Origin of the sequence: Bacillus sp. FSL R9-9410 (assembly GCF_038050385.1) — a bacterium.
Lineage (GTDB): Bacteria > Bacillota > Bacilli > Bacillales > Bacillaceae_G > Bacillus_A > Bacillus_A cereus_U.
In genome coordinates, this window is sequence record NZ_JBBOTV010000001.1 from 3,629,178 (window position 1) to 3,686,848 (window position 57,671).

Sequence of the window (57,671 nt, forward strand, 5' to 3'; positions counted from 1 at the left end):
TTGCGCCAGTCCGTCAAAAACATTCCACTGCGGGGAAAAAGACCATTTCGGTTTTTCCACTGCTTCTGGACGTTTCCTACCAAGCTTTTCTGATAATTGGAGTAAAAATTCCTCACGATTTTGGATGGCCATCATCGTTCTCCTTTACGTGTTTTTCAAACCACTCTCGAAACGGTTGTTTTTTCGGAACTGGGAAATCTCTCGCGTCCGTCCAAGCTTTTAACGGTCCAATGCCGCGCTCAATCTTATCTCCTTTTGCGAGCGGTTTTAATGCATACGGAGCGCTCTTCGCAGCAAAAGAAAATAGTCTAGGACTCTTCACCACTTTTTCAAAACCTTTCATAGCTACGTTCCAAGCTACAGGTGATTGTTTTTCTTCTATAATGCGGCTGCGGTGTTTAATTAATAAGTCATGTAACGGGATTTTCACTGGACACGCTTCTGTACAAGCACCACAAAGGCTAGATGCATAAGGCAAATCCTTATATTCATCATATCCCCCTAAAAGCGGTGTCAACACAGCTCCAATTGGTCCTGGATAAATAGAGCCATATGCATGTCCACCAATATGCCTGTATACAGGACACACATTAATACATGCCGCGCAACGAATGCACTGAAGGACACTTTGGAATTCTGTTCCTACAATATCGGAACGACCATTATCAACAATGACTAAATGAAATTCCTCAGGTCCATCCGTCCCGCCAGGCTCAGTTAACCCTGTAATATAACTTGTTAACTTTTGTCCTACAGAACTTCGGCATAGCAGTGTTACTAAAACATCAAGCTCTTCCCATGTCGGAACAATACGTTCCATCCCCATAACTGTAATCAACGTTTTCGGAAGTGTCGTAGTAAGCCTTGCATTTCCTTCGTTCGCTACGATAGAAATTGACCCAGATTCTGCAACAGCAAAGTTACATCCAGTCACCCCTATATCCGCTGCAAAAAAATCATCACGTATATACGATCTTACAAACCTCGCCATTTCCGTCGGATCAGATGTTCCCGTATAATCTAACTTTGTTTTAAATATTTCACAGATGTGTTCTTTATCCTTGTGAAGGCACGGAACAACAATATGTGACGGCGGATCGTGGTCGTTCACTTGTAGAATAAATTCAGCAAGATCTGTTTCTAACACTTCCGCTCCAGCTTCTTCAATCGCTTCATTTAAACTAATCTCTTCCGTTACCATAGATTTTGATTTCACAATTTTTTTCGCATTTTTCTTTTTTACAATCCCTTTTACATATTCCCTTGCGTCTTCTGCAGTCTTTGCAAAATAAACAAAACCACCGTTTTTCTCAATATTTTCACTCAGCTCATATAAATAATAATCAAGGTTTTCTAATGTGTGCTTTCGAATTTCTTCTCCTAAAGCTCGCCATTCTTCCCAGTTTCCAAGACTCTCAGTAGCTTTTAATTTCTTGATTCTAAGACCATCTTGCGCTTTCCTGACAGCCTGTCGCATAAATGGATCCCCAATGCCTGTTTTAGTACGCTTATGAAAGGGATCATTCCCAATTTTCATTCCCATCTCTACATCCCCCCTTGCTTTCGATCTTCATTTAATACTTGAGCAATATGTTTTACATCAATCTGATAACCATTACGTGTTAAACGTCCTTTTATATTCATTAAGCAGCTACAATCCATCCCAATTAACACTTCCGCACCGGTTTCCATAATATGCTTTACTTTTTCCTCAACCATTTGCTCAGAAATTTCCGGCATTTTCACTGAGAATGTCCCTCCAAATCCGCAGCAATCATAATTATGCGGTAGTGAAACAACTTCCAGTCCCTTTACACATTTTAATAATTTTTGCGGCGGTTCCTTAATCCCCATTAATCGGCTCATATGACAAGATGTATGAACCGTGGCCTTTTTATGAAGCTCCGCACCTAAGTCTTCTTTCCCTAATACTTCAACAAGAAATTGTGTAAATTCATATGTTTTATTTCCAAGTTCAGTAGCTTTTTTCTTCCACTCCGCTTCACTTTCAGAAAATAAGCTAGAAAACTCATGAACCATCATAGCGCAAGAGCCCGATGGTGCCACAACATATTCTGAACTAGCAAAGGCTTCAATCATATGTTTTGCAGCTGTTTTTGTTTCTTTAACATACCCGCTATTATAAGCTGGTTGTCCGCAGCAAGTTTGAGTTTTAGGAAAATCAACTTCACACCCTAAATCTTCAAGAATTTCCACAACATCTCTTCCTACTTCTGGATAAAAAACATCTACAACACAAGTAATAAATATTGATACTTTCATATTTGCACCCCTAAATACAGTAAAGTAAGCTCAAGTAACTTTATAACCAAATCTACCTCATCTGTATATTATTGGTAAAAATTTTAAAAATATGAATAGAAATAACAAAAAAAGACTCTCAAATTTGAGCATAGCCATCAACTTAAAAAATACATTGTTCCCAAAACGAAAAAAACGAGTTGAATTCACATAAATAACTGTAGAAAAATTCAAAATTTTGTTTAGGGGGTACTTAAAGACCTTAGCTTGATGGGCATGGAGTATCACCACACGACTAGCCAGCACTCACACCCAAAAACAGGAGGGAAGAATAAAATGTAGTTTAAGGAGGGAAAAGAATGAAAAATGTACATAGATGGTTAAATTATTTTGGTTTTATATGTGTGTGCATGTCTAGCTTCGGTTTTGTTTCTCGTTGGATTTTTCTTGATGTGATTGCACTCGATCAATTACTTGTTTTGAGTATAGGAATTATTATTTTAATAACAGCGTTTTTTGTAAAACGTTGTAGTAAAGAGTTATGTGGTGATAAAGATTAATCGCTCTAAATGTAGTTTTAGAATTTCGCAATCGGACCATATTGTTGAATAAGGCTTATTGAATAATGACAGTTTATTTTAAGAAAGTAGATTGATACTATAATAATACTTTCCTTGACCCTGTACTATAGTACAGGGTTTATACTTTATATGAGGTGAGATAGATGCAATATCTTATTGGAGAACTGGCTGAAAAGTGTGGCGTTAACACGGAGACCATTCGATACAAATGGTCGATCGCAATGAAGCAAAGTGCGGTGACATATATGATTTCACTGTTCTTAAATTAGAGGACATCCAACGTAAAATTCAAGACCTAAAAAAAATTAAACAAATTTTGATAGACCTTCAAGAAAGATGTCCCGAAAACAAAGATATTTACGAATGTCCTATTATCGAAACTTTAATAGATTCAGAAAAGAAAGCAGAAGAATATTTATAAAAATAATAAATTGTAAAGGTGGAAGAATAATGGAAGATTGTTGTAGTAACCTTAAAGGAATAAAAATTGAAAATAATGGTCATTGTCCATCATGTAAAAATAAAGCTAAGAATGTAAAGTTGATTACACTAAAATCATTGCTTAAACCATCTGCATTAGAAACATTAAATGCTAAAGAAAATCACTATTTTTGTTCAAACGAAGATTGTGATGTAGTCTATTTTGATACGAATAATAAAAAATACTTTGTATCTGACATAAAGGTAGCTGTAAATCAAAAAGATGACTCAGCAACTACACCAATTTGTTATTGTTTTGATTGGACAAAAGAAAAAATCAAATAATATGTGGAAAATGGACTTACTCCTAATCCAGTAGAGCATATTCGCGAAAACATAAGAGAAAACCGATGTGGTTGTGAAGTAAACAATCCACAAGGTAGTTGTTGTTTAGGCAATGTTACAACTTATATTAGAAAAATGTCATAAGGAGCTTAAATGTTGCTTTTTTTCACCAAAATACTTGGGGGTATTTCAAGATTTCAAGTTGATGGGCATGTGACGGCGCCTCATGCTCACCAAGCTAGTTAGTGTATGTTAAGTAAACATTATGGATTTGTATATCTCATCCATCCACTTTCAGATTGTTTCGCTTTATACTTCCCATAAGACAGAAGCTTCATTGCCGAGCGATTGGCCGCATGAAAAACCAATTTCAGCTTCCATTCTTCCTCCATTTCACTGGGATAGGTGGTGGATTCATAAACATAATAACCCGCCATGATACAAGGGACTACTTGCTCCGGTTCAAATCCATAAGCAGTTGCATCATCCACGACCAAATCAATGATGCATCGGTTTCCATCTTTAACTTTTTTCTGGAGTAATTTTTTTACCGATTCTGGTACTAATTCTAATATTTTATCCTTCATGTCAGTCACCTCATCTTTTATCATGTCCAGATAGCCTGGGGATATGTGTCAAACAGCAGGAAAGTCCAACCGTAATTGCACAGGTTTAACAAGATCTTAAGGACTATATCACCCTAAAAGGGAAAATGGCTTTAAATCCAAGAAATCTGGTGAGACAGGGAAAACATTAATGCCTTACCGTAAAAAAAGAAACCCTAAGGTCCCTTCCTCTGACTTGATAACTATATTATTAATCCTATGTTTAAAGACTATTGTATAAAATGTTTTTAATAGATTATTACCTTTTTTCATAACCTGTACAAGCATTATTTACTCTAGTGAATATTATATGTTTGAGATGGTAAATGTATAGCTTACTAGAGTAAATAATGAAGGGAGAATAGGTAATGGGAAAAAAGTATTGTAGTTCAGATTATGATTATTACAAAGAAAAATATTATAGTCTGAAGGATAAGAAAGAATGTAATTCATATAGAGAGCATAAATGTTGTGAGAAAAAATCATGCGCATCTTTATGTGATTGTAAGGGAGTAGTTAATAATTTTGTTACGCCTACGAATCGTTTTTTAGTTAATATTTGTCCTAATTGTAAGGAGAAGGGGAGTAGTGTTTTTGCTCAACTCAATAATCTTATCTTGCAATCTACTTCTGTTTGTTTACCAAAATGTATAAACATTGTAGGTGTAGGAATAGCTTTAACAGCTAGCGGACTAGGGTCCTTAACTGTTAATGGGAACTATTCTGAAGGATCGTTTACGGTGTTGTTATTTGAACGATTTGGTGCAGATGATTCTGCTATCTTATCATTTTCTGGAATTAATGCAGCAGGCGTTTCGACGGGCACTGTTATTTTCTTTTTTACTATTCCAGATGCTAATTTATCTATTACAAAATGCAATTCCCATGGGTGTATATGTAATCAATCCGGAACAGAGTCTGTTCCATTTATAAATTCATCTGAAACTAGTGATAAAAATAAAGCAGTTGTTTATTATTCTGATGGTACTGTTGAAGAAATTGAGGGGTAATATTTAATAGGTGTTTTACTAAATTAGAAACTGTAACACTGAATTAAAATTGTATTTCAAGTCCGCCTATGAGAATGGGTGGGCTTTTTAACGCATAAAGAAAAGACACCCTAAGTTACCTTCCTCCGACTTGAGCCATCTTAATTTTAATAATATGTATTGGACTCCCATCCATTATCATTGTATCACGCTAGTGTATAGCGGTTATTGAAGGATGTTTGGAGATAGATATCGCTGTAGTTCTTCAGCGAATAAACGAAACTCATCCTGAATCGAAAGATTCATAAAAAAAAGCCATCCTTTCTGTATATTTCTACAAAAAGAATAACGTTTTCTGTGAATTATGGATATACATTTATCTTAGGTTGATAGTGATGTATGGTGACCCCATATACATAAATACATTTTGTCGAGATTATTAAAAAGGGGAATTTTTCTATTTGAAGAACTAATAATTGTTAGCCCCTATGTATTAGAAATCTCAATCTAAACTAAAGGAGAAAAAAATGGGACAAAACAATAAAGGCTTTTCTGAAACAGGGTTGCGCAAAATGCGCAATGTACTGGCGCAGCATGTCGATTCTGGAAAGATTCCTGGGCTCGTCGCCTTAGTCAGCCGAAACGGCGAGACGCACGTCGAAGCGCTTGGAACAATGAGGCATGATGGTGGCGCACCAATGCGTCGGGACACAATCTTTCGATTGGCGTCCACTAGCAAGCCGATCGCAGTCTCACCGGTAATGGTTCTGCTCGACGAGTGCAAACTGCATTTGGACGACCCAGTAGACAAATGGCTGCCCGAACTCGCCGACCGGCAGGTGTTGAAACAGCCCGATGGTCCGCTGGAAGAGACCGTCCCAGCACGGCGTCCTATCACTGTACGAGACCTGTTGACCTCCACATTCGGGCTCGGAGTGGATCTCACGTTGATGGGTTCTCCGATCATGAACGCGTTCTTCGAGAGTGGGATATTCGACACGCCAGGGCAGGATATGCCCGATCCAGATGAGTTTATGTGTCGTCTAGGTGCACTTCCGCTAAGCTACCAGCCCGGAGAGCGGTGGCAGTATCATATCAGTATTGAAGTGCTCGGCGTGCTTGTTGCCAGGGTCACGGGTCAGACCTTCGAGTCGTTCCTACGCGAACGCATCTTCGATCCACTGGGAATGAAGGACACTGGTTTCTACGTGCCTGAGCGCAAGATTGACCGGCTTCCACCTGCCTTCAACCCCGATCCGCAGACAGGTGAGTTCATCGTGTGGGATGAGGGTGCAGGCGGACGTTATAGCAAACCTCCAGCATTCCAAGCAGGCGGTGGTGGGCTGCTCGCAACCGTCGACGATTATCACGCGTATTTGCAGATGCTGTTGAACAAAGGGATGCACGGAACCAAACGGATCCTGTCTAGGCCCGCAGTCCAACTGATGACCACCAATCGTCTTACTCCTAAACAACAAGTATACCGAGACGATTTGGCCAAAAACAACGTCCATTTGTCGTTTGGACAAGGGATACAAGGCGGCTGGGGCTTTGGGATGGCGGTGCGTACCTACCTTGGAGACTACGCTTCCATCGGTCAGTTCGGCTGGGATGGTGGAACCGGCACTGCAGCTTACGCTGATCCAGACAAACAGTTTACTGGAATCCTGTTCACCCAGGTTGGGATGTCCACTCCGGACTCATCGCATCTTATCCAAGACTTCTGGACCATGGTCTACCAAGCAATCGAAGACTGAAACCGAATTTAGGTATTGTTTAAAGGAAAAAGCCAAGACGGATGCATACTCATAGGCTTGGCGTATATTTTTTAATTTTATATTATAATATTATTCCATCCATTTTGATGATGATGCCCTCAACTATCCGAGAAAAAATGCTTTTATTAATAGATATTAGGGGTCCTGCCACATGCCCATCAAGCTAAGAATTTAGAACTACCCCCTAAACGATAAATCTGTACAAATTGCTCAATTTTATCGTTTGGGGGTAGTTTATTTGTGTTAAGTTGATGGCGATGTAGCGAGACCCCACTTATAAGTAATTAATTAGAGGTGGTAAAGCTATTGTTATGGTTTAATAAGATTTCCGTAAATATATTATAGGGATTGCGCTCCATTCCTTCATCCGTCAGGAAATAATAAATATAAATAAAAAGAAGGCATCCTAAATTAAACATTTAGGATGCTTTCTTTTTTATAAAGCAAATCAATTTCTATTAAGCAAGCGCATACGATAACAATTCATCGTCACTTCCCCAAGCCTTTGCAATAATTGATAATTTGCGTACGCTCCGACCGGGGCACCGATGATTGGGACGAGCTGAAGCATTTTTGCTAAATCGATATAGTCTCGGTATTCTGTTTGGAACTTTTCCCAGTCCATATGATTTTCTTCTTCTGTATCCCACGTTTCAATTGCTTTCCATACTTCTTTTCTATGGTCATCACTCGAAAAAGCAAGCTGGAAAACGTGAAGAATAAAAAGGCGCTCTTCTTTTTTACTCGTATCAAATCCATACAATGTTGCTGCATCAAATAAAAATTTTATTTTAATGGTAAGTAGAAGCGGAAAATCAGCAAGACCGAGGAGAATACCACCTGCTCCTGTTCCGGCCCCTTCTGCCGCTGCGACTTTTTTGTACTCATCCATTTTTTTACGTACTTCATCGTCTCTTCTTTGCAATGACCAGTTCGTTTCTTTTAGCTTCGGTTTTATGAAGTTTGATCCAGCACTTATTGTTTGTACCATCATCCGAATCGTTTCTGTTAGTACCTTTTGCACTTTCGCGGGCACTAGTTGCTGCACTTTCACCTGCACTTTTTTAGAGAACCGTGTCATCATAGAAGAATCTTTCATGAATGTAGCTTTCCACTGCTCCAATTCTTTTATAACCTTCTCTTCATATGTAATCATAGGTTCATTCCCTTCAATTTAAACGCTCAATGCGTTTCGCACCGTATTGATAAACGAAACCAATACTAAATAATATGCTTACGACAAATAAAATGCCGGTCATTATGAAATCTTTCGTCGCAAGTGCAAATATAACTGTAAATACAACGCTCCCAATAATAAGAATCGCATTTAATAAAGTAAGAAAATCTTTCTTCTTCTCGTCGCCACCTACTGGATATAAATCAAGCCAAATTTTCATACGGTGATGCTTCCAAAGAGTTAATAGCTGGTAGCCGATTAAGTATAAGAAAACAAGGCTTACGATAAAGCGTCCATATAAAAATGGGATGAAGTAAAGAATGACTCCACCAAGAACGAGTAAACGCATATATAAGCCGAAATAGTTACCTGATCTTAAAAACGTTCTCGTATATAAGTATAAATATGTACGGTTCTCACCAATTATCGAAAGAATGAAATCAAGCCATTTCCTACGTGATACTCTCTCTTTTAACGCCGGTACATCAACGAACATATTCGCAATGCGGTACAGCAGCATCATTTTTTTACCTTCTTCAGAAATTAAATACTCCCAGTTTAGCGGCTTTCCCTTCACCTTTTGATGCATAACAGCAAGGTATAGCGCCATTAAAAAGACAATCACACCGGTAAAAATGACTGAAGTACGTTCTACAAGGACGTACACAAATACGCCGTTTAAGATAAAGCGAATGAACCAATCTGCTTTTTGAACGCTTTGATCTGTTAAAAATGATTTTTCCCACGCTACGAATAAATTCCACGCCTTTACAATGACAAACGCGATTACAATCCATATGTAAGCCGCTCCTGTTTGTTTCATTTGCTGGAAGTATAACGGGGCAAGCGCAGCTGCTACCATTGCGATTATGTATAACTGAATCATAAACGTAAAGAGAAATGCCTTCGTAAAGTAAGGCTTTAACTTTTCTTCAACTGGAAGCAAATAAACGAGGTCCGCTTCTTTTAATAACGTTTGTATGGATCCAGCTGTTAATACAAGGCCAAGTAAGACTGCCATAACAATCGCTGTCGGAAACGAAGGTGTTAACGTTTGTAACCATTGCTGGTAATAATACGCTCCTGCGCCGATGATAAATACGAAAATAAATTTCAAATGATCATTAAATACGTATTTACTATATGTACGAACTTCTTTTAGAAAGTGCCGAAATCGTTCTTTCCATAACGCTGTGCTATTCATAATCTTCTTCCTTTGTTAATGCAATGTAAATATCATCTAACGTTGCACCAGGCATATTAAATTGTGATTGCAGTTCTGATAATGTTCCCATCGCTCTCACTTCACCTTGATGCAAAATAATAAATGAATCACAATAGCGCTCTGCTGTCGCTAAAATATGTGTACTCATTAAAATGCCCGCACCACTCTTTTTCATTTGATCCATCATTTGAAGAAGTGATTGAATCGCTAACGGATCAAGCCCAACGAAAGGTTCGTCCACAATGTACAGTGATGGTTCAACTAAAAATGCACTCATAATCATCACTTTTTGTTTCATCCCTTTTGAGAAATGAGACGGAAACCATTTCAAGCGATTTTTCATGCGAAATTCTTGTAATAATTGTCCTACGCGTTCTTCATATTGTTTTTCATCTACACCGTACGCCATCGCTGTTAATTTCAAATGCTCTTCTAACGTTAACTCATCATATAATACTGGCGTTTCTGGAATGAAGGAGAAACTAGAACGGTACGCTGTCATATCATCACGAATTGTTTTCCCGTTAATTGTGACAGTTCCTTTTTTCGGTTCCATTAAACCGATGATATGTTTAATTGTCGTACTCTTCCCGGCTCCATTTAAACCGATTAAGCCGACAAGTTCGCCTTTATTAACAGAAAACGAAACATTTTGCAGTACAGGTCGTTTCGTATATCCTCCTGTAACATTTTCTACACGCAATAACTCGCTCATACGACACCACTTTCTTCATTGATATTCATTCTATATTCATCTTACCAAAAATTGCGCTGTACTACATAGTATCGATGTCTCCAAAAAAAATTTAAATTTCTTCGCATATATTTTTACGAAAGCGGACATCATAATTAGGGAAGAAGGAACACACTTGAAAAAGCAACCACCAATTGATGAGTACAACAACATAGTGAAGTCATCATGAAATGGGGTGTCCAAATTGGACAATGAAATTTACACATAACCAGATAATTTGTTTCATTTTCGAAACGGGGTGTCTCCGAAAGAGCATATACTGTTTTATAAAATAAACAATTTCATTTTATAAAAAGATTGCAATTCATTTCACTTGAAAATGGGGTGTCTACGGCAGAGACTTTAGCCGATTTACCGTGTATTTCTTATATAAATGAGGTGTCTGTGAAAGAGCATATACTGTTTTAAACACTAACAATTTCATTTAATAAAAGATTGCAATTTCATTTCACTTGAAAATGGGGTGTCTACGGTAGATATTTCAGCCGATTTACCATGTATTTCTTATATAAATGAGGTGTCTGCGAACCGTAAATTATAAAAAATGTTTTTTCAATCCCTCTTCAGAAAACAGGAAGCTGAGTCAGCTTCCTGTTTTTCGTGTTTGTTCTCCTATGTAATTATGGTAAAATACGGCTAAGACTATTTGAAAGGATGAGATCGATGAATCATACAGCGGACAATTGTATTTTTTGTAAAATCATTGACGGGCAAATCCCTTGCTCAAAAGTATACGAAGATGAACATGTACTTGCATTTTTAGATATTAGTCAAGTAACAAAAGGACATACTCTTGTTATTCCGAAAGTTCACAAACAAGACATTTTTGCGTTAACGCCAGAAATTGCATCACATATTTTTGCTGTCGTTCCAAAAATCGCAAATGCAATGAAAGCAGAATTTAATCCAGTTGGCTTCAACCTACTTAACAATAACGGCGAGAAAGCTGGACAAACTGTATTCCACTTCCACCTTCATTTAATTCCACGCTACGGTGAAAACGATGGTTTCGGTGCTGTTTGGAAATCACACCAAAATGAATATACAATGGAAAATTTACAAAACATCGCAAGTACAATTGCAAATAGTGTGAAATAGTGCCACTATAATAAGAAGTAATACATATCAAGCCGATTCCTCTGGCATTTATTGAATGGCTTATTTCTTCATAAAAAATGCCGGGGATATGATTTTTTGTGCATAGCATGTACAAGAGAGAAAAGCTTACTTTTCTTCCCCTTGTCTTAAAGATATGCACACTTTTATACATCATGAATACGAACGAAAAATAAGGAGGTTTCCTTTTATGTCAAAAGCTAAATCCTTTATTACAGGTGTACTTTGCGGCGGAGCAGTTGCTGGGCTAGCCGTTCTTTTCTCAACTCCTTCTTCTGGTAAAGCTATGCGCGGTAAGCTGAAAGAAAAAGGAACTGATATTAAAAAGACTTTAGCTGATATTACAGCTGATACAAAGTTATTAAAGCGTCAAATCGTTGAAACTGCTTCAGAAGGTAAAGGAGTATTCCAAGAACTAAAAGACGATATGCATGACACGCTTTCTAACTGGAAACACGATATTTCTCAAAACAAACGACATATTGAAAAAGAAATTTTAGACATTCAAAAGTCAATTGAGAAACTACAAGAAGCCGTTCCAGAAAAAGCGTAAACATATTCCTGCTTAGTTTTTTGCATATAACAAATATTTTTCATACGAATTGACCTTAACACGGCATATCACATAGATATGTCGTGTTTTTATGCATTTACAATATATGTTATCCCTCAACATGTAAAGACAACACATGTATTCTCGACTCGTAAAACGCTTCCATAGTTATGCATGATTTGTATAGAATGTTGTTTTTCCGAAAAATTTTCACAATTCTCACAAAAAGACTTTATTAATTTTTATTTTACTGGCATAATAGATAATAATGAAAAAAGTATGTTAAAGTGGGTGAGTAAATGAAAAGTGGAGAAAAAAATTACTCGGTAAAAGAAGCGATGATTTTCAGCCAACGTATTGCTCAATTATCGAAAGCGTTATGGAAATGCGTAGAGAAAGATTGGCAACAGTGGATTAAACCTTACGATTTAAACATTAACGAGCATCATATTTTAACCATTGCTTATCATTTAAAAGGGGCTTCTATTTCTGAGATTGCTAAGTTTGGAGTTATGCACGTATCAACGGCGTTTAACTTCTCTAAAAAGCTTGAAGAACGCGGCTATCTTATATTCTCAAAAAAAGAAGATGATAAACGAAATACGTACATTGAAATTACAGACAAAGGGGAAGAATTACTACTTCGCTTAATGGAGGAGTATGATCCTGAAAATAATTCTGTTTTTAATGGAGCACTTGAACTTCGTAATTTTTACGGTAAATTCCCAGAAAATATCGAACTGATTGCAATCCTGCGTAATATTTATGGACAAGACTTCATCGATATTTTTGAGAAATCATTAGAAGATATCGAGGAGAACTTTACGGAATCCGATCAAAAGTTAGTTAAGAAATAATCTATTTATTTTTTCGCAATCATGCTTAAGAATTCGTTCATAAGTGGCTTAAATAAACCTTGTTTTGCTAGCGCTTCCGCAGTTTCGTGTACTTCGAGCTGATGTGGAAGCGCTTTTTCAAATTGATCTAATAGCGCATCAAACAATAGCAGGCCTTCTGCTTTCTCCACTACATATTGTTCGTTCAGCTTTTCACAAAGTTTTAGTATACGTTCAATGTCTTTTTTACGAGCTTTTTTCTTTATGATTAAAGAATAAAATGGACACTTTTCTTCATCAATCATTTTAAATAGTAGGTCTACGTAGTATTCAGCTTGTTCTAGTCTTCTTACAACGTCCATTTTCTCCCTCGCTTCCTAACACAAAGTCTTCTATTTCTGAATTTTGTAACACGAACAAAATATCGTATGATACAATATATAAAGTATATGTATTTTAGCCAAAAGGAGGTCTCGCCTCATGACTCTTATAACCGTTGTCTTTGTCGCATTCGCACTTCTTGTTATATTTTACACGAATTTCATGACACATACACTGTGTGAGCGAAAACAAATATCTGCGAGCCGCCAGCCCGGTGTCTTTCGAGTTATTAACGTATGTATTACCATTCTATTAATTTCTAGTTATGTAGAAATTATATTTCATGGAAAGTGAGGAAGGAAGTCCTTCCTCATTTTTTCCTCTATAAGCAAATTATACCTACTATAACTAATAAAATAAATAGTACAAGTAATAAAATAAGTTTTGAATTCATCCCCCATCCCCTCCTCTTTTCTGTATATGCGACATGTGCCCAATATGGTACCCTTTCAAAATCTGACACAAACTGGTTAAAATTTCTTTATCAATAGGAAAACTCGTCGAAATATGATATATTAAATTTTGTACATATTGCTTATACTATGAAATAAACGACACGCATCTAAACTTTATCCTAAAGCCTCGGTAAGCCCTGTTAAGCGTGCTTTTACATATAAAAAAAGCAAAGACATCAGTGAGACTTAATCAGGTTCTTATGAACGAAAATAACCTATCATAAGGCGTTTCTTCATTTGTACGGGATAAATTAAAAATACATAATAGTAGGAGTGTTTATTGAATGAAGAAAGCTATGCTTGCCTTAGCCGCAACAAGTGTAATCGCATTATCAGCATGTGGAACATCAACATCATCAGACAAAATTGTTACATCTAAAGCTGGTGACATCACTAAAGAAGAGTTCTACAATCAAATGAAGACACAAGCTGGTAAACAAGTACTAAATAACATGGTTATGGAAAAAGTACTTATTAAAAACTACAAAGTCGATGACAAAGAAGTAGACAAAAAGTTCGATGAAATGAAAAAGCAAGTCGGTGACCAATTCGATACACTAATGAAACAACAAGGTCTTAAAGAAGAAACAGTTAAAAATGGCGTTCGCGCTTCATTAGCTCAAGAACAAGCGATTGAAAAAACAATTACTGATAAAGAACTAAAAGAAAACTACAAGCCTGAAATTAAAGCAAGCCACATTCTTGTAAAAGATGAAGCTACTGCGAAAAAGGTTAAAGAAGAGCTTGCACAAGGTAAATCTTTCGAAGAGTTAGCGAAACAATACTCTGACGATACTGGTTCAAAAGAAAAAGGCGGAGACCTTGGCTACTTTACAGCTGGCAAAATGGTTAAAGAATTCGAAGACGCAGCTTTTAAAATGAAAAAAGATGAAGTAAGCGAACCTGTAAAATCACAATTCGGTTACCACATCATTAAAGTAACAGATATTAAAGAACAAAAACCATTTGATGAAGTAAAAGGCGACATCAAAAAAGACCTTGTTCAAAAGAAAGCACAAGATGCTCAATTTATGAACGATCTTATGATGAAAGAAATCAAAAAAGCTGACGTAAAAGTTGACGATAAAGATTTGAAAGATCTTTTCGAAGAACCAAAAGCTGACGCTAAAAAAGACGAAAAGAAATAATGAAGTGAAAAAAGCTTGGGCTTAGGCCCGAGCTTTTTTTGTATGCCCTCTCCTTGCGGTAAATTACGTTCAGATTCGGTAAATGAAATTATATGATCCGTTCTCCGGATCTAATTATATCAGCGATTTTTCAATTATATCGACTTACCGACAAAAACTGACAATGATCGCTCTTCCCTCTTAAAAGACAACAAAAAAACCTCAGTTCCATCACACACGGAACCAAGGTTTATCTTATTATCATTGATTAAATTAAAAAACTATGTTAAATTAGTACAGAAACGCATTCTTAAAAAACGAGAGAATGTATTTATCCGTATCTTAATTGTACACCAAAACACATCTTCAGTCAACCTCTATTTTTCACTTTTAAAGGAGTGCTATCGTATGAACAAAAAACTTGATCAAGAGCAACAACGATTGGATAGCGTAATAGAAACTATTACGGAGCAAATTGATAAACTGGAAAGCGACACTGGCAGACGCCGGGCAGAAGTAATCAACATTCGTAAACACTTCTGGGATGATGTAAAAGTTAACACTGATACTTTTGACGATTATCTTGAAACAGTTATCAACTTAAGACAACAAGCTCAGTCACTAGCCGTAACACAAATTACCCATAAGCACACCTTTAATCGACTTGCCGCACTACGCCGTATGCATAAAGCACCTTACTTCGGACGAATCGATTTCAAAGAAGAAGGAGAAGTTGGCGCGGAACAAATTTATATCGGCGTTGCTACACTTACCGATGCAAGCGGAGACAACTTTCTTATATACGATTGGCGCGCACCCATTTCAAGTGTCTACTACGATTATCCGCCAGGACCAGCTGAGTACAGTACACCAGGAGGCGTAATCCGCGGTAATGTGGAGAAAAAATTACAATATATTATTCAAAATGGCGAGATTGATTCCATGTTCGATACGAGCCTCACAATTGGCGATGAAATCCTGCAACAAGCGCTTGGAAAAGGTACAAACAAACATATGCAAAGTATCGTTGCTACTATCCAGCGCGAGCAAAATGAAATTATTCGTCACGATGAAGGGCGACTACTTATCGTTCAAGGAGCTGCTGGTAGCGGTAAAACATCAGCTGCCCTGCAGCGAATCGCCTACTTACTATATAAATATCGCGAATGGTTAAAAGCAGATCAAATCATTCTCTTCTCCCCTAACTCCATGTTCAACAGCTACGTATCTAACGTATTGCCAGAACTCGGTGAAGAGAATATGCAGCAAGTTACATTCCAAGAATATTTAAATCATAGACTAAGTAATTCATTTGACGTTGAAGACCCTTATGAGCAATTAGAATATATGCTAACTGAAACGAATAGCCCTGCCTATAAAACTAGAAATGCGAGCATTCGATTTAAAGCATCTACTCAATTTTTCGATATGATTAGAACGTACAGACAATCTCTTGAATCTTCAGGCATGCTATTTAGAGGAATGAAATTTAGAGGAAAACTGATTGCCTCTGCTAAAGAAATTACAGAGCAATTTTATAATACTGATTCCTCCCTCCGCTTCCATAATAGAATCGAGAAGTTAACGGATTGGCTAAATAAACAAATAGATACAATCGAAAAAACAGAACTGAAAAAACCTTGGGTAGAAGAAGAAATTGAATTACTTAGTAAAGATGAATACCAAAAAGCTTATAAATACTTACAGAAAAAAGGAGAATTTGACGACAATTCCTTTAATGATTATGAGAAAGAAACGAAAGTACTCGGACGGATGATTGTCCGTAAAAAATTGAAGCCGCTTCGTAAAGGTGTTCAAACATTGCGCTTCATCAATTTCACAGGAATATATAAACAGCTCTTCACAGATGCATCATGGGTTACTGGAGAAAAACCGAAAGAATGGGACGACATTTGTTCACTAACTTTGAACATGTTAGATGAAGGAAAGCTACATTACGAAGATGCGACTCCATTTTTACTTTTAAAAGAATTAATTGAAGGCTTCCAAACAAACAGATCCATTAAACACGTACTCGTAGATGAAGCGCAAGATTATTCGCCGTTTCAATTTGAGTTTTTAAAACGCTTATTCCCTGCCGCAAAAATGACCGTACTCGGGGACTTTAACCAAGCGATATTTGCCCATGCGAGTGAAGCAGTGAATTTCAATACACTTACTAGCTTATACGGACCAGATGAAACGAACGGCATCAACTTAACTCGTAGCTATCGATCAACAAAACCGATTATTGAATTTACGCGGGACCTCGTACCTGAAGGAAAGAACATTAACGCCTTTGAACGTGACGGCGAGAAACCTACAGTGACTAAAGTTTCTGATTACAACGAACTGCATGATCGTATCACTTCCAAAGTCGCAGAACTACAAAAACAACAGCACAATACGATCGCAATTATATGTAAATCCGCAGCCGAAAGTGCCGCTGCCTACGAAGCACTTAGTCATATCGAGAATATTAAACTTGTGAAAAGTAGCTCTGCTGAGTATGAACAAGGCATCGTCATTATCCCTGCTTATTTAGCGAAGGGTATCGAATTTGATGCTGTCATTATTTACAATGCCTCTAAAGATGTGTACAGTGATGGAAGCTTACGTAGATTGTTCTACACTGCTTGTACACGCGCAATGCATGATTTACAGCTTTATAGCGTTGGTGAGGTTAGTCCTTTTGTGACGGGGGCTGATTTGGAAAGTTTTGAGTTAATAACTAAAACACCTTGATAATTTGAAGTGAACCCAAAGAGTTGTACATGAAAAAACACCTCCTGAATTCGCATACTAAGTATGCAAATTCAATGGAGGTGTTTTTTATCATTTAGACTTGTAAAATGCTTCGTATTTCTTCTAAGCGTAAATTTGTAAACTTTGCAATATCTTCGATCGGCATTCCATTTTTATGCATTCCACGAATTAATTGAATCTTACCTTCTTCAATCCCCTCTTTCTTTCCTTCATTACGAGCATGAGCGAACTTTGCGGCTTCATCCATCAAAGCTTTCTCTCTTGCTTCATATGCTTGTCGGAAAGAAGAATCTTGACTCATACGCTCCCATTTATTCATCGCTTTTTGTAAAATCGGGTCTTGGTTCATCGCAATGTCCTCCAATGTTTGGGTTAGTTGTTCATCCTCGTTTGCCGGAAGTAATAATAACCAACGAACAAACAAATCTTCCCAGGGATTTACTTGTTCATTCCGCCACTGTTGCATGAGTTTCGGAATCTCTACGATGTGAACTTCGATATCACTACTCAATATTTTCTGTTGTTGTCGATTCCATAAGACTCCTGTTGTATGGAATGCCTCGTATTCAGGAAACATAACGAAATTTAACAAATTGATTGTAATTGTTTTATGAAGAGAGCTGTATGGCATTCCTTTTTGAAGTTGAGATGTGTATAGCCTTCCCCAATAATATAAACTGCGTTTAATCATATCATGATTATTATTGAGCTGTATTTCTACGTTGACTTTTGTTCCTGTGTCTAATGTAGCTGAAATATCTAAAATAGATAACTTATCTTCTTCATGTTCCCTGTGTAAATGTGGATCTGCTAATTGTAACGAAACAATGGGTGATTCTAAAGAATCCTGTAACATCGCATTTAAAAAAGCACTTAAAATATCTTCATTTCCACTTGTGCCAAATAATTGTTTAAAAGCAAAATCAATGCGTAAATTCACTAATTGTTGGCTGGACATGGGTTTTCCTCTCCCCATCTCATAAGAGGTTTTTCTTTTATTGTACATAAAATAGTGATACGCATGCAAACAAGCACTTACTTAAATTTCTTAAAACGCAAAAATACATACAAAGTAACAGAAAGCACATCCTTTTATTTAAACACGAAAAGAGGGTTATTTTATCATAACCCTCTTCTACTATCTATCTACGTTTGTACTTGATCATAATAATGAATTCCTTTATATACAACTTATATAAGTATTAAGGTGTTTTTCTCATTCTAAATGAAATATCTTTACGTCGATACACACTTAACACAATACCCATTAAAAATGCGTGAAACAGAGTTGGTATCAATCCATAGCTAATAAAGGGTAAAGATATAGAAGCAATCGGTAATAAACCTATGATCATACCAACGTTATAAATAAACTGGACTACAAAAAGAGTCACTCCTCCAACGAGAAGCAATTTACCATACCGATCATTTATTTTATAAGATATGACCATTATCCTTGCTACAAAAAGAGAAAGAATCAAGACAAGGATTAGCGCAAGCACATATCCATAATAGTAAGTCAAACTGGCAAATACAAAATCAGTATGGGCAGCAGGGATAGACTTTACATTTCCATATGTACCAAACCAACCTGCCGACGACATTGCCTCTTTTAAACGTAAATACATAAACCCTGGACCATCTGCATCACCCTCTGGATTTAAATACCCTAAAATTCTGGCCATCCGGTATTCTTTTACTGAGGACCAGGAATAGAATACTCTGATAATAAATAAACAAATTGGTACAATTGTAATAATCAATGCCTTTTTCTTTCCTAACTTACTCCACCAAAGCATAACGAATACCATCGTGACATAGATGAAAATTGGCGCAAGAACCGATACAGTTAAAAATAAATACAAAGAAAATAAGTACAAAATCAGAAGGTGCCTTACCTTTAATCTACTGTTATTAAAAAAAGAAGCCCAAGCTAACAGAAAGAATGGTACTGCCATTAAACATCCAATTGCGATGGGACCAATTTGTATTAACGCTTCTCCATTCATGAAAGCATTCGGAAAACATTTTATCATTAACAGAATAAGTGCTCCGATTGTATAAAACAGCCATCCAAGTCTCTCTAATTTTCGATAATCAATCAGCATCATCCCTAAAGCTGCTACAACACCGAGAATAACAAATATCACCTTGTTCATTAGTAAATCATTCGTATGTCCAAGAGCTACTAGTGGCAAAAAACCTAGCCCCATAGCAATCACTAATAAACTAATAATGAACCAATCAATCTTCGGCTTATGAAGTTTGTTAAGTTCCCTGCCAAGTTTAATTGGACTTCCCATTTGTTCAACAGCTTTATCTTCAGCAACTTCCTCACTTAAGCCTTTCTCTATCCACATATTCTTCGCCTGTTTCATGTGAAAATCTAGTTCAGTTGCCACAAAGCTCTTTGCTTCTTTTGATTTAATATGATTGGTGACTTCGCTTAAAAAACGCTCCCCTTTTTCGTTCAATTTTATCTCACTCCTGTACTAATCCTTTTAATATAAATCGCGCCTTCGTAGAATCTTTTTCTGCCTTTCGTAGCATCTTTCTTCCCTTATCATTTAATTGATAATATTTAGCTCCTGAATGATCCCAACTAGATTGGATAAAGTGATTCTGTTCTAGACGATGTAATACGGTATATAAAAACCCTTCATTTCCTTCGAATTTTCGAATCCCTCTCCCTCGTAGTAGCTGCGCCAGTTCGTACCCTGTTTTTTCATTCATGAGAAGTTGTAAAACCGCTAAAGAGATGTCTTCTTCATTTTCGTGTGATGCATTGATTTTTTCGCGCACCTGCTTTCGATGCTGATCAGAAAAACTCAAATGTTTAAACGTTGTATTCTCCATTGATTTTCGTAGGCCTTTTAATCGATCTTCCATTTGATTATTCCTCCAATCCTTTCTTCAAAAGCTCCTTCGCTTTTTTCAGTCTCGTTTTTATCGTGTTTTCCTTCACTTCTATTACCATAGCAATCTCTTTAATTGATAATTCTTCATAATAAAATAGATAAATGACTTCTCGATATTTTATCGGTAAATTCATTACTGCAGAAGCCAGCCTACGGTCTTCTGCATTTTGAATGACAGTTTGTTCAACACTTTCTTTTTGACTCCCAATATACGTAGATTCATCCTCTGTCACGATTACCTTTTTGTTATACCAACTTTTTATATAGTCCTTACAATGATTAATGGCAATTCTCCACAACCACGTTCTTACATTTGATTTCCCTTTGTATGTATGAAGAGATTTATAACATTTAACAAATATATCTTGCGTTAAATCCTCCGCAACCTCTTTATTATTCACATATGAATAAACAAGCTGTAAGATCTCCTGTCCATACTTGTTCATTATTTCGTCGATAAGGTCCTCCTTATCTTCTATTTCAAACGCTTCTACCGTTAATTCATCCACATCATTTCCTCCTTCCCATTTATTAGACGACGTACGCCATGGAAAAGTTTTATAAATCCATAAAAAAATACGGTTGGCAATGTCCATACCGTTTTTTAAACCTTAATTTCAAACTTAATTCTCTTTACGAAGGGTAAATCTTTTATTATAATACAACACTTTAGTTGAGATTTTAGCGCATTCATAATAAAACAAAAAACCACCTAAAGGCTTCCCTTCAGGTGGTTCTCTATTTTACGCTAACGCAGCTGCTTGTTCTTGTTGATCTACAGGAATTACAGCATCTCTTAACGCTTTTTCTAGTTCAGCTGTGTATTTCATTTGCTCTTCTTTGCTCCAGCCTAGTTTCGCAGCCATGTAGTTGATTACTGCTTCTTTCCACTCATATACCCAGTGGATGTTGAAGAATACAGCGCCTCTGCGGCGTACGAAGAAGTCAACTGGTTTCGCTGTCATTTCGTAATCCATCGCGTATACAAGCGGGATAAGAACGTCTAGCGGCATGTTGTATTCTTTCGCTTCGTCTTTATGTTTTTTCGCTAAGTCAAACAGTACATCAACGTTAGAGCCGTAGAATTTAGCGAATTTTTCCGCTTGCGCTGTCGTTAAACCGTATTTCGTACCTTCGCCTGATTTTTTCGCGATAAATGCCGGGAATCCGTGTGAACCACTTACATGCCCACCAGAGATTGGCATATGTTTCGTATCGCTCTTCGGATATGCGCTATGTCCTTCTTGTTGTAATAGATTCGTTACGTAGTCTACTACCATTTCAGCCATTTTGCGGTATCCTGTTAATTTTCCGCCCGCGATTGTAATTAAACCAGATTCAGAAGTCCAAATTTCATCTTTACGAGAAATTTCAGATGCATTTTTACCTTCTTCATAAATTAACGGACGTACACCAGCCCAGCTTGATTCCACATCTTTTTCCGTAATTTTCACGCTTGGGAACATGTAGTTAATCGCATTAATGATATATGTGCGATCTTCTGTTGTCATGTGCGGTACAGCTGCGTCTTTATCATAGAACGTATCTGTTGTACCTACGTACGTTTTTCCTTCGCGAGGAATCGCAAACACCATACGTTTATCTGGTGTATCAAAGTAAATCGCTTGCCCTAATGGGAAACGTTTTTGGTCAATTACTAAGTGAACACCTTTTGATAACTGAAGTACTTTCCCTTTTTTCGAGTTATCTTTTTCACGAAGTGTATCTACCCAAGGACCAGCTGCGTTTACAATTTTTTTACCGTAAACTTCATACACTTCTCCGTCTAGTAAATCGATTACACGTACACCGCATACTTTTCCATCTTTATATAAGAAACTGTCTACTTTTGCGTAGTTAACAGCTTTCGCACCGTGTTCAATCGCTTCTTTCATTACTTCAATTGTAAGACGCGCATCGTCTGTACGATATTCTACGTAGTAACCGCCGCCCTTTAATCCTTCTTGTTTTACAAGAGGCTCTTTATTTAGCGTTTCTTCACGGTTAAACATCTTTCTGCGCTCGCTTCGTTTTACACCTGCTAAGAAGTCGTATACACGAAGACCAATTGATGTACTAAATGACCCGAACGTGCCGCCTGTATGGAACGGAAGTAACATCCACTCTGGTGTTGTTACATGGGGACCGTTCTCATATACGATCGCACGCTCTTTCCCCACCTCTGCTACCATTTTCACTTCAAGTTGTTTTAAATAACGTAAACCGCCGTGTACAAGTTTCGTTGAACGACTTGATGTACCTGCTGCAAAGTCCTGCATTTCAAACACAATTGTTGATAAACCGCGTGTTGCCCCATCTAATGCAATACCAGAACCAGTAATACCTCCACCAATTACGATCACATCTAACTCTTGTTTATTTACTCCGTTTAATACGTCTTTACGTTGTTTACTTGAAAATTTCATGGTAATTCCTCCCTTTGATAACGAAAAAAGAGACCACGAACTCCGCTATAGATTTCGCCTCTATAGCGTGTTGTGGTCTCTCCAAATCTCCTACCGAATTATTAACTTGTCATCATTATAACACTGTTTATGATTATTTGAAAGCTTTAGTTGCTTCAATTGCCTTTTTCCATCCAGCATATAGCTCTTCGCTTGTTTCCGCTTCCATTGTTGGTGTAAAGCGTTTATCCATATTCCACTGCGCTTTAATTTCGTCTTGGTTTTTCCAATATCCAACCGCAAGACCTGCTAAGTATGCTGCACCTAAAGCTGTCGTTTCACTGATCACTGGACGCTCTACAGGAACGTCTAACATATCGCTTTGGAACTGCATTAAGAAGTTATTCTTAACTGCCCCGCCATCAACACGTAATGTATTCAGTTTAATACCTGAATCAGCTTCCATCGCGCATAGTACATCTTTCGTTTGGTATGCTAAAGATTCTAGCGTCGCACGAATGAAATGCTCCTTCGTCGTACCGCGTGTTACACCAAACATAGCGCCGCGTACTTCACTATCCCAGTACGGTGTACCTAATCCTACGAATGCTGGTACTATGTATACACCTTCAGTTGACTCAACACGGCTAGCATACACTTCACTCTCACTCGCATCTTTAAACATGCGCATTCCGTCACGTAACCACTGAATTGCAGAACCTGCTACGAAAATACTTCCTTCTAATGCGTAATTCACTTTACCATCTAAACCCCATGCAATTGTTGTTAATAGGCCATGCTCAGAAGCTACTGCTTTTTCGCCTGTGTTCATTAACATGAAGCAACCAGTTCCGTAAGTATTCTTCGCCATACCTTCACCGAAACAAGCTTGTCCAAATAATGCTGCTTGCTGGTCACCAGCTATACCTGCGATCGGCACATTTTGACCGAAGAAGTGGTAATCAATTGTTTCTCCATATATTTCAGATGATTGACGTACTTCTGGAAGCATGCTCTTTGGTACTGTTAACATGTCTAGAAGCTTTTCATCCCACTGTAGATCATGAATGTTAAACATTAATGTACGTGATGCATTTGAGTAATCTGTTACGTGCGCTTTACCACCAGATAACTTCCATACAAGCCATGTATCAATTGTTCCGAATAACAACTCGCCGTTTTCCGCTTTTTCTCTTGCACCTTCAACGTTATCTAAAATCCATTTTACTTTCGTACCAGAGAAGTATGCATCAATTAAAAGACCTGTTTTTTCGCGAACCATCTCGCTATAACCTTTTTCTTTTAACTCATCACAAATTTCAACTGTTTGACGAGATTGCCATACGATTGCGTTATAAATTGGTTTTCCAGTCGTTTTATCCCATACAACCGCTGTTTCACGTTGGTTCGTAATACCGATACCAGCGATTTGTTCTGGCTTCACATCTGCTTCGCTTAAACAAGTTGCGATAACTGCTAAAATAGATCCCCAAATTTCTTGTGCATTATGCTCAACCCAGCCTGGCTTTGGAAAATGTTGTGTAAACTCTTTTTGAGCTGAATGAACGATTTTTCCTTCTTTATTGAAAAGAATTGCGCGTGAGCTTGTTGTTCCTTGGTCTAATGAAAGAATATATTTTTTCATATCAGTTTCCCCCTATGCTACTTTTCTACTATTTGTAGTAGTTTCACTTTTTTTACTTGTCATATAAGAGATTGTTAGTACAATCACAGTTGTAATAATCACATAAATAAGTGCTGAATTTTGTTTTCCTTCAAATACAACTTGATGGAATAATCCTGCAAGTGATCCACCTAGAATTGGACCAACTACTGGAATCCATGCATACTTCCAGTTTGAACCGCCCTTTCCTGCAATCGGAAGGAAGAAGTGTGCAATACGCGGACCTAAATCACGAGCCGGGTTGATTGCGTATCCTGTTGTTCCACCTAATGATAAACCAATACTTACAATTAAGAAACCTACGATAAATGGATTTAAACCATCTGCAAATTTATTTGCTCCAATTGCTAATATACCAAATACTAAAACGAATGTTCCAATCATTTCACTTAAAAGGTTTGTAAATGTATTCGGAATTGCTGGACCTGTTGCAAATACACCTAACTTTGTTCCTGGATCTTCTGTTTCTTTCCAGTGTGGTAAGTAATGTAAATATACGAGAACTGCCCCGATAATTGCCCCAATCATTTGTGCTGCGATATACATAGGTACGTCACTCCATGGGAACGCTCCCTTAAACGCAAGTCCTATCGTTAAAGCCGGATTCAAATGTGCCCCACTAATTGATCCAACTGCATACGCTGCCATAGCAACCGCTAGACCCCAACCCATTGTAATTACAATCCAACCAGAATCTTTCGCAAACGATTTCTTTAAACTTACACCAGCGCAAACGCCGCCACCAAGTAAGATTAACAACGCTGTCCCTATTAATTCCCCTAAAAATGCTGACATAAAATCCCTCCACAATCAATTTAAATGCTTTCGAAAAGTGATAGAGGTAAAATGAATGGCCATTCGTTTTTTTTCAAAAGAAAAAGATCCACAGCTTACATGCTTCTATATAATATATATAGAAACAATAAAATGTGGATCTCTTCTTTTCTCCGTCACGTTTATTAACTTGTCTATAATGTTAACCTCTAATGAAAGCGGTGTCAACAGAATTTTTTCACATTTTCGTCACTTTTTTTGGTAATGTTTCCATAATTCTTTTTTCGATGTCGTAATTGCTGTCGCACCAGCATTTAACGCTCTTTCAACGTCTTCTACAGTTCGAATAAAACCACCTGCTAAAATCGGTACACCTGTACGCTCTTTCACCTCAGCAATGACACCCGTTAACGCACCAGGAAGCACCTCTATATAATCCGGCTTCGTCTTTTCTAGCAAATTACAGCTCTTTTCCATCGCGCTAGAATCAATTAAAAAGATGCGTTGAATGGAGACGACACCTTTTTGCTTCGCCTTCATAATTACGCTCGCCTTTGTCGACAATAACCCGTACGGTTTATATTCCTGACATAAAAACTCCGTCGCATGCCCATCACTTTGTAATCCATGGATCAAATCAACATGTAAAAATACTTTTTTATTATGCTGCTTCGCAAGTGACACAACACTCTTCAATTGACCGACATGAATATCTAAAATAACAATATACTCATACGAACTATGTAATAGCTTTTCCAAATCTTTAATCTGCCTCACTGCCGGCAAAATCTTCTGCTCATGAAATTCCATTCTAAATGTCCCCTTCCTATCTATTCTTTATAGTACACAATTTGAGTGGAAAGAACAGCTAGTGTGGGGAATTTCCTTCATTACCTATATATTTTCTTCAACTTATCAGAAACCGTACCACCTATAACCATTAATATGAGGGGTAAAAAATTCATTACATATGGTGCATCTGCGACAATTGTAATGCTTGCTCCTGCAAACTTATTTAACATCCATACAACGATTTTTGTAATAAACAAAAATACTCCCAGCATGAATAGACTATCAAAAAACACCTTCCATTTTGGATGCGCTAATTATTTACTATCTTCAATTACTTTCTGCGTCAACTCTTCATCGCTCCTCAATAACTCATCAATTGTAATACCGAACAGATCGCTTAAATGAATAATAATTTCAATGCTCGGATAGTTCTTTCCCGTCTCCCATTTCGAAACAGACTGCCTACTTACATGAATTTTTTCAGCCAAATCATTTTGCGACCAATTTCTTTTTTCCCTTTCTTCTTTTAAGCGTTCGCTAAAAATCATACTGTTCTTATCACCTCTCTACGTCTAGTATGGTCAAATAAATGATGAAGAGTAAAGCTAGTTATCGTTGCATCGCCTATGCAACTTGTGCGTTACACTTTAAAATGGCGCTATGTAGTATGTATATTCCATATACTTTTCTTCTATAATAATTTCCCGAACAATAATACAAATAACGAATACTAGTAAAGACAGGACTAGACATAAAAAATACGCCATTCCTTCCTATCACTCTCCAGAAAGAATAACGTAAATATTCATTTTTATCCATCGTTTTTCGGACTATATGAAAACCCAGGGTATTTCACAACGGGCCACTTTTCTTTACGTAAAGAATCCATCAATTGCGGGCCAACATGCACATTACTTTCCACTATTTCTTTAGGAGTCAATGCCATCCATTGATTTAACGATACATCTTCAAAGCGGTTGCTTCTGAACATCTCTAAAAACCATAATGTTTCGTCACCTGTGTTTTGAATATAATGTCCAGTCGCAAACGGTACATATCCGACATCACCAGCTCTATAATCAAATGTACGAGCTGTACCATTTCCAAGAAACACAGTCATTCTCCCTTGCCCGGTAAGATAATATTGCCACTCATCATTATTCGGGTGCCAATGAAGTTCTCTCATTCCACCAGGCTCAATCTCAACGAGCGCCGCTGCAATTGTTTTTGAAATAGGAAAATTCGTAGAATCTACAATTCGAACGCTACCACCAGGTGTCTTAATCGGTTTTTGTTTTAACAGTTCATGTTTAAACGTTAAAGGAACTTCTCCTTCTGGCGACTGGACTTCCTGGCTCTCAAACGAACCCGGCACCTCCCCTTGATAAATATAAACTTGACCTGAAGGAATGGAGTTAAAAGCACTCTCCGGTACTCCGAAGTTAGACGATAGAACTTCTTTTGGCGTATGCGCAAACCAGTCAGAAATAGCTAAGGTAGATAAATCAGAAAAGTGTCCATCATCGAATGCGAGTAGAAATTCACAATGTTCCAATCCTTGAATGGAATGCGGAATTCCAGGTGGGAAATACCAAAGATCCCCCGGACCAACATCAGCAATAAAATTCCGTCCATTTTGATCAACTGCAGTTATTCGCGCCCGTCCTAAAAGCATATACGCCCATTCCGCTTCCTTATGCCAATGAAGTTCACGTACTCCCCCGGCCGTTAAACTCATATTTACCCCAGCAATCGTAGTCGAAACCGGAAGTTCCCGAGCAGTAATCTCCCGAGACCACCCGCCTTGTTTCAAAATCATAGAAGTATCTGAGAATGAAAATTTCAAGTTAGGAACTAATCCAGCATCAGTTATAGGCGGAACGAGCATATTCGGATTTTGAATATCCCGCATAACATTACGTGGCCCAGAGTCAATCGCACCTGCTCCATCACTGCGGATTGGTTGTGGTATATTCCCTCCCGCTTCATTAACAGTACGTTTTTTCATCATTACACTCCTTTTTCATCCGATTATTAAGTAAAAAGCCTCCATCATAGTGTATGAATTGGGATTTGGATGGTTACTGTGACTATGGATACAAGGGGTTCTGCCTTAACAATCCGCTAAAGCTTGATGCGATCTTAATTTAAAAGGGAGTATCCAACAAACTAACATATAAAAAAGAAGAGAAATCCTTTTCTCTTCTTCAAAAGTTTCTATTAAAGCAATACCGAATCTTTATCGCTATCCTGATTACGTTTCTCTCGTTCTTCTTCTAAGCGCTTCATATATACTTCGCCTTCTTTTTCGATAAAATCGTTATCCATCTCTTGCTCTTTTTTCGAAGTATATAAAACCATGTAGCCACTCAATACAATCCCAATGATTACAAGATAAATCCACCATGGTAAAGTTTCCACTTTCGTTCATCCCTTTCCTTAGACAAGCCTTATTAGTTTCACTTTATGAGGAAAGAAGTGGATTTATGCTTAAAATTTCATTGTGGATTCTTCGCGAAGAACGCTTGTACATATTCCATAAACTCGATTGGTTCTTGGCGGAACGGCGCGTGGTATCCTTTTTCAATAATATGAAACGTACTATTTGCAAATAACTGATGATACAGTTCACCATTTTTCCAAGAAACGCTCTTATCGTGCCTACCCCAAATAATTAAAGTCGGCACCTTAATTTTATCCGCTTCCATCGCAATACGGCGCTCTCTCATTTTCGTAAGCTCATCATAATGCTTTTTATCATCGCGACTATTTTTCACTTCATTTTTATTATAATCCGTAATCTCTGTTACAGTTTGTAAGTCCGTCGATAGTGGCGGCATTCCATAACTTTCTTTTTGCTGGAAAGATTCAATCCCTGTAGAATCCGCTAAAACGAGATGGGTAACCGCGTCCGGATATAGATACGCTAAATTAAGGGACATCTCTCCGCCCATCGAATGACCAAGTACCGCAAATTGATCATATCCAAGTTGCTTCATTAACTTATAATATAAATTCACTTGCGCAGGAAACGAATACTGAAAATCAACCGGCTTAGAAGAACGTCCAAATCCTAAAATATCAACAGCGATAATCGTGTGGTCCTTTACAAGTTCCGGATAAATATCACTAAACCCATCTGAAGAACCACCAAACCCGTGAAGCATAAGTAAAGGCGGTTTTCCTTCACCAATTTGCTTAAAATAAATCGTCTGTCCATCAATCTGTGCCATCTTCTCTTTCGTATTTATCTTCATCATAACAGTATCCTTCACTTCTTCAACCTTCGCAATCGGTTTATCAACGAAGTTACATACTACTAATACAACAAGAACAATACCGCTAACCATATAAAACTTAAACCGTTTCAAAATCCCCGTCTCCTTTCTCATGTTGCTATTTAAAGTTTTTACATTTTTTGGTTGTTTTATGATTAATTTTAATTGTAACTAAAACAGTTACAATTATACTAAAAAAATATTACTCACCGCTATTACCGATGGTTGTTATGTAACCATTATAGTTACGCATTAAAAGTAAGTCAATTATTTTACTGATAAAAGAGCAAGCAATTCCAGCTATCAGCTAAAACTACTTGCTCTCCTACTTATTATCTCTATTTTTACTCTTTAATAAATTCCTTAGTACTTCTCACTGTATCAATCGGACGAACTAATTTTTCGATTTCTTCACGCTTTGGCTCTAAGAACGGAGGTAACGATAATTTTTCTCCAAGTGTTTCGTATGGCTCATCTCCCATAAAACCAGGGCCATCTGTCGCAAACTCAAATAAAATTTGCGGCGCAACTCTTGCGTATAATGACTCAAAGAAGTGACGATTTACATAACCAGATGAAGGGAGTCCAACTCGACTTAGTCGCTCAATCCACTCTTCTAATACAGCGCGATCCTCTACGCGGAATGCGGCATGATGCACTGTACCAAAACCTTGTTGTGCTTCAGGAAGAACCGTATTATGTTCTACAATGGCAGATGCACCATTTCCACCTTCGTTTACTTCAAATAAGTAGAATTCTCCTTCTTGAGCAATCTCTTTAAATAATAGAACTTTTTCTAGTACTTCTTTGAAATAACTAAAGTTCGCGATACGAATAAATACAGGTCCTAATCCAGTAATTGCGTATTCTAATGGAACTGGTCCGTTTTGCCACGGTGTACCTGATTCCACCCCTTTATCCAATTCATCTGAGATTAATTGATAGTGTTGATCATCAAAGTCAACGAAAGAAAGAAAGAGTTTTCTTACCGAATTGCTCTTTAATTCCTGTATGTTCCACTTCAAGACGGTCAAAACGTTTCACCCAATATGCAAGTGCTGCATCGCTTGGAACGCGGAATGAAGTCTTTGAAATTTCATTTGTACCGTGTACACCTTTCGGAACGCCCGGGAAGTCAAAGAATGTCATATCCGTTCCTGCACTACCTTTATCATCTGCAAAGAATAAATGATAAGTTTGAATATCATCTTGATTTACCGTTTTCTTAACGAGACGCATTCCTAACACATAAGTGAAAAATTCATAGTTCTTTTCTGCACTACTTGTAATCGCTGTAACATGGTGTATTCCTTTTAATTGGTTCATTATATATTCCTCCAATAGTTTTAATTTATCTTTTAGGATTATATTTCTGCTCGCTGGTTAACGAGGCACGTATTTATTAAAGTAATCACTTCGTTTTACTAGTCAAGTGATAGCTAAAAAATAATTCATACGAAAGTAATTTAGAGAACGAAGTGTACCTATCTCATATGACTCATTTCCTTTCGTTACTATCACTTTACAACTCAAGTGATTAAAAAGCAAGTGATTTATCTCGAATTCGAGATATTTTTTAATATGTTATTCATACAAAAACAGCCTCATTAAGTTTCTTAACACTTAATGAGGCCATTACTATTTACAATCTTAATTATGGAACGTCGGCTTATAGAACGAACGGTTATCAAGCGCAAAGACACGCTCTGTGTATTCGCCTGGTTTTGTACGTCCTAATGCGCGGTCCATCATGTTCATTTTTGCATCTAAGTTGTCGATGTAGTGCAGAATTTCTGCTTCTTTTACTAATGGTGGTTTTGGGCTACCCCATTCTGCTTTTCCGTGATGGGAAAGGACGATGTGCTGAAGAATTAATACTTCTTCTGCATCGATTTGTAGTTCCTCTGCTGCTTTACCAATTTCGTTCACCATAATTGAAATGTGGCCAAGTAAATTTCCTTCTAACGTATACGTCGTAGAAATTGGGCCAGATAGTTCGAATACTTTACCAAGGTCATGTAAAATAACGCCTGCATATAGTAAGTCTTTATCTAACGATGGGTATAGAGCCGAGATAGCTTTTGCTAAATCTAACATCGATACAACGTGATAAGCTAATCCAGATACGAACTCGTGATGATTTTTCGTCGCTGCTGGATATTCTAAAAATTCATTTTGATGCTTATTTAACAAATGTCTTGTTAGACGCTGAATGTTCGGGTTTCTCATTTCAAATATGTATTGCGTAATTTTCTCGACCATATCTTCTTTTTTTATTGGAGCTTTTTCTACAAAGTCCGAGATATCCGTTACTTCATTCTCATTCGCAACACGAATTTGTTTCACACGTAATTGAATACGTCCTTTATAGTTTAGAATATCTCCAGCTACTTTAACGATCGTTTCCGCTACATATTGTTTCTCAACTTCTGGTGATACATCCCATAGCTTCGCTTCAATATCTCCACTTGGGTCTTGTAAGATTACTGTTAAAAACGGCTTACCGTTACTTGCGAGACCTTTTGTCGCTGTTTTAATTAACAAGAAAACATCGACTTGTTCACCAACTTCATATTCTACAATTTTCTTTTTCATTCGAATTCCTCCACCATATCAATTACTTTTAGTATAGCATACTACAACTCATTTTCTTTACGCTTACGTGTTAATTTTCTGTAAAATACGTGAGTAGATGCGCATGGCACGTAAAGAAGATAACTTGTCTATCTTTCGCAATTTCCTTTATTAGTTCAATTGTTCGATTCGTCCTTAACGCATCAAAATGCACGAAACTATCATCAATAATAAATGGATAGTCATGTTCAAACGTTTTCGCTAGTGCAAATCGTAACGATAAATATAACTGCTCCGCTGTCGCTTGGCTTAGTTCATGACTGTAAAAACGCATACCATCGTTACGTTCGACAATGAAAGGTTCCGCCTCTGACGGTGAGAATATTTTACTATATCTCCCGCCTGTTAAATACACGAAATACTCTTCGGATTTTTGTAAAATACGCGGAAGATGCACTTCATGATAATATTGCTTCGTTTTCGTTAACACCGTCTTCGCGGCCGCATATGCAGCCCACTTCTTCACTTGTTCACGCACTTGTGATTTTTTCATTTCCCACTCATGTAGTAAATCACCATACGTACTGCCTTCTTCTAAATTCGCAATTTCTATTCGATGCTTCGCAATACGCTCTGTCAGCTCTTTCTCTTGTGCAAGACAGTTTTGCGCGGCTGTAATTTCTTGCTTTAACTTTTCATCATAACCGTCAGCCTCATAATGCTCAGCTAATGACAAACTCGTTAAGCGCTGTTCTAAAAGATCAATTTGAGGTAATAAACGCCCCACTTGCTTATCCGCATCTTCACGTTTCTCTGCCAATTTTCCTGCTTCTAAAAACATCTCTTCATCTGTAGATTCTGCGATATGCCATAACCCATCTCGATCTACTAGTAGTTGTTTTAATTGCTGCTGCATGAACTCGAATTCTTCTTGCCATTCCGCCAGCTTCTCTTTCAGCTGCTTACAAGTTTGGCGCTTCTCTTTCTCATTTTGCATACGACTTTGCGCCTCATGCAAATTACTATACTCTTTACTACCGATAACAGTTTCTAGTTTATGCTCAAAGTGCGAAATCATTTCATACAATGAAGATTTCCGCGTGCCTTGCTTCTCTAAATCACGATATAATGACTGCATTTTTTCAATACGCTCAAACGCTGGCAATATGTGCGCATACGTATAAAGTTCAGGGAACATATAGCGTGTTTTATACGCATCTACTTGTTCTCCCGTACGGAAAGTTTCTCTCTCCCATTCTTCATACGATGAAACGACTTTATCATAAGCACGTTCCATTTGTTGTAATTTATAAGACTCTCGCTCAAATAATTTTCGAATCTCTTCATCCTTTTCTAACTGATAGCGAACCGACATTGCTTCTTCACTTTGACGACCACCAGCACTTTGCTGAAGAGTAAGAAGCTCTTCTTGTAATCCACCCGAAGGATCTTTGTATAAAACGAGTGCAAGGACAATCCCTACAAAAACAATAACACTGATAAATAACATCGCACGGTTATCTATAAATAGACTCGTTAATAAAGCGCCTGTATTAATAAGAAGTAACAGAAGGAAAATTCTTTGCCACTGTTTTTTCTTTTGCATAGCCGCCCCTGCTTTTTCCTCATACTTGCGCTTCATTCTCTCTGCGCCCATACCTAAAAATGCCGCATCTTGAAATGATTTTTCTTTCTCAACTAACGTATTTCGTTCTTCATCCGCTAACATTTGCTGGCTTATTTGTCTTATATTTTCTTCTTGCTCTTCTAATTGCTCTTGAGCCGTTTTGAAACGATCATCAAGCTGCACTTTTTGCGTTTCTAATTCGCGCGCCTTTTGCACAGTTTGCGTAATTAATTCTTTCGTCGCTAAACTTATATCAAATGAAAGAACAGTCTCTTGTTCAAAAGTAGCACCAATTTGTTGCTGTAGTTCTGCGATTTCTTCTTTTATATTCGCAATACTTCCCGTCATATCACGCATTTCTTGGCGTGCATTTTCATAAGACATATGCTGCATACGAAGTTCTTCTACGTAACTTTCTTTTTGTAAAAATGCTTCATCTATTTCTGTGGAATCAATTTCTGATTGCACTGTTTCTATCTTTTTTTGAAGTGAATCTACTTGTACTTGCAGCGGTTCTATCTTTGCCTTTACCGCCTCATAGCGCGCCATCCCGTTTACAGGAAACTGCCCGTTCTCGCTTTTCAACACTTTCTCGTGCGCACTCTTTTCAATAACGAGAGGCTCAAGCGCCGCTAATATTTCATAGTCTTGCTTTCGTCTTTCGGCTGACTCTTTTTCTGCACGAACAGAAGCAAGTTTCTCTTCACTTTCTTTTAACTGCTCGACCTGTTTTTCATACGTGCCAATTTTCCCTTGCCACTCTTTCATCTTTTCCTCAATTTTCTTCATCTCTTGCAGTGACACGTTAATTTCCGGATTACGACCACTCGGCTTAAAACGCTGATTCATTTCTTTTTCTAATTTTTTATCTAACTGCAATAACGCATCACTTCCGACTGCACTTGCCGAAAATAAATAATTACCGATATCTGCTTCGCCGAGCTGATGAATATTTTGAAGACCATGCATATCAAATGAAAAGACTGAATCAAATAAGCTTTCATTCACACCGCTTAATATATCGTTTAAAATATCTTCGCCGCCAGTTTTCCCGTCTTCAAAATAAACGGTCACTTCACCAACTGCCGTCTTTGGCAATCGTTCAATTTTCAAACGGCCGTACTTCTCTGTTTGAACAGTCATCGCCCCGCCGTACTTCCCGCCTTCTTTCGGCTCATAACGGCGCTGTCCTCTCGTCGGAAAACCAAATAATATACTTTTCATAAACGAGCGAATTGTCGATTTTCCTGCTTCATTTTCACCGTACAACACCGTCAGCAATGAAAGATCCATTTCCACATTTTCTAGTTTTCCATAGCCATAAATATGGAGTTTTTCAATTCTCATTTTTTATCCCTCTCTTGCTGGAATAATTGCTCTAAAATAATATTTTCCGCTTCCTTTTGAATCTCTTTCTTCTCTTCTTCTGTAAAAGCTTCAATACTATTACGCGCTACAGGAGATGTCCAAATCGTACGCAACACTCCGTCCATATTTGTAAAAGCTTCTAACTCCTTCAGCACACTACCGACGAAATGATTTTCTTCTTTCAAACGTTCAATTTCCGCAAAAGAAACCGTCTCGTTTTTCCACTTCATCGCATACACAAAGTCTTTCCGCTCTTCTCCCGCTGCTAAAATATGAAAAATCTCTTCCACGCGCTTGTCTTCACGTAAATAAGGAGAAAGTGGCCCCTGCCCTGTAAATACAACAGTTAAAAGCGTGCCTTCCTCTTCTCTTCGGCATTCATTCATTGCACTTGACGCGCTCGTCATAAGATCATCAACAGTTTCAAGTCCATCGATACTCACTTCTATCTCATCCCACACTACATCCGCAGTATGGAAAAATGAACAATGCGATCCTTGTTTCGTGAGTTCAATAAGGTATGCACCCTTGTCCCCTGTTTCCTTACGATGACGCCCTTGTATGTTACCTGGATAAATAATGTACGGCTCTTCCGATAAAATTTCACGTTTATGTATATGGCCAAGAGCCCAATAATCAAACTGCTTTTCTTTCAGCTCACGAATTTGAAACGGTGCATAGCGATTATGCTCTGCATCTCCTTCCACACTTCCGTGAAGCATCCCAATATGAAAAGGCGCATCACTCATTTTCGTATACTGCGCTGTCATATTATCCGTTACCGCTTGCTGCAAATAACTAAACCCATAAATAGAAGCTAACAGCTCACCATTTTTATAAAATGCCTTCTCTTCTACATAAGGCTCCGTAAACACATGCACATTTTCCGGAAACTCAATTGCTGCCCAGCTTCCCCCTAAATGATCGTGGTTACCGTGAATAATAAAAACGGGAATATCGTACTGCGAAAGTCTCTTCATTTGCTCACGCACAAACACTTGCGCTCGTAAACTTCTCGTCTCCGCATCATACAAATCCCCAGCTAGTAATACGAAATCAACGCGCTCTTGAATCGCTTTATCAACAATACGCTCGAACGATTCAAACGTACTTTGCTTCATTCTCTCCCAAACAGACTGTGGTACATTCATTTCCATCCCTTTAAACGGACTATCCAAATGCAAATCAGCCGCATGTATAAACTTCACTTGTTTCACAAATAAACGATCCTTTCCTTTTCCGTACTTTACTACGAATAGTAAACCTGGTGTCCATAAAACTTTCACTCTATCCCGAATTAACGAGCAGTAGACAAAGAAGCTAATTTGAAAGCAAACTGCCCATAAATACCCGATTGGTTCTACTAATAATCGTCGGGGATGAAAAGACTCCCCACTGATTAAAGTTTCACTTTATTTTACCACGCAATGTCATATATTTCTTTGCATATTCTAGTGATTTATGACAAAATAGTTATAAGATTCTGATTTTAATCATTGGAGGGAATTTTCATGGGAGTATACGTTCTAACAGTCTTTGAAAAAGATGGTTCAAAAGCATTAGATGAATCATTCGAGGCGGCAACTGAAAAAGAAGCGAAAGCAAAAGGCGAATCTATTTTACAAGAAAAAGGATTGCATGAAAAAACACATCGCTGCACATCTTCTGCAGGTAAGCTCGTTTTATTCCAGCGCTAAAAAAAGAAGCGTCATCCGCTTCTTTTTCACTCTACTATATCTTCGTCACACCACGTAAACGCCACATCTAGAATACGATTACCGATACGTACGCGCTTATTCCATTTTCCTGTTTGGATCTGATGTTGCAATTCCGCTTTCATCTTTTCCGTCCAGTCGTGAATCGTGTCACTACGGTCGTACGGATATACGCCCGGAAACTCTTCCTGCAGAAGATGAAGGCTCTCTGCATCAAAATGAAAATGGAAGAAGTAGTTTGCTGTAAGCGATGGTTCTTGCAATTGTAAAAAGTAATCGTCAACTTGCTTTCTATTTCGATAGAAAGTAAAGATATTCACTTTACCGCTCGTAATTTGGTCAATTTGAATTTCGTGCTTCTCTATAATCACGTCTTGCCCACCTCGTTATATACTACCCTTAGTATATATGTCTTTTGCAACAAAGTTAACCATTTTCGCGCGAAATTCATTTCCTTCATTATATTGCCCGTACCTCCAAGTACAATCAGGACCAATAAACAAAGTTGAAGGGGAGCGATCACATGTATTTCGGAAGCAAAGGTTGGTATGTAAAAGAACTTAAAAAATTAGGTCTTCGTACTTACGAAGGTAAAAAACTAGAATCTTATCGTACGCATATTTTATCTAGTTTACTTGAGAGAATGAAGAAAGCTTCGGCTTAATAGAAGAAGGAAGCAACAATTTGTTGCTTCCTTTTACTTTTATTTAGTAAATAAAAACTGGAATCATTATAAATTAACAATCTACCTTTACTATTATACTATCTTGATAAAAACCACCTAATATCAACTGAACTTTTATTATCAAATACTCTTCCAGATGATTATTCGTATATATTTTAAATTCTCCATACCCATTAACCCGTCCACTTCCAACAAGCATATCGCCGCTCGTTATGACAATTGTTGCATAAGGTTCCGCATGGCCCGATACATAATTATCACCATATTTCACAAAATCTATCGTTATTTTCTCATGAATATTACTAACTGAATCTATACATTTCTTTTCATACAAATTAGCATTTAGTTCTTCGGCCCTCGAAAACGCTCGATTCCTGCTAACCTTTTCTGAAGAGAAAGCAAAACTCCCCAGCCAACTAAACCTATAAAATGTAGTAATAGGTAGAAACATCTGTGTTAACTCCCCCATTTCTTATCAACTGCAATCTTTAAATGAATTTACAGCAAAACGTTCTATGTTGGGATAAAAGAAAACAGCTTTGATTTTCCAGTCAATTTTGCACTGTTAATTTGTACAGAACACATATAATACAGTTTTTTAGCCCAGATGCAATGACAACACTACACAAAAGGAACCACACTCCATTAAATATAAATCCGCCTTCAAATGTATTAATAATAATTATGTTTCCAATTATTAAGAGAATCCATGAAATGGAATACTGTTTTCCATTTGTAATATATAAAATTTCATCCTCATAACAGACTGTAATTCCCCCACCTTGCCAAACACCAATAGCGAAAGAAAAAAGCGTAACTGCCAGTAACTCTGCTTGTAAATCCAAAGTCATTGGTTGCGGCGCCGTATAAGTAATAATCCCTATCATCATTAGAAAAGTTATAATATCTATCCAGCTTATTTTTCTTTGTTTGCTTTGCATCCAAATAAAGAAAATTACTACAGAAATTAAAAACAAAGTTGCCATTTAATTATTCTTCTTCCTTTCCTACATTTAGAAACGTCTGTAATTGTACTGTTCTTAAATCTCTCATACTTTCTGAAGCATAACATAAGGAAGAAATAAAAAAATCGTACAAAAGGGCAAGCCTATAATGTACGATTGGGCATATATAATTTGTTAAAAATGAATTAACTTCCTTTCAATAGATACAGCTACTGCTTCTGATCGTGAATTAACACCTAATTTATTGTATATATTTGTTAAATACGCTTTTACCGTTCGCTCAGCTATCCCCATATCAAATGCAATTTCTTTATTTTTATATCCGCGCGCAATAGCTTTCAGCACAAACAATTCTTTATCTGTTAAGTTATTTTCTGCAACCTTATCAGCATGTACTTCTTTCCTTTTATACTTCACTATCTTTTCCATAATATTTGGTTGTAGTAAAATCTCACCTCGAATAGCCGCTTCCAATGTTCGAAACAAATTCTCACGATCCGTATCTTTTAGCAAATATCCTTTTGCCCCTAACTCAATTCCCTTTAACATTAATTCATCTTCGTTATAAGTAGTTAATATAATAATCGGCGTATGATTTTGTTTTTTATTTAAAGCCTCAATTGTTTCTAAGCCACTCATTTTAGGCATATTTAAATCCATTAAAATGACATCAGGTTTCTTTTTTTCTATGAAAGAAAGAGCTTCTTCTCCATTGGCAGCCTCACCTATAATTTGAAATGAATCACTCGTTTCTATTATTAATTTCAGACCTTCTCTCACAACGAAATGATCGTCTACAATTAATACGTTATGCTTCATGGCTATCTCCTTCTTTATTTATAGGCACTTGAATATACACTTTCGTACCCTTCATCTTTTCACTCAATATATGTATTTCTCCCTTAATCAATCGAACACGCTCATTTAAGCCAATTAAACCGTAATGTCCAGGATTCTTACCGATATATCCAGTGTCAAAACCAATTCCATTATCTTCAACTTCAATAGTAAGCTTTTCAAGGTCATCGATATATTCAACTTTTAAATTTACATCTGTTGCCTGTGAATGTTTTGCGATATTCGTTAAACATTCACTAATTACATATAAACAGTGCTCCTTTACTAAGCTTGAAATATGCGGGGGGCTTTGAATAGTAAATCTCACATGTATAGAAGTAGCCTCAGAAAAACGTTGAACCTCTTCCTCTACTGCTTCATTAAATGAATTGGTAGTATGACGCAAATCATCAATAACCAACCTTGCATCATGTAAAGTTTGTCTCGCTCTTACCATAGTTTGTTTCATAATCTCTTGAGATCGTCCTGTATTCCCTTTTTGCATATGGGCATCTATTGCTTCCAATTGCATAATTAAGCTCGCTACACCTTGCGCTAACGTATCATGTAAATCTCTTGCCATTCGCTGCCTTTCATTAGCTAATGTCAATTCTTCTACTCTCATATATGCAGATTCTAACTCTTGAATGTAGCTCTGTATACGATTACGTGCATCAAATTGCTGCTTATTAATATAGGAAAAAGGAATAATAATTGCTAATACTAAAAGGAACATAGAGATAAGAATAGCTACTTTATTCACACCATAATTGATACTGATTGCAGTACAAAATATGGCATACATGAGAGTAAAAACTGCCATTACTTTAAATATATTGTTATAAACATATAGACTTTGGGCAATTAAAATAGGAGTTAATCCAACAAAAATAGCTATTGAACCATTTGGTACAATAAATGCAGCGAGAAATACAATGAAGAGTTGTACAAAAAAGAAGTACAACAATTGCCTATTCTTTAATGAACTCGCATACCAATGAAAAATAGTATGAATAACAATGACTATTGTAAAGAAGAAACTATCCATAGAGAAAATATTATTACGAAATTCTAAAAGCATTGAAGCTATATATACGAGTGTAATCCATAAAACAATAAACCTTCTTGGAATAAATACCGCTTCCAATACATTTGTATCCAAATCTATATTTGAATTTATTTTTTTCATATCCGACCTCCACCATTACATTATACTATACAAGATGCGACTTATATTTTGATAGGTTACTGATTCCTCATTACCGAATACAAATATGAAATATTGCATATCGAAATGCGTTGATGTATTTGTAAACGCTTACTATAATGGGGGTATAAAGATTCATTACATCTTACTATTAAAAAAAGGAGGCAATCATATGGAAATCGCAATGGCAGTTTTAAAATTCGTAGGTGGAGTAATTCCATTGGTTCAAGAACTTTTAAAAGCATTCATGTAAGGTTATCATTCAGCAATTATCTATAAGAATTATCATGCAAATGATCTGTATATCAAAACAAATTGATACACAGATCATTTGTGTGAGTAAACTTTAAACGAGAGCTATGTATCCTAACAGAACAATAATGATACATCTATCTCAAGTCGGAAAAAGGCGCTCACAAGGGCGTCTTTTTATTATATTACTATGTACCTAATAACTTATTCAGGAAATCGATTTTACAATCCATACAATGCTACATAATTCATGTATATTTTTAAAGTTTGCACAATAAAGATCCCCTCAAAGCATAAACTCCAAGGGTCGAGCCGAGCCTATTTTTTATTAAATTTTTTAAACACAGCAATACCATTTTCTACGATTTTATCAAATGAATAAACGACGACTGTCTGTTCCTCTTTATTTAGTGCTACTGAAATAATCAATTAAGCTAAAAATGCTATAATTAACCCACTCACACTAAGGGGGACCAATTATTTTGCGCGGAAAATACATTCAATTTCATGAGTTTGGCAATCCGAAAGATGTGTTACAGGTTGCATATAAAAATATAGAACCATTAAAAGATAATGAAGTTTTAGTTCGTATGCTAGTCAGACCAATTAACCCATCTGACTTAATTCCAATAACCGGAGCGTATGCACATAGAATCCCTTTACCTAACATCCCTGGTTATGAAGGTGTTGGTATTGTAGAAGATGTAGGCTCTTTCGTTTCTAGAGAGCTCATCGGCAAACGTGTTTTGCCATTACGCGGAGAAGGTACTTGGCAAGAGTTTGTTACAACATCGGCTGACTTTGTAGTCCCTATTCCTGATTCTATTGATGATTTTACAGCGGCACAAATGTATATTAATCCCCTTACGGCATGGGTCACATGCACAGAAATTCTAAACTTAAAACGTAATGATGTTTTATTAGTAAATGCTTGTGGATCCGCTATTGGCCATCTGTTTGCTCAGTTATCACAAATTTTAAACTTCCGATTAATTGCAGTTACAAGAAATAATAAGCATACAGAAGAATTACTTCAGCTTGGTGCTCATTATGTAATAGACACTTCCACTACCCCGCTGTATGAAACAGTGATGGAATTAACAAACGGGATAGGTGCAGATGCTGCGATTGATTCCATTGGAGGGCCCGATGGAAATGAATTAGCTTTCTCCTTACGTCCAAATGGGCACTTTTTAACTATCGGCCTTCTATCAGGAATACAAGTAAACTGGGCAGAGATTGTCACGAAAGCAAAAGTGCACGCGAACATATTTCATTTACGCCATTGGAATAAAGAAGTATCACCATATAAATGGCAAGAAACGTTTCGTCACTTAATTCGCCTAGTGGAAAATAAGCAATTACGTTTCATGACAGTCCATTCTACGTATGACTTAGCAGATGTAAAAAGTGCGGTTGATGTCGTTCAATCTGCTGAAAAAACAAAAGGGAAAGTATTTTTGACGAGTGATGAAATACAATTGAAGAAGTCTTTTTGATCGACCTTTTAAATAGATTAGATAATACGTTTAGGAGCATGAAATTGTAAGTATCTGGTATAATTCTATTAAAAGGCGAAAGGAGATTCTAACATGTGGTTAATTACGGTAATTGCGCCTGTTGTAATAGTCGGAGGAATTGTAGTATATGTGATTGGAAGGCTTAAACATAAATCTAACAACGGTAACTTAGGTAAGAAAAAATCAAAAAACGCTCAAGTTTTATTAGATAGTTTAATACCAATGGGAATGCTCTTTGGCTGTGCTATCGGCGCGATTTTCAGCATGTTTTTCCCGGTTTCTTTACTGCTTGCAGTTAGTTTAGGAGCTGGAATAGGCTATTTATTTGGCTTTTTTGCTTATGAAATTTATAGCAAGACAGGCAACAATTATTCATAATCGAGAAACTGACGCGATTGTGGCATAAATGGGGCAGGACATATTAGTCATGTAAAATATGTCTTGCCCTTTCATTTATTCATCAACATTATTAACCTAACTTCTCTCCCCCTAAAAAATAACATTGTCAACAGACCTTAAATTGGTTATTATAAAAGCGAATATAACAGGAGATGAGCAGATGAATATAAACGAAAAGAAATCTTTTTCAAAAGTTTCTCGCCGAAAATTAGTCGATGAAGTATTGGAACGTTTACAAGAAAAAATCTTTTCTGGCGAGTATGAAGTTGGTGATCGCCTTCCTACAGAGCCGCAATTAATGGAAGAGTTAGGTGTAGGACGTTCGACGCTGCGAGAAAGTATAAAGATATTAGTACATGCTGGCATATTAGAAGTTCGACAAGGACAAGGTACTCGTATTGTTTCACTAAATACAACGCAAGATTCATTTGAAAAACGACTGCAAGCAGCTAATATTAATCATGTGTATGAAGCAAGAAATATGTTAGATAAAGAAGTAGCGATGTTAGCGGCACAGCGCCGAAGCGAAGAGGATCTTTTATACTTAAAAGGACATTTAAATAAAAGAAAAAATGCCCTTCAAGAAGGAAATTATGTAGCATACATAGATGCAGACATTCAGTTTCATCTAGCAATTACAAAGGCGAGCAAAAACGAAGTTCTACTTGATTTGTATCAATCTTTCGTACCTGCCCTTCGCCACATTTTAAGCCAATTAATATTAAATACAGTGAACTATGAAGATAACTCTGAAATTCATGAAAAATTATTCCAAGCTATTTTAAAACAAAATGCCGAAGAGGCTCGAACATACGCCGTTCAAAATTTGGAGCTGAAATAAGCTCCTTATATATTACATTTAAACATCAGATGATATACTCAATAACATCTGATGTTTAAGAGAGGAGAAAATCAAATTGAAACATCAAGAACGAACTTATTTGTATATACTAGCTCTATTTTTTGCTTCTATTAATTTACGAATCGGAATTACATCTATTTCACCTTTATTAGAAACAATCCGACAAGACTTAAATATAAGTAATTTTTCCGTTAGTTTTTTAACAGCTATTCCTGTTTTTTGTATGGGGACATTCGCCTTACTGACTGGGAAGGTAATTAAAAAATATGGGGCAGAAAAAGCAATTATGGCTTGTCTTATTTTAATTGGCTTTGCAACATGTATGAGGGCTTTTACCTCTTCTATTTCCACATTATTCGCGAGCTCTTTATTTATCGGCATTGGAATTGCACTTGCAGGTCCGTTACTATCAGGTTTTATTAAAGAAAAATTCCCTACGAAAATCGGCTTAATGATTGGAATATATTCAGTAGGCATGGGAACTGGCGCTTCTTTAAGTGCAGGATTAACGATTCCTTTACAACATGTATTAAAAGACGATTGGAATATGGCACTCGCTTTTTGGGGTGTACTTACTATTATCGCTATTATATTTTGGTATCCGGTTATGAAACGAAAAAAGAATACGAGCACACAAGATAAAAAGAATAATAGCTTACCTTTAAGAAATAAAAAAGCATGGTTGTTCACAATCTTTTTCGGACTACAATCAGGAATCTTTTACTCCATTACAACTTGGCTTGCGCCAGCAAATCAAAGTATGGGTGTCAGTAGCGAACAAGCCGGTACTCTTATAACTGTTTTTACAGTTATTCAAATGATATGCAGCTTTTTAATTCCAACATTAGCGGATATTTATAAAAACCGAGCACTTTGGTTATTAGGGAGTATATGCTTTGTACTCATAGGTTTATCGCTTATGATCTACCCATTAACTACGCCATGGATTCCTTCTATTCTACTAGGTATCGGGCTCGGCGGCGTATTTCCACTCGCTCTCATGCTACCGCTATATGAAACAAAAACTTCAGAAGATGCGAGTGCATGGACTGCTATGATGCAGTCCGGAGGATACATTATGGGCGGATTTATTCCTGTCTTAGCAGGAATTACCCGCGACTATTTTGATGGTTATACGCAAGTTTTTATTATAATGGCAATCCTAAGCTTAATTTTGTTCATTTTAACTTTAGTCATGAACAAAAGAAAAATAAAAGCGAAAGATCTTATAGCTTAAATTAAAAGAATGGGCTTTCCCTAAAAATAAAGCCCATTCTTTTAATGCTATCCTCTAGAAAACAAAAAAATCCCCTCAAAGCATAAGCTTCGAGGGGTGAGCCTGTATTTTTATTCTATTATATACGTACAGCTGTACCACTTACAGCAACCATTAACATTCCATCACGAACAACTTCATAATCTACGTCAATACCAACGATAGCGTTCGCACCTTTTTGTTTTGCAAGTTCTTTCATTTCGTCCATCGCGATATCACGAGCTTCTTTTAACTTGCTTTCATAAGAACCAGCACGCCCCCCGACAACATCACGAACTGAAGCAAATAAATCACGAACAATATTTGCACCCATAATTGCTTCACCATTTACAATATCAATATACTCAATAATTTCTTTACCTTGGATTCCAGATGTTGTTGTTACAATCATGACTGACACTCTCCTAATAACTTATAGTTTTTTGATTAGCTTTCTTATGTCTTTATTATGACATGGAAAAGGTAACGAATCTATTGAATTACCTTACATGAATGTGACAATTTTGTAAGGATGAAATATTATTTTACCTTCCTCTTACAATAACTACCTAAATTAACAGAATATTGTTATAATTAAATTAGAGGAGGAGATAAAATGAAAAAAATTACTTATATATGTGCTCTAAGTGTTCTATCTTTTACTTTAATTGGTTGTACAAGCACCTCTACTACAAATAATACTCCAACAACTAAGCAAGAAAATACGAAAAATACCATTCAATTAAACGCTGCAGACATAACAAATATTGAATTACTTAGAACAACAAGTAATACTAGTTCCAAATCTCAAACAGATAACGAAAAAATGATACAATCAATCGCTTCAGTAGTCCAAAAAGGAACAACGAAAACAATCACATTAGATCAAAAAAAGAGAACATCTGCACATTCTACAATAACCGTTACATATAAAGATGACTCAAAAGAAGAATTTCTTGTGTGGGTTGATAATAAGGAGCAAATTACGATCGCTAAAAATGAGAAGAAAGATACTGTAGAAGCTGTGACGGTGAATATTAAAGGCGCTAAGATAATGAAGGGTTTTTTTAAAAATGATAAAACGTAAAAGGATCCCCATCAACTTAAGGATTCAAAATTAGCACAAATTTTTGTTCAGAAACACTATAAAATTTCAGCCTAATAGGTCAGTGGCGAGACCGTACATTATTAAACTTAAAATGTTTCAAATCGAAGGAAGACACCTTATAAGGTGTCTTTTCTTTATTTTCAAAAGGACCTGCTCCATTCATAAATGCATAAAGTAAATTGAAACCGTTAAAACACATGAGTGAACCTTTGTTTTCCCCCTCCTATCTAAAGGAGGAACTGTTATGGGCTTTGGTGGTAGTTGTGGCGGCTGTGGCTTCGCTGGAGGATTTGCTTTATTAGTTGTATTGTTTATTTTATTAATCATCGTTGGAGCTGCTTGCTTCTGCTAAAAAACTATTGGAAAAATCTCCGTGCTAAACAAAAAATAAAATAAGCTGCCCATATGGACAGCTTATTTACATAATTATCGTTATCAGAAGTGAAATTTAACTCGAAAATAGCTAATTTTATCAGTTGTTGAATGTCTGAAAAAAATCAAACCAATGATATTGTCGAGATCCTTTGGCAACTTCTTGCTGTGATGACTATCATAGTGACTTTTTCTCCAGCAACCACTATTAGTGGCTAATTACCATAAGGACTTATTTTTGAAATTTGCTATTTTTTAGAAAGTATGTTAATTTAAGAAAGACCTATTTTTGTTCGATTTGAGATTAAGAATAAATTTTGTTTTTCGTCTAAGGTATTTGAGCAAGAGTAGTAACATATGTGTGGGTATCCACACTAGGAGGCAACAATTATGGAACAAGGTAAAGTAAAATGGTTTAATGCAGACAAAGGTTTTGGATTCATCGAGCGTGAAGGTGGAGAAGACGTATTCGTACATTTCTCAGCTATCCAAATCGACGGTTTCAAATCTTTAGACGAAGGACAAAGTGTAACGTTTGAAGTAGAACAAGGACAACGTGGCCCACAAGCTACTAATGTTCAAAAAGCTTAATATTAGCTGATGAAAGACCCTCTTGTAGGGTCTTTTTTTGATTTTGTTACAATATTCCGAATACAACTTTTTTAAGGGGATTTGGGGTGCTTAACTTTTAATGAAAAAGAAGATGTTAGAAATCATAATTTTAGCATTATGGGCTTTTTCTTTTAGTTATCTTGCAATTATATTAGGAATACCAAAAAACGGATTATATATAGTCGTAGGATTTCCAATCTTATTTGTTGGTGGACTTTTGATTGTGCATCTATTTCAAAATAAGAATGAAAATGGAAAATAACTTTGTTTGATTGTATATCTCATACACGTCTAGTTAACATAACGCATCATTATCGGTAGCAAGAATAAGGAGGAACCCTAATCTCACAAGTAAATCTCCTTTTTTTGTTCTATGGATCTATGCATTTTTTTATACATTCCTATCCTGGCGCGGTTTTAGGGTTCTCGTTTGTTATTGGATTAGCCGAAAAACTGTATAAAATCTTGCATGCTCTTAGCGGGGTACCACCAACAAAACGCGATTTCGTACGCTAAGAAAAAAGCCTTGCTACATAGGTAATGTAGCAAAGCTGTTTTAAGTTGTTTAATTCTCGCTCCACTATCGGCTTTGTTAACTAACACTTTAATTATTTTAACAGCCTTTTGTTTAATTCCCACAAAGCCGTTTTGTTACTATCCCATTTTAAAAGCGTTACGGCTTCCTCAAAGCACAGCCATTTATAATTCAAGTGTTCTTTAGATAATTTAATATTTTTTGTAGGAACTTTAACTCCAAAAGAAAATTCTTTTATTACATAAACATCTTCCCCCCAAAGAAATTCACCAACTACATCCTCTACTGGTAGTGAAGACACAGAATCTAGTTTTATATATGGACTTTCTCTTGTAATACCAGCCTCTTCAAACGCTTCCCGTTTTGCTGATTCAATAGGAGTCTCACCATCTTCTCCACCACCAGCTATTCCTTGCCAATAACCATAATCACTTCGATTAAAAATAGCATATTGAATGGAATCGTCAGTTTTTATATAAGGAAATATCAATACTTGATACGGTGCTCTCATTGCTTAACCTCCTTCCGAAAAAATATGAACAATTTATTCACTAACTTGCTATTTTAGTAAATAAAGTATTTGTATTTAAACTTTATAAAACTCAAATGTATTTTTTTCTAAACATATTGTTTCATTGGAATTTTTGATAATAATATTAAAACGTTGACTATACGGATGCATAAACACTTCATACTGAATCCGACGTTCTTCATGAGACTTCCTTAAGTAATTAATATCGGCTCCTCTTTCAATAATATCACGGCTAGACCTTCTCATTAATTCTGTTTCTCCATCTGTATAGAAGTAAATTTTCAAATCAAATAAATTTGGATTAATAAATGCGACACTCATTCCTTCTACAATCGTCACCTTATTTTTCGAAGAAATTAACTCACTTTTTATATAATGTGTATCCATTGTATAAAAATCTAAACCAGCTCTTACCATTTGAACATCTCTTTCTAACGCAGACAAATGATGGGCTGATGGGTGACAAGCTGTCATTTTATCATAATGATTTTCATTCTGATATGTATAGTGGATATTTGTATACTTTCGTACATTTGAACTAACAATGTATGGATCTGTATTAATATAACTCACTTTATTTTGATTTAATTGGTTTATGAGCTTATTGGCGAACGTTGTTTTTCCGGCGGCACCGTGTCCTGAAATGCCAATAACAATCTGTTCATCGGTCATACTGATCCAATTTATAATTTCTTGTAATAACTTTTTCATTATTATCCCCCTGTTACTAATATACCCCTTTATTACATCATCTTAATATAGAGGTATCCTACTGTAAAATCATACATGAAGTGAAAAAATGGTATGATTATCCATCATATCATCTCTATTTTTAAAAAACTATATTAATTTTCAAAGGATTTTATTGTTATTTTGGGTAGTACCACATCCGCTATCAAGCTAAAATTTTATAGTACCCCCAGAACGAAATTTTTATCTCTCTACAGTTATTTATGTGAATTCAGCTCGTTTTTTTCGTTTTGGGGGATAATTAATTTTTTTAACTTGATGGCGATGAGGTGGTACCCCTACTAAACGAGCAATTATCTGGTGTCAATTTACATTTAAGGTTGCCCTGCCATATTTGCATAAGATGGGCCTGCTGCTTGCATAACTATTGCGGTCATTACTGGAACCGTGGCACCTACTCCTAAATTGATTATCGAGAAAATAATTGCTAATAACAAATATGGAACATATGGATAAATTAACCATAAATTCCTTTTTTGTTGTATGATTAATTAGGTGGTATTATTTCTAAAATTAATTACGGAATTTCTTTAGCAAATCCTGAACTGTTTAATAGCTTAGTCGAAAACTGGATTGAACATGATGCCCTGCCGAAAGAAGTAAAAGAAGTTAATTAAGTTCTCTTTTAACCCTAGATAAACAGCAATATATGTTCTAGCTCCCTTAAATGTTGCAAGGAGGTGGTGAAATTATGAATAAAAAAACTTGGTTTATATTTACTTTTTCAGCTATTTTAGTAGCTGGTTATGCTGTTTTCCAATATTTTATTATGGATGGATTTCAAGCAGGGTTTGTTCAAATGAAGCTTATGTTTCTATCTAAAATGAGTGCGTTTTGGTACATTATGTTATTTCTACATATTGCAACTAGTATAGTAGCATTAGTAATTGGTCCTTTTACATTATCCACAAAATTTAGAGAAAAGAATATCAGTCGCCATCGAATGATTGGAAAAATCTATATGATTGGTGTATTATTTGGCGGCGTTCCAGGACTTTATTTATCCTTTTACGCTACGGGAGGATTAGTAGGAAAGCTTGGTTTCGGTTTGTTATCCGTATTTTGGCTAACATCGGCATATCAAGCATTAAACGGAGTTAAGAATAAAAAAATTCAAGACCATCGGAATTGGATGATCAGAAATTATTCCTTAACCTTTGCGTCAGTTACATTAAGAATTTGGCTACCTTTATTTGTATTGCTATTTGGACTGAAGCATTTCGAACTTAGTTATGCTGTTATTGCTTGGTTAGCGTGGGTGCCAAATTTAATCATTGCAGAATTATTTATAAGACAAAGTCTTAATAAAGGACAACAACAGAAAAATGCTGATTTACATTTTTGATGCAATTTATACGTAACTCGGCTGAATCCCTTGATAGCAACCCGAAAGGAAGGCCGATGTCTTCCCGCCCTACATAAGAAGATCACCTTAGGGTGTCTTTTTTTATTTTCAAAAGGACCTGCTCAATTCATGCGTAAAAACATAAAGTAAATTGAATCCGTTAAAATACATGAGTGACACCTTGTTTTCTCCTCTTATCTAAAGGAGGAAGAACTATTATGGGCTTTGGTGGTAGTTGTAGTAGTTGTGGCGGTGGCTTTGCTTTATTAGTTGTATTATTTATTTTATTAATCATAGTTGGAGCTAGCTGCTTCTGCTAAACAAACTATTAGAAAAGACACTCATATATGGGTGTCTTTTCTTTATGGGGTGGCGTCACATGCCCATCAAGCTAATATTTTGAAGTGACCCTAAAACGAAAATTTTATCTCTCCACACTTGTCTATGAGGATTCAACTCGTTTTTTTCGTTTTGGGGAACAATGAACTTCTTAACTTGATGGCAATTTGACAGGATCCTAGGAATAAAGTTGTTGATTAAATGGGCATAATTCTGCCATTCTACCGATGACATCAACAAAATTTTTATATCTATAATACGGTAGTTATTGTTGATGAGCATGTAGTTGAAATGATTCTTTTTTAGTTTCCATCTTTCTATAAATAAGGTGGAATAATATGAAGGCAAGAATTCCTATTAAAAAATAAATAAACCACGCCCAATATGTATGATTAAATTTATTTAACCATGCACCAAAATAATTTCCTATAGATCCCCCCAATGCCCAGGAGGTTTGAAACATTCCAAAAAATAATCCAGCAGGTCTATTGGTACTAAATTGAGCTACCGCCATTTCTCCACCTGGTAAAGCCAGTGTTTCCCCCAATGTATAAAGGAAGATGCAACATAGCATCCAATATATAGACGGAATAAAAGGGATCATAGCTATAGATGTTCCCATAATTAAAACCCCTACTTTAACCATTACTATGGGATTCGTCTTGATAAATAATTTTCGTAAGAAAAACATGAATATTAGCCCCGAGATTCCATTTACGATAAAAATAGAACTTACTAATTCTTTATTTCTAGATAAAGCATAGGCTTTAATCGGAAATGAAATATTTAATTGAGCGAACATAATCCAAAACAGAATCATAACACCTATGAAAGTTAAGAATAGTGTGTTAGAAAATGCATACTTTACACTTTCCGATATATTTTTATTGTCCTTAATAGTTTCCGGGTATTGTTTACGATATACAAAAACAGCAAATGCTAATATCATCATAGAAATACCAGCTATGACAAAGGGGTATATGGGATTCATCTTGACTAGTAATGCTCCAATTGCTGGTCCTATAATAACTCCTGCATTCAGCATTTGATTAAAATAAGTAAACGTTTTTTTTCTCAATTCTTCCTTTTGGGAAGCAAAAAAGGCTGTTACTGAGGGATCAAATAGTGCTCCTCCGAGGCCAATACAAAAAGAAGATAATACTATAAACCAAAAATCCTCCGCATAGACAAATAGCCAAAAACCTAATCCCCTTACGATAACACCTAACAATACATGTATGGTATGACTTCCTCGATCACCGATAAATCCTGTAATGACTGATAACCCACGTTGTGAAATTAAAATTGTAGTCAATATCGTTCCTAATTCTAAAGGAGAAAAATGTAGACTATCTGTTAAATAAATAGCGAAAAAGGGCATTATCATAAAACTTCCCGTATTCATGAATAGAACAGCTGCAAGCAATATCCTGATAGAGACAGGAATTTTGAGAGTAGTCATGGTAAGAATCCTCCTTTTGTTAACTGTCAAAACCTTTAAGTGGTTACACGTTGTGTTATAATCGTATCAGTATGAAGAAATAACGTCAATCATTAAAATAGTTAGGTGGTTAACATGGAACATAATCAATTAGCGCCAGGAAGATTGGAGATTATACGTACCTTTTTAAATACTTGGGAAATATCTAATGATACAAGACAACCGACAGATCATTTAAAAAACGAAAAAAACTTAGAAGCATTTATTAAGAAAAACTTTTCTAATGTTGATGTTAGTGAGAACTTAGATAACCTATATCAATTTCGTTATGACATTCGAAAATCAGTTGAAAATCATGATATAAGTTATTTAAGCGAATGGTTACTTAGAAATCCTATTCAGGTTGCCCTTATAGATCAGAATACAATTCAATACTCTCCAATGAAAAAACACGACTTCCTTTATGAAATGCTAACAATTATTGTAGAAAGCATTGCATTAAAACAGTGGCAACGTCTTAAAGCTTGTCCTGATTGTCAATGGGTTTTTTATGATTATTCAAAGAACGGAAGTAAACGTTGGTGTAGCATGTATGCGGGTGGGCCAAAAGGTAGGGCCTGTGGGACGATTGCTAAGGTGAAAAGATACCGGGGAAAAAATAAATAAGATGGATCCTATCATTTCAAATGAACTAAATCTTTTCGCACAAGAGCTACAATACTTTTTATCTCCAGTAATCCTACAAGACATCGCCAAACAAGTTGGTTTTGTACAACGATCTAGTAAGTATCAAGCAAACGAACTCATTGCCCTTTGCGTATGGCTCAGTCAGGAAATAGCTAGCACATCACTTACACAATTGTGTAGTCGATTAGAATCTTCCACTGGGGTACTGATGAGCCCAGAAGGACTGAATCAACGCTTTAATCCAGAAGCTGTCGCATTTCTTCGAGAAGTCTTTACTTCTCTTCTCACACGAAAACTCTGTACAAATCAATCGCTTTCTGCACACATGATTTCTACTTTCAATCGTATCCGTATTTTAGATGCGACAGTGTTTCAACTGCCTGATCATTTCGCCACTGACTATCAAGGTTCAGGTGGAAGTAGTAATACGGCAGGCGTGAAAATCCAATTGGAATATGATTTACTGAGTGGTCAATTTCTTAACGTACAGCTTGGACCAGGAAAGAATAATGATAAAACATACGGTACCATCTGCCTTGAAACCGTAGAGGCGGACGATTTATGTTTGCGTGATCTTGGTTACTTTGATTTAGGAGACTTACAATCCATTCATGATAAAGAGGCTTACTATATCTCGCGGTTGAAGCTGAATACACGTATTTATATCAAGAACCTTAAGCCAAAATACTTCAAAAATGGGACATTAAAAAAGCAAACAGAATACATCCAGCTTGATATGACACAAATTATGTTTGGTCTAACCCCTGGTGAAACGATGGAAATCCCTGAGGCATACATTGGCCAAAATCAGAAGCTTCCAACACGTGTCATTATCCATCGTTTAACCGATGATCAAACGCAAACACGCCTGAAAAACCAAGCGATACGTGAAAAGAAGAAAGGCATTGTCATGAAGGATAAAAGTAAACGTTTAATGGGCATGAATGTATATATCACGAACACGTCGCTAGAAGAAGTACCGACGAACTACGTGCATTCATTGTATTCACTTCGTTGGCAGGTTGAGATTTTATTTAAAACGTGGAAGTCATTCTTTGAAATTGATGAATGTAAAAATATTAAAAGAGAACGCCTAGAGTGCCATTTATATGGACAACTCATCGGCATTCTCCTCTGTTCTTCTACGATGTTTCAAATGCGACAGCTTCTGCTTGAAAAGAAAAAACAGGAGCTGAGTGAATACAAAGCGATTTATATGATTAAAGATTACTTTCCGTTACTGTTTCAAGCGATAGCCGTTGGCACAGAAGAACTTTTGAAAATTCTGCATCGCCTTTATCAGCTGCTCAAAAAGAACGGTCGTAAATGTCATCGGTATAAGAAGATGACCGTCTTTGATATTCTAGGGGTTGTGTATGAAACAACGATGAAGCATAGAGAAGCTGCCTAGTGAAAAAATTGCGTTTTAGTAGGCTTCTTTGGCATGCCTAATATTCCATCACTCACTAGTTTTGAAACAAGGATCATTTCGTATCTAGTAATTTACGTTGTTAGCTTGATGGGCATGGGGTGGCGTCAGAAAAATGCTGATTTACAACGTTAAGGAAATTTCAATATTAAAAAGCCTAATTTCTCAATTAAATGTGAAAAAATTAGGCTTTTTTCATTTAGTGATGAAACCCATTATCACATTTCGTATCATGTGGCATAGGCCCGTCCAGCGAATCCAGAAAGGCAACGGTCTGTTTGAGGTTCCTCAAAAATAAATGCGCGAGATCCATGGAAAATCCATTTCGAACCACAACGCGCATAATCGTCACCGCTTCCATATCTGGAGGCAATGGATAGGCGGGTACTTGCCAGCCAAACACACGCAATTGTCGAGATAAATCATAAAGATTCCAGTTTAATGTGTAACCATCTTTCAGTCGCCAAGCGAAAACCGGAATATCCGAACCATCGGACAAAAGTTCGAACGGTTCCATCTTCTGAATCGCCTTGCTAAGAAAAAGAGCGACTTTCTGAGAAGCCCTTTGGACATCATAGTACCCACTTTTCCCCAAACGCAGGTAATTGTAATATTGCAGGAGCACTTGTGCGCCAGGACGAGAGAAATTCAGGGCAAAAGTCGGCATGTTCCCGCCCAAATAGGAGACGCGGAAGATTAGATCCTCAGGGAGATCTTCAGCTTCCCGCCAAATTATCCAACCCAACCCAGGGTAGACTAATCCATATTTATGTCCGGATACATTGATGGACTTCACCCTCGGTAATTGAAAATCCCAGACTAAATCTGGTTGAAGAAACGGTGCTATAAATCCCCCCGAAGCCGCATCCACATGCATAGGAATGTCGAGTCCCGTCCTCTCCTGCAAATCGTCCAACGCTTTCGCAATGGCGGCAACCGGTTCGTAAATCCCGGTATAAGTCTCACCGAGAATCGGTACCACACCAATCGTATTTTCATCCACGGCAGCGAGGACCCCCTGAGGATCCAATCGGGGATGCTCTGGGCTAACCTTCACATAGCGTGGTTCAACCTCCCAATAGTTCGCGAATTTTTCCCACACGACTTGAACAGCAGAACTAAACACAATATTGGGCCGATCCACCGGCTTCCCTTCGCCTTTGCGTGCATTTTGCCAGCGTCTCTTTAACGCAAGCCCCCCGAGCATACATGCTTCCGACGATCCAGTTGTTGAAACGCCCATAGTCGTAAGGGGAGTGGGCGAATGCCAGAGGTTTGCTAAAATGCGGACACACCGCTCCTCAATTTCGGCTGTCTGTGGATATTCATCCTTGTCAATCATGTTCTTGTCGAATGATTTGGCATATAAGTGCTCTGCGGCAGGCTCCATCCATGTGCTAACGAATGTTGCAAGATTCAAGCGGGCATTGCCATCAAGAGCAATTTCATCATGGACGATTTGATACGCTGTTTCTGGTAACATGCCTTCATCAGGCATGTTAAAGCGCGGAACGACTGATTCTCCTTCGCGGGCAAACAGAGGATTTACAGAAAATTCGTGAGGCAGCTCCATTTGCACGTGACGCGGTAGATGTTGTGGGTTATCTGGCATAATCTCTTTTCCTTCGTATGCATCGTTTTGAACTTCTGCTTTTCGATCCTGTGGCATACAAGTCCCCCTTAATTAATTTTTTAACAAACATATTATTTACAAAAAAACATTTGTTAAACCAAGGGGACAATTCTATTAAAAGGTGCTGCTACCATTCGAATTAAAGGAGAAGCCATGAATGGACTTGCAAGAGCTATTTTCTTCGGAAAACAAGGTGAGCGAACCATACAGCATCAATTGCAAAGGGCCAGTGCCTTAAACATAATTATCAATGCCATCAGTATCTGGAATACTTTACATCTAACAAAAGCAGTTAAATATCAAAAACGGATAGGTAGTTTTAATGAGAACTTATTGCATCATATGTCACCTTTAGGTTGGGAACATATCAATTTACTAGGAGAATACCATTTTAATTCAGAGAAAGTGGTTCAAGTCAGAGGAAGGCACCTTTGGTCTTATCCCTGTCAAGTAGACAGTATTAAAAAGACTAAGCAGCCATCGAGATTCGATATTCTATCGGAGCTCGATGGTTGAGTCGTTTTTGGAACCGTTTATAGTTATAAAAGTAAATATATTCTTCAATTGCTTGTATTAAATCTTCTTCTGTTTTAAAATGATTCAAATACAACATCTCCGATTTAAAATGGGAGAAAAATGACTCGATACAGGCATTATCATGGCAGTTTCCTTTGCGAGAGTGGCTGCCAATGATACCTAAATCTAAAAGTCGTTTGTTGTAGGCATGAGATGTGTACTGGAATCCCTGATCTGAATGGAGAATGGTTCCACGCACATCTCTTTTTTGTGCCAACATTTCAATTGTATCTAATACAAGTTCATTATCATTGCGCTTGGATATTTTCCAAGAAACAACTTCGTTATTATAAATATCTTGGACAACAGAAAGATACCGAAATCCCTCTTGGAATCGTAGGTACGTAATATCTGTAACAAGTGCTTCATTTTGTTGACGATTTTTAAATTCACGGTTTAAAACATTCGGAAAAACATTGGAATAGTTCCCTTTAAAGAAGCGACGCTTCTTCCGAATAATAGACTGAATGTTGAGCTCACTCATTAAGCGATATACCTTTTTGTGATTTATAAAATAACCTTTTTCTTGTAAAGCGATTTTCATACGTGGATAACCATATTCCTTGTGCTTTACGTGAATAGATTGTATTACCTTTTTTAATCGTTGATCGGACTCTAGTCGCATGTTTTTTATGCTTTTTGTATGAATCCACTTATAGTAACTTGAACGATGTACACCCGCAAATTTAGTAAGCCATAGAACTGGATATTTTCTCTTTAATGATTCAATGATACGATATCTCTCTTTATATTTTGGTACGCCCCCATTTACAGATTTGGATACTGCTTTTTTAAATATTCAACCTGAGCCTTATAGTAGTCACGTTCCTCTTCAATGGTGTTGAAATGAACACGTTTGCCTTTTAAAGGGTTTGGTATCCCTTTCATTCCACTATTTTTCCCACGAGCATCTGTAATTTCACCACATTCTTTATATTTTTTTACCCAATTTTTAAGTTGTGTAGAGCTTTTAATCTGATATTTCTCCGTTATCATATCGTAGCTTCCTTCTCCGTTTAAATAACTTTGAACAGCTGATAACTTTACTTCTTCCGAGTATGTATTAAATGTTGTACCTTTTTTTGCCATGAAAAATCCCCTCCAAGTAATAGTGTAACATCCATGTTTATACATGGTCTTTTTAACACTGTCTACCTAAAGGGGATAATATCACCTTAGGGTCTCTTTTCTTTATTTTCAAAAGGACCTGCTCAATTCATGCGTAAATACATAAAGTAAATTGAATCCGTTAAAATACATGAGTGACCTCTTGTTTTCTCCTCTTATCTAAAGGAGGAACTGTTATGGGCTTTGGTGGTAGTTGTAGTAGTTGTGGCGGCGGCTTTGCTTTATTAGTTGTATTATTTATTTTATTAATCATAGTTGGAGCTTCTTGCTTCTGCTAAAAAACTATCGGAAAAGACACTCTTATATGAGTGTCTTTTCTTTATACGTTAAAAAATCCCACCTATTTCCGTAGGCGGGCTCTATCTTTATTACACAATACCAAAGTATACTCTCTTTTCCCCTTAAATTTTATGTAATTATACATATTCATGAAAATACAAATAGTAAAATATAAATTGTAGGCATGCTCTATAAAGTAGATTCTTTTGAAAGACGTAACATATCAATCATTATAGGAAATGTGTCGAGACCCCTACTTAATTAAATGCCTTTTTTGATTTATAAAAAATAAAATCATGATAATTTGTTTCCAATCCGCATCCTTTTCATTAATCTATTTTAAGAAGATGCATTTACGAATCCAAAATAATCCCCTCAAAGCATAAGCTTTAAGGGGATCTCTCATATCATTTTTTTC

The 57,671-nt window shown here is 36.7% G+C and carries 59 protein-coding genes and 6 pseudogenes (2 of these 65 cut by a window edge); 29 read left to right on the forward strand and 36 right to left on the reverse strand.

Translation table 11 applies throughout. The features are described from left to right. The 3 genes in view from MKX77_RS18870 to MKX77_RS18880 are tightly spaced (at most 2 nt apart) and all read right to left on the reverse strand, a layout consistent with a single transcriptional unit that may run on beyond the window. On the reverse strand, positions 1 to 132 hold the beginning of the coding sequence (locus tag MKX77_RS18870) for a LutC/YkgG family protein (protein WP_341307478.1). The gene continues 570 nt to the left of window position 1, outside the view; the window shows 132 of its 702 coding nt (coding positions 1-132); its start codon is at positions 130 to 132; the stop codon falls past the left edge of the window. Continuing rightward, complete coding sequence (locus MKX77_RS18875) at positions 113 to 1,543, reverse strand: LutB/LldF family L-lactate oxidation iron-sulfur protein (RefSeq protein WP_002158995.1); 1,431 nt, start codon at positions 1,541 to 1,543, stop codon at positions 113 to 115. Before MKX77_RS18875 ends, MKX77_RS18870 begins: the two co-directional genes overlap by 20 nt. 2 nt (positions 1,544 to 1,545) lie before the next feature. Then, positions 1,546 to 2,283: a (Fe-S)-binding protein gene (locus MKX77_RS18880; RefSeq protein ID WP_341307479.1), complete on the reverse strand. Its 738-nt coding sequence runs from the start codon at positions 2,281 to 2,283 to the stop codon at positions 1,546 to 1,548. Positions 2,284 to 2,621: 338 nt separating this feature from the next. Between MKX77_RS18880 and MKX77_RS18885 the strand changes: the two genes are divergently transcribed. The 3 genes and pseudogenes from MKX77_RS18885 (at position 2,622) to MKX77_RS18895 (ending at position 3,752) form a co-directional block, all read left to right on the forward strand. After that, on the forward strand, positions 2,622 to 2,822 hold the full coding sequence (locus MKX77_RS18885) for a hypothetical protein (RefSeq protein ID WP_341307480.1): 201 nt from the start codon (positions 2,622 to 2,624) through the stop codon (positions 2,820 to 2,822). 229 nt (positions 2,823 to 3,051) lie between these two features. Continuing rightward, positions 3,052 to 3,264, forward strand: coding sequence for a hypothetical protein (locus MKX77_RS18890; protein ID WP_445819104.1), 213 nt, complete (start codon positions 3,052 to 3,054; stop codon positions 3,262 to 3,264). 29 nt (positions 3,265 to 3,293) lie between these two features. Continuing rightward, positions 3,294 to 3,752 (forward strand): annotated as a pseudogene (locus tag MKX77_RS18895) (putative iron-sulfur cluster-binding metallochaperone). A 119-nt stretch (positions 3,753 to 3,871) separates the two neighbouring features. On the opposite strand, the gene MKX77_RS18900 reads toward MKX77_RS18895, so the two are convergent. After that, positions 3,872 to 4,195: a hypothetical protein gene (locus MKX77_RS18900; protein ID WP_341307481.1), complete on the reverse strand. Its 324-nt coding sequence runs from the start codon at positions 4,193 to 4,195 to the stop codon at positions 3,872 to 3,874. Between the two features lie 386 nt (positions 4,196 to 4,581). On the opposite strand from MKX77_RS18900, the gene MKX77_RS18905 reads away from it, so the two are divergent. Together MKX77_RS18905 and MKX77_RS18910 are read left to right on the forward strand one after the other, a co-directional pair. After that, positions 4,582 to 5,223 carry a hypothetical protein gene (locus MKX77_RS18905; RefSeq protein WP_341307482.1) on the forward strand — a complete coding sequence of 214 codons (642 nt, stop codon included), beginning with the start codon at positions 4,582 to 4,584 and terminating at the stop codon, positions 5,221 to 5,223. Positions 5,224 to 5,729: 506 nt separating this feature from the next. Next, complete coding sequence (locus MKX77_RS18910; protein ID WP_341307483.1) at positions 5,730 to 6,959, forward strand: serine hydrolase domain-containing protein; 1,230 nt, start codon at positions 5,730 to 5,732, stop codon at positions 6,957 to 6,959. A gap of 469 nt (positions 6,960 to 7,428) precedes the next feature. Here the strand turns inward: MKX77_RS18910 and ecsC are convergent, their stop codons facing one another. Genes ecsC through ecsA form a run of 3 tightly spaced genes read right to left on the reverse strand, consistent with a single transcriptional unit; the run spans position 7,429 to position 10,097 of the window. Beyond that, positions 7,429 to 8,136: an ecs operon protein EcsC gene (gene ecsC, locus MKX77_RS18915; RefSeq protein ID WP_002030211.1), complete on the reverse strand. Its 708-nt coding sequence runs from the start codon at positions 8,134 to 8,136 to the stop codon at positions 7,429 to 7,431. Between the two features lie 13 nt (positions 8,137 to 8,149). Next, on the reverse strand, positions 8,150 to 9,361 hold the full coding sequence (locus MKX77_RS18920) for an ABC transporter permease (RefSeq protein WP_341307484.1): 1,212 nt from the start codon (positions 9,359 to 9,361) through the stop codon (positions 8,150 to 8,152). Continuing rightward, a complete protein-coding gene (gene ecsA, locus MKX77_RS18925) occupies positions 9,354 to 10,097 on the reverse strand; it encodes an ABC transporter ATP-binding protein EcsA (protein WP_105586545.1) in 744 nt (247 codons plus the stop codon). The genes MKX77_RS18920 and ecsA overlap by 8 nt, the downstream gene beginning before the upstream one ends. A 702-nt stretch (positions 10,098 to 10,799) precedes the next feature. Here ecsA and MKX77_RS18930 point away from each other — a divergent pair. From MKX77_RS18930 to MKX77_RS18940, 3 genes are all read left to right on the forward strand, one after another. Then, positions 10,800 to 11,234: an HIT family protein gene (locus tag MKX77_RS18930; protein WP_001016832.1), complete on the forward strand. Its 435-nt coding sequence runs from the start codon at positions 10,800 to 10,802 to the stop codon at positions 11,232 to 11,234. A gap of 208 nt (positions 11,235 to 11,442) precedes the next feature. Continuing rightward, positions 11,443 to 11,805 (forward strand): YtxH domain-containing protein, encoded by a 363-nt coding sequence (locus tag MKX77_RS18935; RefSeq protein WP_341307485.1) that lies wholly within the window; start codon positions 11,443 to 11,445, stop codon positions 11,803 to 11,805. A gap of 299 nt (positions 11,806 to 12,104) precedes the next feature. Then, on the forward strand, positions 12,105 to 12,662 hold the full coding sequence (locus MKX77_RS18940) for an HTH-type transcriptional regulator Hpr (protein WP_002134805.1): 558 nt from the start codon (positions 12,105 to 12,107) through the stop codon (positions 12,660 to 12,662). A 5-nt stretch (positions 12,663 to 12,667) separates the two neighbouring features. On the opposite strand, the gene MKX77_RS18945 is transcribed toward MKX77_RS18940, so the two are convergent. Then, a complete protein-coding gene (locus tag MKX77_RS18945; RefSeq protein ID WP_002134804.1) occupies positions 12,668 to 13,003 on the reverse strand; it encodes a DUF1878 family protein in 336 nt (111 codons plus the stop codon). A gap of 118 nt (positions 13,004 to 13,121) precedes the next feature. On the opposite strand from MKX77_RS18945, the gene MKX77_RS18950 reads away from it, so the two are divergent. The 3 genes from MKX77_RS18950 to helD all read left to right on the forward strand — a co-directional run bounded on the left by MKX77_RS18950 (position 13,122) and on the right by helD (position 17,349). Continuing rightward, the gene (locus tag MKX77_RS18950; protein WP_000172693.1) at positions 13,122 to 13,316 is read left to right on the forward strand and encodes a hypothetical protein; all 195 of its coding nucleotides are present in this window, start codon (positions 13,122 to 13,124) and stop codon (positions 13,314 to 13,316) included. Between the two features lie 445 nt (positions 13,317 to 13,761). Beyond that, on the forward strand, positions 13,762 to 14,625 hold the full coding sequence (gene prsA / locus MKX77_RS18955) for a peptidylprolyl isomerase PrsA (RefSeq protein WP_215555474.1): 864 nt from the start codon (positions 13,762 to 13,764) through the stop codon (positions 14,623 to 14,625). A 387-nt stretch (positions 14,626 to 15,012) separates the two neighbouring features. Then, positions 15,013 to 17,349, forward strand: a complete 2,337-nt coding sequence (helD, locus tag MKX77_RS18960; protein WP_341307486.1) for an RNA polymerase recycling motor HelD — start codon at positions 15,013 to 15,015, stop codon at positions 17,347 to 17,349. Positions 17,350 to 17,443: 94 nt separating this feature from the next. On the opposite strand, the gene MKX77_RS18965 is transcribed toward helD, so the two are convergent. The 16 genes and pseudogenes from MKX77_RS18965 to MKX77_RS19040 all read right to left on the reverse strand — a co-directional run bounded on the left by MKX77_RS18965 (position 17,444) and on the right by MKX77_RS19040 (position 36,007). Further along, a complete protein-coding gene (locus MKX77_RS18965; protein ID WP_341307487.1) occupies positions 17,444 to 18,328 on the reverse strand; it encodes an Rpn family recombination-promoting nuclease/putative transposase in 885 nt (294 codons plus the stop codon). A 244-nt stretch (positions 18,329 to 18,572) separates the two neighbouring features. Then, a complete protein-coding gene (locus MKX77_RS18970) occupies positions 18,573 to 19,844 on the reverse strand; it encodes an FtsW/RodA/SpoVE family cell cycle protein (protein ID WP_341307488.1) in 1,272 nt (423 codons plus the stop codon). A gap of 7 nt (positions 19,845 to 19,851) precedes the next feature. Next, complete coding sequence (locus tag MKX77_RS18975; RefSeq protein ID WP_341307489.1) at positions 19,852 to 20,259, reverse strand: PadR family transcriptional regulator; 408 nt, start codon at positions 20,257 to 20,259, stop codon at positions 19,852 to 19,854. A gap of 4 nt (positions 20,260 to 20,263) precedes the next feature. Beyond that, positions 20,264 to 20,797: a sigma-70 family RNA polymerase sigma factor gene (locus tag MKX77_RS18980; protein WP_215555470.1), complete on the reverse strand. Its 534-nt coding sequence runs from the start codon at positions 20,795 to 20,797 to the stop codon at positions 20,264 to 20,266. 234 nt (positions 20,798 to 21,031) lie between these two features. After that, the gene (gene glpD, locus MKX77_RS18985) at positions 21,032 to 22,714 is read right to left on the reverse strand and encodes an aerobic glycerol-3-phosphate dehydrogenase (protein WP_341307490.1); all 1,683 of its coding nucleotides are present in this window, start codon (positions 22,712 to 22,714) and stop codon (positions 21,032 to 21,034) included. Positions 22,715 to 22,847: 133 nt separating this feature from the next. Then, on the reverse strand, positions 22,848 to 24,338 hold the full coding sequence (gene glpK, locus MKX77_RS18990; protein ID WP_341307491.1) for a glycerol kinase GlpK: 1,491 nt from the start codon (positions 24,336 to 24,338) through the stop codon (positions 22,848 to 22,850). A 12-nt stretch (positions 24,339 to 24,350) separates the two neighbouring features. Beyond that, entirely contained in the window at positions 24,351 to 25,172 is an 822-nt protein-coding gene (gene glpF / locus MKX77_RS18995) for a glycerol uptake facilitator protein GlpF (protein WP_002087184.1), read from the reverse strand. A gap of 228 nt (positions 25,173 to 25,400) precedes the next feature. Beyond that, on the reverse strand, positions 25,401 to 25,961 hold the full coding sequence (gene glpP, locus MKX77_RS19000; RefSeq protein WP_000394293.1) for a glycerol uptake operon antiterminator GlpP: 561 nt from the start codon (positions 25,959 to 25,961) through the stop codon (positions 25,401 to 25,403). Between the two features lie 80 nt (positions 25,962 to 26,041). Further along, positions 26,042 to 26,491, reverse strand: a pseudogene (locus tag MKX77_RS19005) (helix-turn-helix domain-containing protein). Between the two features lie 263 nt (positions 26,492 to 26,754). After that, positions 26,755 to 27,951 (reverse strand): oxalate decarboxylase family bicupin, encoded by a 1,197-nt coding sequence (locus MKX77_RS19010; RefSeq protein ID WP_341307492.1) that lies wholly within the window; start codon positions 27,949 to 27,951, stop codon positions 26,755 to 26,757. Positions 27,952 to 28,163: 212 nt separating this feature from the next. Continuing rightward, the gene (locus MKX77_RS19015) at positions 28,164 to 28,364 is read right to left on the reverse strand and encodes a sporulation YhaL family protein (protein ID WP_002087191.1); all 201 of its coding nucleotides are present in this window, start codon (positions 28,362 to 28,364) and stop codon (positions 28,164 to 28,166) included. 77 nt (positions 28,365 to 28,441) lie between these two features. Continuing rightward, a complete protein-coding gene (locus MKX77_RS19020; RefSeq protein ID WP_341307493.1) occupies positions 28,442 to 29,314 on the reverse strand; it encodes an alpha/beta fold hydrolase in 873 nt (290 codons plus the stop codon). A 251-nt stretch (positions 29,315 to 29,565) separates the two neighbouring features. After that, positions 29,566 to 30,547: pseudogene (locus MKX77_RS19025) on the reverse strand (ring-cleaving dioxygenase). A gap of 324 nt (positions 30,548 to 30,871) precedes the next feature. After that, on the reverse strand, positions 30,872 to 31,816 hold the full coding sequence (gene yhaM / locus MKX77_RS19030; protein ID WP_002030183.1) for a 3'-5' exoribonuclease YhaM: 945 nt from the start codon (positions 31,814 to 31,816) through the stop codon (positions 30,872 to 30,874). Positions 31,817 to 31,857: 41 nt separating this feature from the next. Further along, positions 31,858 to 34,769 (reverse strand): annotated as a pseudogene (locus tag MKX77_RS19035) (AAA family ATPase). Further along, entirely contained in the window at positions 34,766 to 36,007 is a 1,242-nt protein-coding gene (locus tag MKX77_RS19040; RefSeq protein WP_341307980.1) for a metallophosphoesterase family protein, read from the reverse strand. Before MKX77_RS19040 ends, MKX77_RS19035 begins: the two are co-directional and overlap by 4 nt. A gap of 294 nt (positions 36,008 to 36,301) precedes the next feature. Between MKX77_RS19040 and MKX77_RS19045 the strand changes: the two genes are divergently transcribed. Continuing rightward, positions 36,302 to 36,487: a YhzD family protein gene (locus MKX77_RS19045; protein WP_000539550.1), complete on the forward strand. Its 186-nt coding sequence runs from the start codon at positions 36,302 to 36,304 to the stop codon at positions 36,485 to 36,487. Between the two features lie 26 nt (positions 36,488 to 36,513). On the opposite strand, the gene MKX77_RS19050 is transcribed toward MKX77_RS19045, so the two are convergent. After that, complete coding sequence (locus MKX77_RS19050; protein ID WP_033708294.1) at positions 36,514 to 36,876, reverse strand: hypothetical protein; 363 nt, start codon at positions 36,874 to 36,876, stop codon at positions 36,514 to 36,516. 152 nt (positions 36,877 to 37,028) lie between these two features. Between MKX77_RS19050 and MKX77_RS19055 the strand changes: the two genes are divergently transcribed. Continuing rightward, positions 37,029 to 37,169, forward strand: a complete 141-nt coding sequence (locus MKX77_RS19055; RefSeq protein WP_341307494.1) for a YflJ family protein — start codon at positions 37,029 to 37,031, stop codon at positions 37,167 to 37,169. Between the two features lie 73 nt (positions 37,170 to 37,242). Here MKX77_RS19055 and MKX77_RS19060 read toward each other — a convergent pair whose 3' ends face one another. The 4 genes from MKX77_RS19060 to MKX77_RS19075 form a co-directional block, all read right to left on the reverse strand. After that, positions 37,243 to 37,641 carry an Ig-like domain-containing protein gene (locus tag MKX77_RS19060; protein ID WP_341307495.1) on the reverse strand — a complete coding sequence of 133 codons (399 nt, stop codon included), beginning with the start codon at positions 37,639 to 37,641 and terminating at the stop codon, positions 37,243 to 37,245. Positions 37,642 to 37,741: 100 nt separating this feature from the next. Further along, complete coding sequence (locus tag MKX77_RS19065; RefSeq protein ID WP_341307496.1) at positions 37,742 to 38,176, reverse strand: hypothetical protein; 435 nt, start codon at positions 38,174 to 38,176, stop codon at positions 37,742 to 37,744. A 153-nt stretch (positions 38,177 to 38,329) separates the two neighbouring features. Then, positions 38,330 to 38,974 (reverse strand): response regulator, encoded by a 645-nt coding sequence (locus MKX77_RS19070; RefSeq protein ID WP_002125739.1) that lies wholly within the window; start codon positions 38,972 to 38,974, stop codon positions 38,330 to 38,332. Beyond that, positions 38,964 to 40,181, reverse strand: a complete 1,218-nt coding sequence (locus MKX77_RS19075; RefSeq protein WP_002125734.1) for a sensor histidine kinase — start codon at positions 40,179 to 40,181, stop codon at positions 38,964 to 38,966. Before MKX77_RS19075 ends, MKX77_RS19070 begins: the two co-directional genes overlap by 11 nt. A gap of 85 nt (positions 40,182 to 40,266) precedes the next feature. On the opposite strand from MKX77_RS19075, the gene MKX77_RS19080 reads away from it, so the two are divergent. The 5 genes from MKX77_RS19080 to MKX77_RS19100 all read left to right on the forward strand — a co-directional run bounded on the left by MKX77_RS19080 (position 40,267) and on the right by MKX77_RS19100 (position 44,469). Further along, positions 40,267 to 40,452 carry a hypothetical protein gene (locus tag MKX77_RS19080; RefSeq protein WP_341307497.1) on the forward strand — a complete coding sequence of 62 codons (186 nt, stop codon included), beginning with the start codon at positions 40,267 to 40,269 and terminating at the stop codon, positions 40,450 to 40,452. 481 nt (positions 40,453 to 40,933) lie between these two features. Further along, complete coding sequence (locus MKX77_RS19085) at positions 40,934 to 41,950, forward strand: zinc-dependent alcohol dehydrogenase family protein (protein ID WP_341307498.1); 1,017 nt, start codon at positions 40,934 to 40,936, stop codon at positions 41,948 to 41,950. Positions 41,951 to 42,043: 93 nt separating this feature from the next. Further along, positions 42,044 to 42,349 carry a hypothetical protein gene (locus tag MKX77_RS19090; RefSeq protein ID WP_341307499.1) on the forward strand — a complete coding sequence of 102 codons (306 nt, stop codon included), beginning with the start codon at positions 42,044 to 42,046 and terminating at the stop codon, positions 42,347 to 42,349. Between the two features lie 181 nt (positions 42,350 to 42,530). Beyond that, positions 42,531 to 43,211: a FadR/GntR family transcriptional regulator gene (locus MKX77_RS19095; protein WP_341307500.1), complete on the forward strand. Its 681-nt coding sequence runs from the start codon at positions 42,531 to 42,533 to the stop codon at positions 43,209 to 43,211. A gap of 70 nt (positions 43,212 to 43,281) precedes the next feature. Continuing rightward, positions 43,282 to 44,469: an MFS transporter gene (locus tag MKX77_RS19100; RefSeq protein ID WP_341307981.1), complete on the forward strand. Its 1,188-nt coding sequence runs from the start codon at positions 43,282 to 43,284 to the stop codon at positions 44,467 to 44,469. Positions 44,470 to 44,587: 118 nt separating this feature from the next. Here the strand turns inward: MKX77_RS19100 and MKX77_RS19105 are convergent, their stop codons facing one another. Continuing rightward, positions 44,588 to 44,899 (reverse strand): YbjQ family protein, encoded by a 312-nt coding sequence (locus MKX77_RS19105; RefSeq protein ID WP_000637510.1) that lies wholly within the window; start codon positions 44,897 to 44,899, stop codon positions 44,588 to 44,590. A 204-nt stretch (positions 44,900 to 45,103) separates the two neighbouring features. Here MKX77_RS19105 and MKX77_RS19110 point away from each other — a divergent pair, with 204 nt between their 5' ends. From MKX77_RS19110 to MKX77_RS19125, 4 genes are all read left to right on the forward strand, one after another. Further along, positions 45,104 to 45,574: a hypothetical protein gene (locus MKX77_RS19110; protein WP_341307501.1), complete on the forward strand. Its 471-nt coding sequence runs from the start codon at positions 45,104 to 45,106 to the stop codon at positions 45,572 to 45,574. Positions 45,575 to 45,839: 265 nt separating this feature from the next. Continuing rightward, positions 45,840 to 45,947: a YjcZ family sporulation protein gene (locus tag MKX77_RS19115; RefSeq protein ID WP_000505670.1), complete on the forward strand. Its 108-nt coding sequence runs from the start codon at positions 45,840 to 45,842 to the stop codon at positions 45,945 to 45,947. A 410-nt stretch (positions 45,948 to 46,357) separates the two neighbouring features. Beyond that, entirely contained in the window at positions 46,358 to 46,558 is a 201-nt protein-coding gene (locus MKX77_RS19120) for a cold-shock protein (RefSeq protein WP_012261563.1), read from the forward strand. Positions 46,559 to 46,658: 100 nt separating this feature from the next. Beyond that, positions 46,659 to 46,841: a hypothetical protein gene (locus tag MKX77_RS19125; RefSeq protein WP_033714597.1), complete on the forward strand. Its 183-nt coding sequence runs from the start codon at positions 46,659 to 46,661 to the stop codon at positions 46,839 to 46,841. 346 nt (positions 46,842 to 47,187) lie between these two features. Here MKX77_RS19125 and MKX77_RS19130 read toward each other — a convergent pair whose 3' ends face one another. Together MKX77_RS19130 and MKX77_RS19135 are read right to left on the reverse strand one after the other, a co-directional pair. Next, positions 47,188 to 47,625 (reverse strand): NUDIX hydrolase, encoded by a 438-nt coding sequence (locus tag MKX77_RS19130; RefSeq protein WP_341307502.1) that lies wholly within the window; start codon positions 47,623 to 47,625, stop codon positions 47,188 to 47,190. Positions 47,626 to 47,700: 75 nt separating this feature from the next. Next, the gene (locus MKX77_RS19135; protein WP_341307503.1) at positions 47,701 to 48,357 is read right to left on the reverse strand and encodes a uridine kinase family protein; all 657 of its coding nucleotides are present in this window, start codon (positions 48,355 to 48,357) and stop codon (positions 47,701 to 47,703) included. 533 nt (positions 48,358 to 48,890) lie between these two features. Between MKX77_RS19135 and MKX77_RS19140 the strand changes: the two are divergent. The 3 genes and pseudogenes from MKX77_RS19140 to MKX77_RS19150 form a co-directional block, all read left to right on the forward strand. Next, positions 48,891 to 49,013, forward strand: a pseudogene (locus MKX77_RS19140) (alpha/beta hydrolase); the annotation flags it as partial. Positions 49,014 to 49,087: 74 nt separating this feature from the next. Continuing rightward, a complete protein-coding gene (locus MKX77_RS19145) occupies positions 49,088 to 49,741 on the forward strand; it encodes a DUF2306 domain-containing protein (protein ID WP_341307504.1) in 654 nt (217 codons plus the stop codon). 218 nt (positions 49,742 to 49,959) lie between these two features. Further along, entirely contained in the window at positions 49,960 to 50,061 is a 102-nt protein-coding gene (locus MKX77_RS19150; protein ID WP_000505688.1) for a YjcZ family sporulation protein, read from the forward strand. A gap of 284 nt (positions 50,062 to 50,345) precedes the next feature. Here MKX77_RS19150 and MKX77_RS19155 read toward each other — a convergent pair whose 3' ends face one another. Next, a complete protein-coding gene (locus tag MKX77_RS19155; RefSeq protein WP_341307505.1) occupies positions 50,346 to 51,542 on the reverse strand; it encodes an MFS transporter in 1,197 nt (398 codons plus the stop codon). Between the two features lie 114 nt (positions 51,543 to 51,656). Between MKX77_RS19155 and MKX77_RS19160 the strand changes: the two genes are divergently transcribed. Further along, positions 51,657 to 52,187, forward strand: a complete 531-nt coding sequence (locus tag MKX77_RS19160) for a CGNR zinc finger domain-containing protein (protein WP_341307506.1) — start codon at positions 51,657 to 51,659, stop codon at positions 52,185 to 52,187. Position 52,188: 1 nt separating this feature from the next. After that, positions 52,189 to 53,619, forward strand: coding sequence for an IS4 family transposase (locus MKX77_RS19165; protein WP_341307507.1), 1,431 nt, complete (start codon positions 52,189 to 52,191; stop codon positions 53,617 to 53,619). Positions 53,620 to 53,836: 217 nt separating this feature from the next. Here the strand turns inward: MKX77_RS19165 and MKX77_RS19170 are convergent, their stop codons facing one another. Next, the gene (locus tag MKX77_RS19170) at positions 53,837 to 55,306 is read right to left on the reverse strand and encodes a glutamate decarboxylase (RefSeq protein ID WP_341307508.1); all 1,470 of its coding nucleotides are present in this window, start codon (positions 55,304 to 55,306) and stop codon (positions 53,837 to 53,839) included. Positions 55,307 to 55,411: 105 nt separating this feature from the next. On the opposite strand from MKX77_RS19170, the pseudogene MKX77_RS19175 reads away from it, so the two are divergent. Beyond that, positions 55,412 to 55,687, forward strand: a pseudogene (locus tag MKX77_RS19175) (Tn3 family transposase); the annotation flags it as partial. Positions 55,688 to 55,739: 52 nt separating this feature from the next. Here the strand turns inward: MKX77_RS19175 and MKX77_RS19180 are convergent. Beyond that, a protein-coding gene (locus MKX77_RS19180) for an IS3 family transposase (RefSeq protein ID WP_341306816.1) occupies positions 55,740 to 56,935 on the reverse strand; the annotation gives its coding sequence in 2 pieces (ribosomal slippage) (positions 55,740 to 56,629 and positions 56,629 to 56,935; 1,197 coding nt in all). Positions 56,936 to 57,150: 215 nt separating this feature from the next. Between MKX77_RS19180 and MKX77_RS19185 the strand changes: the two genes are divergently transcribed. Beyond that, positions 57,151 to 57,252 (forward strand): YjcZ family sporulation protein, encoded by a 102-nt coding sequence (locus tag MKX77_RS19185; RefSeq protein WP_000505688.1) that lies wholly within the window; start codon positions 57,151 to 57,153, stop codon positions 57,250 to 57,252. A gap of 403 nt (positions 57,253 to 57,655) precedes the next feature. Here the strand turns inward: MKX77_RS19185 and MKX77_RS19190 are convergent, their stop codons facing one another. Continuing rightward, positions 57,656 to 57,671: the final stretch of a DUF2812 domain-containing protein gene (locus tag MKX77_RS19190; protein WP_341307509.1), read on the reverse strand. It continues 602 nt past the right edge of the window; the window shows 16 of its 618 coding nt (coding positions 603-618); the start codon falls outside the window, past its right edge — the gene reads right to left on this strand; it ends in the stop codon at positions 57,656 to 57,658.

Bases quoted from the DNA above. Each gene is read 5' to 3' on its own strand.
- MKX77_RS18875 (WP_002158995.1), bottom strand. From the start codon at position 1,543: ATGGGAATGAAAATTGGGAATGATCCCTTTCATAAGCGTACTAAAACA.
- MKX77_RS18880 (WP_341307479.1), bottom strand. From the start codon at position 2,283: ATGAAAGTATCAATATTTATTACTTGTGTTGTAGATGTTTTTTATCCA.
- MKX77_RS18885 (WP_341307480.1), top strand. From the start codon at position 2,622: ATGAAAAATGTACATAGATGGTTAAATTATTTTGGTTTTATATGTGTG.
- MKX77_RS18890 (WP_445819104.1), top strand. From the start codon at position 3,052: ATGGTCGATCGCAATGAAGCAAAGTGCGGTGACATATATGATTTCACT.
- MKX77_RS18900 (WP_341307481.1), bottom strand. From the start codon at position 4,195: ATGAAGGATAAAATATTAGAATTAGTACCAGAATCGGTAAAAAAATTA.
- MKX77_RS18905 (WP_341307482.1), top strand. From the start codon at position 4,582: ATGGGAAAAAAGTATTGTAGTTCAGATTATGATTATTACAAAGAAAAA.
- MKX77_RS18910 (WP_341307483.1), top strand. From the start codon at position 5,730: ATGGGACAAAACAATAAAGGCTTTTCTGAAACAGGGTTGCGCAAAATG.
- ecsC (WP_002030211.1), bottom strand. From the start codon at position 8,136: ATGATTACATATGAAGAGAAGGTTATAAAAGAATTGGAGCAGTGGAAA.
- MKX77_RS18920 (WP_341307484.1), bottom strand. From the start codon at position 9,361: ATGAATAGCACAGCGTTATGGAAAGAACGATTTCGGCACTTTCTAAAA.
- ecsA (WP_105586545.1), bottom strand. From the start codon at position 10,097: ATGAGCGAGTTATTGCGTGTAGAAAATGTTACAGGAGGATATACGAAA.
- MKX77_RS18930 (WP_001016832.1), top strand. From the start codon at position 10,800: ATGAATCATACAGCGGACAATTGTATTTTTTGTAAAATCATTGACGGG.
- MKX77_RS18935 (WP_341307485.1), top strand. From the start codon at position 11,443: ATGTCAAAAGCTAAATCCTTTATTACAGGTGTACTTTGCGGCGGAGCA.
- MKX77_RS18940 (WP_002134805.1), top strand. From the start codon at position 12,105: ATGAAAAGTGGAGAAAAAAATTACTCGGTAAAAGAAGCGATGATTTTC.
- MKX77_RS18945 (WP_002134804.1), bottom strand. From the start codon at position 13,003: ATGGACGTTGTAAGAAGACTAGAACAAGCTGAATACTACGTAGACCTA.
- MKX77_RS18950 (WP_000172693.1), top strand. From the start codon at position 13,122: ATGACTCTTATAACCGTTGTCTTTGTCGCATTCGCACTTCTTGTTATA.
- prsA (WP_215555474.1), top strand. From the start codon at position 13,762: ATGAAGAAAGCTATGCTTGCCTTAGCCGCAACAAGTGTAATCGCATTA.
- helD (WP_341307486.1), top strand. From the start codon at position 15,013: ATGAACAAAAAACTTGATCAAGAGCAACAACGATTGGATAGCGTAATA.
- MKX77_RS18965 (WP_341307487.1), bottom strand. From the start codon at position 18,328: ATGTCCAGCCAACAATTAGTGAATTTACGCATTGATTTTGCTTTTAAA.
- MKX77_RS18975 (WP_341307489.1), bottom strand. From the start codon at position 20,259: ATGGAAGATCGATTAAAAGGCCTACGAAAATCAATGGAGAATACAACG.
- glpD (WP_341307490.1), bottom strand. From the start codon at position 22,714: ATGAAATTTTCAAGTAAACAACGTAAAGACGTATTAAACGGAGTAAAT.
- glpK (WP_341307491.1), bottom strand. From the start codon at position 24,338: ATGAAAAAATATATTCTTTCATTAGACCAAGGAACAACAAGCTCACGC.
- glpF (WP_002087184.1), bottom strand. From the start codon at position 25,172: ATGTCAGCATTTTTAGGGGAATTAATAGGGACAGCGTTGTTAATCTTA.
- glpP (WP_000394293.1), bottom strand. From the start codon at position 25,961: ATGGAATTTCATGAGCAGAAGATTTTGCCGGCAGTGAGGCAGATTAAA.
- MKX77_RS19010 (WP_341307492.1), bottom strand. From the start codon at position 27,951: ATGAAAAAACGTACTGTTAATGAAGCGGGAGGGAATATACCACAACCA.
- yhaM (WP_002030183.1), bottom strand. From the start codon at position 31,816: ATGAAAAAGAAAATTGTAGAATATGAAGTTGGTGAACAAGTCGATGTT.
- MKX77_RS19045 (WP_000539550.1), top strand. From the start codon at position 36,302: ATGGGAGTATACGTTCTAACAGTCTTTGAAAAAGATGGTTCAAAAGCA.
- MKX77_RS19055 (WP_341307494.1), top strand. From the start codon at position 37,029: ATGTATTTCGGAAGCAAAGGTTGGTATGTAAAAGAACTTAAAAAATTA.
- MKX77_RS19060 (WP_341307495.1), bottom strand. From the start codon at position 37,641: ATGTTTCTACCTATTACTACATTTTATAGGTTTAGTTGGCTGGGGAGT.
- MKX77_RS19065 (WP_341307496.1), bottom strand. From the start codon at position 38,176: ATGGCAACTTTGTTTTTAATTTCTGTAGTAATTTTCTTTATTTGGATG.
- MKX77_RS19070 (WP_002125739.1), bottom strand. From the start codon at position 38,974: ATGAAGCATAACGTATTAATTGTAGACGATCATTTCGTTGTGAGAGAA.
- MKX77_RS19075 (WP_002125734.1), bottom strand. From the start codon at position 40,181: ATGAAAAAAATAAATTCAAATATAGATTTGGATACAAATGTATTGGAA.
- MKX77_RS19080 (WP_341307497.1), top strand. From the start codon at position 40,267: ATGAAATATTGCATATCGAAATGCGTTGATGTATTTGTAAACGCTTAC.
- MKX77_RS19090 (WP_341307499.1), top strand. From the start codon at position 42,044: ATGTGGTTAATTACGGTAATTGCGCCTGTTGTAATAGTCGGAGGAATT.
- MKX77_RS19095 (WP_341307500.1), top strand. From the start codon at position 42,531: ATGAATATAAACGAAAAGAAATCTTTTTCAAAAGTTTCTCGCCGAAAA.
- MKX77_RS19105 (WP_000637510.1), bottom strand. From the start codon at position 44,899: ATGATTGTAACAACAACATCTGGAATCCAAGGTAAAGAAATTATTGAG.
- MKX77_RS19110 (WP_341307501.1), top strand. From the start codon at position 45,104: ATGAAAAAAATTACTTATATATGTGCTCTAAGTGTTCTATCTTTTACT.
- MKX77_RS19115 (WP_000505670.1), top strand. From the start codon at position 45,840: ATGGGCTTTGGTGGTAGTTGTGGCGGCTGTGGCTTCGCTGGAGGATTT.
- MKX77_RS19120 (WP_012261563.1), top strand. From the start codon at position 46,358: ATGGAACAAGGTAAAGTAAAATGGTTTAATGCAGACAAAGGTTTTGGA.
- MKX77_RS19125 (WP_033714597.1), top strand. From the start codon at position 46,659: ATGAAAAAGAAGATGTTAGAAATCATAATTTTAGCATTATGGGCTTTT.
- MKX77_RS19130 (WP_341307502.1), bottom strand. From the start codon at position 47,625: ATGAGAGCACCGTATCAAGTATTGATATTTCCTTATATAAAAACTGAC.
- MKX77_RS19135 (WP_341307503.1), bottom strand. From the start codon at position 48,357: ATGAAAAAGTTATTACAAGAAATTATAAATTGGATCAGTATGACCGAT.
- MKX77_RS19145 (WP_341307504.1), top strand. From the start codon at position 49,088: ATGAATAAAAAAACTTGGTTTATATTTACTTTTTCAGCTATTTTAGTA.
- MKX77_RS19150 (WP_000505688.1), top strand. From the start codon at position 49,960: ATGGGCTTTGGTGGTAGTTGTAGTAGTTGTGGCGGTGGCTTTGCTTTA.
- MKX77_RS19155 (WP_341307505.1), bottom strand. From the start codon at position 51,542: ATGACTACTCTCAAAATTCCTGTCTCTATCAGGATATTGCTTGCAGCT.
- MKX77_RS19160 (WP_341307506.1), top strand. From the start codon at position 51,657: ATGGAACATAATCAATTAGCGCCAGGAAGATTGGAGATTATACGTACC.
- MKX77_RS19165 (WP_341307507.1), top strand. From the start codon at position 52,189: ATGGATCCTATCATTTCAAATGAACTAAATCTTTTCGCACAAGAGCTA.
- MKX77_RS19170 (WP_341307508.1), bottom strand. From the start codon at position 55,306: ATGCCACAGGATCGAAAAGCAGAAGTTCAAAACGATGCATACGAAGGA.
- MKX77_RS19185 (WP_000505688.1), top strand. From the start codon at position 57,151: ATGGGCTTTGGTGGTAGTTGTAGTAGTTGTGGCGGCGGCTTTGCTTTA.